The 57,671-nt window shown below is 38.4% G+C and carries 40 protein-coding genes, 2 tRNA genes and 1 pseudogene (2 of these 43 running past the window's edge); 18 read left to right on the top strand and 25 right to left on the bottom strand.

The genetic code is table 11. From position 1 onward, the window contains the following. The 5 genes from V3I05_RS03120 to hypA all read right to left on the bottom strand — a co-directional run. Positions 1–642, bottom strand: the beginning of a protein-coding gene (locus V3I05_RS03120) for an LIC_10190 family membrane protein (protein ID WP_343353978.1). 1,335 nt of this gene lie to the left of the window's left edge; only the first 642 of its 1,977 coding nucleotides appear in the window; it begins with the start codon at positions 640–642; its stop codon lies beyond the left edge, outside the window. A 1-nt stretch (position 643) separates the two neighbouring features. Then, a complete protein-coding gene (locus V3I05_RS03115; RefSeq protein WP_343353976.1) occupies positions 644–1,444 on the bottom strand; it encodes a glycosyltransferase family 2 protein in 801 nt (266 codons plus the stop codon). An 80-nt stretch (positions 1,445–1,524) separates the two neighbouring features. Further along, positions 1,525–2,655, bottom strand: a complete 1,131-nt coding sequence (gene lpxB, locus V3I05_RS03110; protein WP_300449069.1) for a lipid-A-disaccharide synthase — start codon at positions 2,653–2,655, stop codon at positions 1,525–1,527. After that, the gene (locus V3I05_RS03105; protein ID WP_300449070.1) at positions 2,655–3,104 is read right to left on the bottom strand and encodes a hypothetical protein; all 450 of its coding nucleotides are present in this window, start codon (positions 3,102–3,104) and stop codon (positions 2,655–2,657) included. Before V3I05_RS03105 ends, lpxB begins: the two co-directional genes overlap by 1 nt. A 20-nt stretch (positions 3,105–3,124) precedes the next feature. After that, a complete protein-coding gene (gene hypA, locus V3I05_RS03100) occupies positions 3,125–3,481 on the bottom strand; it encodes a hydrogenase/urease nickel incorporation protein HypA (protein ID WP_295701743.1) in 357 nt (118 codons plus the stop codon). A gap of 82 nt (positions 3,482–3,563) precedes the next feature. Here hypA and ispG point away from each other — a divergent pair, with 82 nt between their 5' ends. The 6 genes from ispG to V3I05_RS03070 all read left to right on the top strand — a co-directional run bounded on the left by ispG (position 3,564) and on the right by V3I05_RS03070 (position 7,927). Then, a complete protein-coding gene (ispG, locus tag V3I05_RS03095; RefSeq protein ID WP_295701745.1) occupies positions 3,564–4,637 on the top strand; it encodes a flavodoxin-dependent (E)-4-hydroxy-3-methylbut-2-enyl-diphosphate synthase in 1,074 nt (357 codons plus the stop codon). A 35-nt stretch (positions 4,638–4,672) separates the two neighbouring features. Then, complete coding sequence (locus V3I05_RS03090; protein WP_343354243.1) at positions 4,673–5,902, top strand: glutamate-5-semialdehyde dehydrogenase; 1,230 nt, start codon at positions 4,673–4,675, stop codon at positions 5,900–5,902. Between the two features lie 421 nt (positions 5,903–6,323). Beyond that, a complete protein-coding gene (locus V3I05_RS03085) occupies positions 6,324–6,461 on the top strand; it encodes a hypothetical protein (RefSeq protein ID WP_343353975.1) in 138 nt (45 codons plus the stop codon). Then, positions 6,448–7,029, top strand: coding sequence for a hypothetical protein (locus V3I05_RS03080; protein WP_343353973.1), 582 nt, complete (start codon positions 6,448–6,450; stop codon positions 7,027–7,029). The genes V3I05_RS03085 and V3I05_RS03080 overlap by 14 nt, the downstream gene beginning before the upstream one ends. Beyond that, positions 7,023–7,652, top strand: a complete 630-nt coding sequence (locus tag V3I05_RS03075; RefSeq protein ID WP_343354242.1) for an AIPR family protein — start codon at positions 7,023–7,025, stop codon at positions 7,650–7,652. The genes V3I05_RS03080 and V3I05_RS03075 overlap by 7 nt, the downstream gene beginning before the upstream one ends. Continuing rightward, the gene (locus V3I05_RS03070; protein ID WP_343353972.1) at positions 7,652–7,927 is read left to right on the top strand and encodes a hypothetical protein; all 276 of its coding nucleotides are present in this window, start codon (positions 7,652–7,654) and stop codon (positions 7,925–7,927) included. Before V3I05_RS03075 ends, V3I05_RS03070 begins: the two co-directional genes overlap by 1 nt. A gap of 132 nt (positions 7,928–8,059) precedes the next feature. Here the strand turns inward: V3I05_RS03070 and V3I05_RS03065 are convergent. From V3I05_RS03065 to V3I05_RS03050, 4 genes and pseudogenes are all read right to left on the bottom strand, one after another. Further along, a pseudogene (locus V3I05_RS03065) lies at positions 8,060–9,007 on the bottom strand (pentapeptide repeat-containing protein); the annotation flags it as partial. A gap of 500 nt (positions 9,008–9,507) precedes the next feature. Further along, a complete protein-coding gene (locus tag V3I05_RS03060; RefSeq protein ID WP_343353969.1) occupies positions 9,508–13,101 on the bottom strand; it encodes an Eco57I restriction-modification methylase domain-containing protein in 3,594 nt (1,197 codons plus the stop codon). Continuing rightward, a complete protein-coding gene (locus V3I05_RS03055) occupies positions 13,098–13,379 on the bottom strand; it encodes a hypothetical protein (RefSeq protein ID WP_300451127.1) in 282 nt (93 codons plus the stop codon). The genes V3I05_RS03060 and V3I05_RS03055 overlap by 4 nt, the downstream gene beginning before the upstream one ends. Next, entirely contained in the window at positions 13,372–16,650 is a 3,279-nt protein-coding gene (locus V3I05_RS03050; RefSeq protein WP_343353968.1) for a helicase-related protein, read from the bottom strand. Before V3I05_RS03050 ends, V3I05_RS03055 begins: the two co-directional genes overlap by 8 nt. A gap of 69 nt (positions 16,651–16,719) precedes the next feature. Between V3I05_RS03050 and V3I05_RS03045 the strand changes: the two genes are divergently transcribed. Next, complete coding sequence (locus V3I05_RS03045; protein ID WP_295701155.1) at positions 16,720–16,869, top strand: hypothetical protein; 150 nt, start codon at positions 16,720–16,722, stop codon at positions 16,867–16,869. Between the two features lie 180 nt (positions 16,870–17,049). On the opposite strand, the gene gatB is transcribed toward V3I05_RS03045, so the two are convergent. Then, positions 17,050–18,477 (bottom strand): Asp-tRNA(Asn)/Glu-tRNA(Gln) amidotransferase subunit GatB, encoded by a 1,428-nt coding sequence (gatB, locus tag V3I05_RS03040; protein WP_343353966.1) that lies wholly within the window; start codon positions 18,475–18,477, stop codon positions 17,050–17,052. Positions 18,478–18,667: 190 nt separating this feature from the next. On the opposite strand from gatB, the gene V3I05_RS03035 reads away from it, so the two are divergent. Together V3I05_RS03035 and V3I05_RS03030 are read left to right on the top strand one after the other, a co-directional pair. Further along, a complete protein-coding gene (locus V3I05_RS03035; RefSeq protein ID WP_300448548.1) occupies positions 18,668–19,384 on the top strand; it encodes a hypothetical protein in 717 nt (238 codons plus the stop codon). Positions 19,385–19,429: 45 nt separating this feature from the next. Next, complete coding sequence (locus tag V3I05_RS03030) at positions 19,430–20,365, top strand: NAD(P)H-dependent glycerol-3-phosphate dehydrogenase (protein WP_295701163.1); 936 nt, start codon at positions 19,430–19,432, stop codon at positions 20,363–20,365. A gap of 18 nt (positions 20,366–20,383) precedes the next feature. Here the strand turns inward: V3I05_RS03030 and V3I05_RS03025 are convergent, their stop codons facing one another. The 11 genes from V3I05_RS03025 to V3I05_RS02975 all read right to left on the bottom strand — a co-directional run bounded on the left by V3I05_RS03025 (position 20,384) and on the right by V3I05_RS02975 (position 30,093). Beyond that, entirely contained in the window at positions 20,384–20,671 is a 288-nt protein-coding gene (locus tag V3I05_RS03025) for an HU family DNA-binding protein (RefSeq protein WP_300448550.1), read from the bottom strand. A 108-nt stretch (positions 20,672–20,779) separates the two neighbouring features. Beyond that, entirely contained in the window at positions 20,780–21,028 is a 249-nt protein-coding gene (locus tag V3I05_RS03020; protein ID WP_295701168.1) for a hypothetical protein, read from the bottom strand. After that, a complete protein-coding gene (fliS, locus tag V3I05_RS03015) occupies positions 20,997–21,380 on the bottom strand; it encodes a flagellar export chaperone FliS (RefSeq protein WP_295701170.1) in 384 nt (127 codons plus the stop codon). The genes V3I05_RS03020 and fliS overlap by 32 nt, the downstream gene beginning before the upstream one ends. A gap of 9 nt (positions 21,381–21,389) precedes the next feature. Beyond that, positions 21,390–23,435 carry a flagellar filament capping protein FliD gene (gene fliD, locus V3I05_RS03010; RefSeq protein WP_300451136.1) on the bottom strand — a complete coding sequence of 682 codons (2,046 nt, stop codon included), beginning with the start codon at positions 23,433–23,435 and terminating at the stop codon, positions 21,390–21,392. A gap of 48 nt (positions 23,436–23,483) precedes the next feature. Continuing rightward, a complete protein-coding gene (locus tag V3I05_RS03005) occupies positions 23,484–23,873 on the bottom strand; it encodes a FlaG family protein (RefSeq protein ID WP_295701175.1) in 390 nt (129 codons plus the stop codon). A gap of 64 nt (positions 23,874–23,937) precedes the next feature. Beyond that, positions 23,938–25,152, bottom strand: a complete 1,215-nt coding sequence (locus tag V3I05_RS03000; protein WP_300732049.1) for a murein hydrolase activator EnvC family protein — start codon at positions 25,150–25,152, stop codon at positions 23,938–23,940. After that, positions 25,152–25,961, bottom strand: a complete 810-nt coding sequence (locus V3I05_RS02995) for a cell division protein FtsX (protein ID WP_300448559.1) — start codon at positions 25,959–25,961, stop codon at positions 25,152–25,154. The genes V3I05_RS03000 and V3I05_RS02995 overlap by 1 nt, the downstream gene beginning before the upstream one ends. Next, positions 25,948–26,616 carry a cell division ATP-binding protein FtsE gene (locus V3I05_RS02990; RefSeq protein ID WP_300448561.1) on the bottom strand — a complete coding sequence of 223 codons (669 nt, stop codon included), beginning with the start codon at positions 26,614–26,616 and terminating at the stop codon, positions 25,948–25,950. The genes V3I05_RS02995 and V3I05_RS02990 overlap by 14 nt, the downstream gene beginning before the upstream one ends. Before the next feature lie 3 nt (positions 26,617–26,619). Next, positions 26,620–27,807, bottom strand: a complete 1,188-nt coding sequence (gene trmB / locus V3I05_RS02985) for a tRNA (guanosine(46)-N7)-methyltransferase TrmB (RefSeq protein WP_295701185.1) — start codon at positions 27,805–27,807, stop codon at positions 26,620–26,622. 2 nt (positions 27,808–27,809) lie between these two features. Next, complete coding sequence (locus tag V3I05_RS02980) at positions 27,810–29,075, bottom strand: hypothetical protein (RefSeq protein WP_343353964.1); 1,266 nt, start codon at positions 29,073–29,075, stop codon at positions 27,810–27,812. Beyond that, entirely contained in the window at positions 29,005–30,093 is a 1,089-nt protein-coding gene (locus tag V3I05_RS02975; RefSeq protein WP_295701191.1) for an RluA family pseudouridine synthase, read from the bottom strand. Before V3I05_RS02975 ends, V3I05_RS02980 begins: the two co-directional genes overlap by 71 nt. 39 nt (positions 30,094–30,132) lie before the next feature. Here V3I05_RS02975 and V3I05_RS02970 point away from each other — a divergent pair, with 39 nt between their 5' ends. The 5 genes from V3I05_RS02970 to ftsZ all read left to right on the top strand — a co-directional run bounded on the left by V3I05_RS02970 (position 30,133) and on the right by ftsZ (position 35,645). Continuing rightward, positions 30,133–31,272: an FtsW/RodA/SpoVE family cell cycle protein gene (locus V3I05_RS02970; protein ID WP_295701227.1), complete on the top strand. Its 1,140-nt coding sequence runs from the start codon at positions 30,133–30,135 to the stop codon at positions 31,270–31,272. Next, positions 31,234–31,310, top strand: a tRNA-Ile gene (locus V3I05_RS02965). Before V3I05_RS02970 ends, V3I05_RS02965 begins: the two co-directional genes overlap by 39 nt. Before the next feature lie 270 nt (positions 31,311–31,580). Continuing rightward, positions 31,581–33,080: a peptidylprolyl isomerase gene (locus tag V3I05_RS02960; RefSeq protein ID WP_300451140.1), complete on the top strand. Its 1,500-nt coding sequence runs from the start codon at positions 31,581–31,583 to the stop codon at positions 33,078–33,080. Positions 33,081–33,091: 11 nt separating this feature from the next. Next, on the top strand, positions 33,092–34,465 hold the full coding sequence (gene ftsA, locus V3I05_RS02955; protein WP_343353963.1) for a cell division protein FtsA: 1,374 nt from the start codon (positions 33,092–33,094) through the stop codon (positions 34,463–34,465). Between the two features lie 10 nt (positions 34,466–34,475). Beyond that, on the top strand, positions 34,476–35,645 hold the full coding sequence (gene ftsZ, locus V3I05_RS02950) for a cell division protein FtsZ (RefSeq protein ID WP_295701200.1): 1,170 nt from the start codon (positions 34,476–34,478) through the stop codon (positions 35,643–35,645). Positions 35,646–35,854: 209 nt separating this feature from the next. Here ftsZ and V3I05_RS02945 read toward each other — a convergent pair. Then, a tRNA-Arg gene (locus V3I05_RS02945) sits at positions 35,855–35,931 on the bottom strand. Positions 35,932–36,561: 630 nt separating this feature from the next. Between V3I05_RS02945 and V3I05_RS02940 the strand changes: the two genes are divergently transcribed. After that, the gene (locus V3I05_RS02940; protein WP_295701202.1) at positions 36,562–37,500 is read left to right on the top strand and encodes a UDP-glucuronic acid decarboxylase family protein; all 939 of its coding nucleotides are present in this window, start codon (positions 36,562–36,564) and stop codon (positions 37,498–37,500) included. Continuing rightward, positions 37,497–38,513 (top strand): glycosyl transferase family 90, encoded by a 1,017-nt coding sequence (locus V3I05_RS02935; RefSeq protein ID WP_300448571.1) that lies wholly within the window; start codon positions 37,497–37,499, stop codon positions 38,511–38,513. The genes V3I05_RS02940 and V3I05_RS02935 overlap by 4 nt, the downstream gene beginning before the upstream one ends. A gap of 402 nt (positions 38,514–38,915) precedes the next feature. Here V3I05_RS02935 and V3I05_RS02930 read toward each other — a convergent pair whose 3' ends face one another. Next, positions 38,916–40,253, bottom strand: a complete 1,338-nt coding sequence (locus V3I05_RS02930) for an SLC13 family permease (protein ID WP_369699038.1) — start codon at positions 40,251–40,253, stop codon at positions 38,916–38,918. A gap of 517 nt (positions 40,254–40,770) precedes the next feature. Between V3I05_RS02930 and V3I05_RS02925 the strand changes: the two genes are divergently transcribed. Continuing rightward, positions 40,771–42,723: a heavy metal translocating P-type ATPase gene (locus tag V3I05_RS02925; protein ID WP_300448576.1), complete on the top strand. Its 1,953-nt coding sequence runs from the start codon at positions 40,771–40,773 to the stop codon at positions 42,721–42,723. Positions 42,724–42,742: 19 nt separating this feature from the next. Here V3I05_RS02925 and V3I05_RS02920 read toward each other — a convergent pair whose 3' ends face one another. After that, positions 42,743–42,880 carry a hypothetical protein gene (locus V3I05_RS02920; protein ID WP_295701213.1) on the bottom strand — a complete coding sequence of 46 codons (138 nt, stop codon included), beginning with the start codon at positions 42,878–42,880 and terminating at the stop codon, positions 42,743–42,745. A 341-nt stretch (positions 42,881–43,221) separates the two neighbouring features. Here V3I05_RS02920 and V3I05_RS02915 point away from each other — a divergent pair, with 341 nt between their 5' ends. Continuing rightward, on the top strand, positions 43,222–43,374 hold the full coding sequence (locus V3I05_RS02915; RefSeq protein ID WP_295701220.1) for a hypothetical protein: 153 nt from the start codon (positions 43,222–43,224) through the stop codon (positions 43,372–43,374). Positions 43,375–43,679: 305 nt separating this feature from the next. Here the strand turns inward: V3I05_RS02915 and V3I05_RS02910 are convergent, their stop codons facing one another. Next, positions 43,680–57,671, bottom strand: the 3' portion of a protein-coding gene (locus tag V3I05_RS02910) for a hypothetical protein (RefSeq protein ID WP_343353957.1). The gene runs 7,827 nt beyond the window's last position; 13,992 of the gene's 21,819 nt are visible here — the last part of the coding sequence; the start codon falls outside the window, past its right edge; the stop codon is at positions 43,680–43,682.

Here is a 57,671-nt window from a genome sequence, read left to right as displayed (position 1 = left end):
TAAGGCATAGAAATTATAAATCAGTCCATTAAAGCCTAGTCTGCCGTGAATATTAGCAAGTCCAAAAATCACGGGGCTTTGCTGTATCCATGTTAAGATTTGTATATGGTAATTGACACTATCCCCCACAGAATCACTCAAAAAGCTAAAGGGCAAGATGGTACAAAAGCCAAGAACAGCGCTCGTAAGCAAATACGTATCAATATAAAAGGATTTGAGATGATAGATAAAAAGTGCTATGCTTAAGATTAAACATATAGAAGCAATAAGGCTGCTAATAGGGAGAAAAAAGTTGAGAATCTGCACGACAAGGCATAAAAAGAGCATACCAAGAATGAGTTGGGTAAGGATTTTTAAAATCGGCTGGGAAGCAAGAATGGAGCTGTTAAGCCTTAAGGATTCACTTTGTGAGTGTGGATAGGCACGTTGTATATATGATGAATTGTCTCCACAAGCTATCAGCGTATCTTTTGGATATTTTGCAGGGCTTTGTGGCACAGAGTGCGGCAAAGGAGTGTGTAGGCTGGAGAATCTAAGATACTTTTCATAGAGGCTAAATATAGCCCCACCATAGCCAAAACACGCCGCAATCCATAGCAAAAGCGCAAGGGTGATATAACAATTAGCGACCATCCAATCCATACTAATCCTTGAAGCGATATTTTACAATCGCCCATAATGCGCGAAATCCATCCTTAAGCCCGATTTTCTTACCTTCCTCATAAGTGCGCCCATAGTAGCTAATGCCTACTTCATAGACTCGAATGCCCTTAAGCTTAGCAATTTTTGCTGTGATTTCTGGCTCAAAGCCAAAGCGATTTTCCTCTATGGTGATATTTTGAATAATCTCTCTTTTAAATACCTTGTAACACGTCTCCATATCGGTTAGGTTGAGGTTAGTCATCATATTTGAAAGCAAGGTCAGTAAGCCATTTGCCATTCTATGCCAAAAGTAAAGCACCCGATGAGAATCTCCGCTCACAAATCGCGAGCCAAAGACGACATCGGCTACACCCTTTTGAAATGGCGCAAGAAGCTTGGGATATTCATTGGGGTCATATTCTAAATCCGCATCTTGTATCAGCACAATATCGCCTTTAGCCTCTGCTATACCTGTGCGTAAAGCCGCTCCTTTGCCTTGATTGATACTATGATAAAGAATACGTAAGGTGTCATTGGGATTTTGGGTATGATGAGGAGAATCTGTATAGCGAGATTCCAAGTTTTTAAGAATCTCCCTTGTGCCATCAGTGCTATAATCATCAACAATAATAATTTCTTTATGATAGGCAATTGTAACATTTTGCACGCATTCAATAATATGTGCAATTGTTTGCGTTTCGTTAAAACAAGGAATGATGATCGAGAGTGTGGGGAGGCTAGAATCTGTATTGTGAGAATGGGATAGGGTAGGTGAGCAAAGTTTTTTAGCCCCCCCCCCCATTGTCAGCTAAATGCGATAGCATAAAAGCTCCTCTTATGTGGGTGATGTTAAAAAAGCAGGATTATAACAAATTAAGTTAATTATAGCTTCAAGAGTTTTGTAAGAATCTCGGCGACGTTATTCCTACTGCCGTGCTTAAGATAAGCCCTTAACTCCTCTACTTTCGCAAAAAATACTTGCGGATTGCTCTCATAGTAGGCTTTAAGCAGATTTGCTGCATTCATTTCATTTTGTATAAATTCAGGGTGAATTTGCTTTTCTCCCATACGTGGGTTATTAAAATATAGGGCATTATAGAGAATATTAGCAAGTCCTATGTATTTAAGCTTCACAAAAGCACGAGCAATCATTACATCAATGCTTCTTGTCTTATAGCCTAGCACAAGAGGCGTGCCTATGAGCGTAGTTTGCAAGGTGGCAGTGCCTGAACACACAAAGGCAAAGCTGCTTTCATAAAGTGTAGCATTCGCATTAAAGCTTATTTCAAAATCATTTATATCCGCTCCATAGATGTGCGTAAGCTCTTGGGAGTTAAGATTCTTAAAATGTTCGGGCATAATCAGCACTTTAGGATTGGGGAGCTGCTTTGCCACCTCAACAAAAACAGGAAAAATCCGCGCAATCTCACTTTTACGGCTGCCGGGCATAAAGGCGATTTTGCCATCTTGTAGAGGCAGGGGCTTAGACTTTAGCTGTGGAATCTCATCAAGCAAGGGGTGTCCTACATAAGTTGCTTTGCACTCTGTATTTGCCTGAGGATACATATTTAATTCAAAGGGCAGGATAGCGCAGAGATAATCGCACACAGATTCTATCTGCCTTGCTCTCCAGGGCTTCCACGCCCACACTTGGGGCAAGATATAATACACAATAGGCACTTTGGTATTGCGTTTTTTTAAGGCTTTGGCGATAGGGAGATTGAAGCTTGAGCTATCCATTAGTAGCACTGCATCGCACTCTGTGGCAAGTTCGGTCATCTCATTGATAGTTTTTTTGAAAAATGTAAGCTTTTTTATCACGTCAAAAAAGCCCATAATTGCAAAGTCCTTGAGTGTATAAGAGGGCTTAGCGTTTTCAAAGTTGGCAAAAACATCTGGCTCAAACACGCCACAAATATGTATAGAGGGGTTAAGCTTTTGAGCAAGATATTTTAAATGGATATTTGCACTTGGCTCACACGCACTTATAAAAAGCCTCTTTGGCGCTTGCATTATCTCCCTTTTGGTTTTTTAGAATCCATATTGTTTATAGAGTGATTTTCCCCTATATGCGCTAGATTCTCTTCAAGTTGAAATTCACTCCTTAAATCCCGCAATTCTACACGTAATTTGGAGTTTTCTAATTCAAGTTCGGCAATTTCTGCTCGAAGAGCATTTTGAAGCTGATTATCTGCTTCTAGGGGTTGTGGCATTTGGGATTGCTTTTGTTCTAGGTTGTGGAGGGTGTTTTGTGCTAAAGTGATACATTCTCTTAATTCTTTGAGTTTAGTTTTAGAGATTTTGATTTCTTCGTGATATTGGGCGACTTCGAGGCGGAGCTTTTGCCGCTCGTATTCAAAGAAGCCTACAATATCCCAAAGATTCTGTGTTTGTGGATTATATTTGAGGAATTTTTCAAAGACTTGTTCATCAAGTTTTTGGGCTAAGGGCTTATCTTGCATTGGCATATATCCTTTAAATTTTAAGATGGCACATCAAGTTCAAGGCTTAAGAGATGTAATTCTTTGCCTTGAGTGATGATAACTTGCTGAGATTGGCACATCGGGCAAGTGCTATATGTGTAATTTTCTCCATTGAAATCATAATCGCAATTCTGGCAATGCAGTACAATAGGCTGATAGGCTATCTCAAGCTCGGCTTTTTCGCAGATAGATGATTGTGTCCTAAAAGTCTCAAACGCACTTTTGATAAGCGCACTATCTACGCCGCTACGTTCGCCAATAGCAATGCGCACTTTGGCAATACTGGTAGCATTATATGCCTTTGCATTAGATTCACACATTTCAATGAGCGAGGCGACAATGGAGTATTCGTGCATTTACACTTTTCCTTCGTAATTTAAGATTATGAAATTTTACCCAATAAGTGCTAAAATAAGTAAAAATCATAAAGGCTTTAAGGTGCAGAGAGTAAAAACAAAACAAATCTTTGTAGGGAATGTGGCTATTGGCGGCGATGCACCTATTAGTGTGCAAAGTATGACTTTTAGCAAAACTTGTGATATAGAGGCGACAAAAGCACAGCTTGATAGGCTGTATTTTGCCGGGGCAGACATTGTGCGTGTAGCGGTAAGCGATCAAAAGGATGCAGACGCACTAAAAGAGCTAAAGGCAGTATCACCCCTGCCCTTAGTGGCGGATATTCACTTTCGCTATAAGTTTGCATTAATCGCAAGTGAGAGTGTTGATGCCATACGTATTAATCCGGGAAATATCGGCACAAAGGATAGAATCAAGGCTGTGGCTGATGCCTGTAAGCAGCGGGGAATTCCCATACGCATTGGTGTCAATGGCGGAAGCTTAGAGAAGATTTTTGAGCAAAAATATGGTGCAACGCCTAAGGGTATGGTTGAATCTGCCCTCTACAATATCAAATTGCTAGAGGATTTTGGCTTTAATGATATTAAAATCTCGCTCAAGGCAAGTGATGTCCCGCGCACGATGGAGGCGTATAGAATGCTGCGTCCTTTGGTGGATTATCCCTTTCATTTGGGCGTTACAGAAGCGGGGACATTGCCGCATTCTATGATAAAAAGTGCGATGGCTCTAGGGGGGCTATTGATGGAGGGTATAGGCGATACGATGAGGGTATCTATCACAGGGGAGCTAGAGGAGGAAATTAAAGTCGCGCGTATGATTTTGCAATATTCTCATCGGCAGAAAAGCGGCGTGAGTATCGTATCCTGCCCTACTTGTGGGCGCATAGAGGCAAATTTAGTGAAAATGGTGCAGGAAGTGGAAGCACGAACTAAACATATCAAAACACCTCTACAAGTAAGCGTGATGGGCTGTGCTGTGAATGCGCTAGGTGAGGCAAAGCACGCTGATATAGCTATCGCCTTTGGGAATAAAGATGGGCTGATTATTAAAGAAGGCAAGATTCTATGCAAACTCAAAGAGGACGCGCTTTTGGAGCGATTTATCGCAGAGGTAGAGGCACTAGCAGAGATAAGGGCAGAGAGTGCGCTAGGATAACTAAGAGAGCGGTAGTTAAAAGTATGAGCGATAAATTGATAGAGATGTTAGAATCCGCTAGAGCTGCCGCGAGAATCTGCGCTCAACTAAGCGATAAAGAGCGCAACAGCGCCCTTTACGCGATGGCAGATGCTATAAGCAAACAAAGCGAGTCAATATGCGCGGCAAATACAAAAGATATGGCAAATGCAAAGGATTTGCCTATGAGTATGCAAAAGCGATTAGAGTTAAATGCGCAAAAAGTCGCTGCTATGGCAAAAGCGGTGGCTGATGTGGCAGGATTGCCCGATGTGGTAGGGCAGGCAAAACGTGTGTGGAAAACTAAGGCAGATTTGGAGATTACACAAGTGAGTGTCCCACTGGGTGTGATTGGCGTGATTTATGAATCCCGCCCTAATGTTACAAGCGATGTGGCAAGTTTATGCTTTAAAAGTGGCAATGTTTGTGTGCTAAAGGGTGGCAAAGAGGCATATCATTCTAATATGGCGATTTTTCGCGCTATGCAAGAAGCCCTCACACATTGCAATCTCCCTAAAGAATGTATATGTATGATAGAGGATACTTCACGTGAGGGGGTTGTGGAATTTCTTAAAATGGATAAATATGTGGATTTGCTGATACCGCGAGGGGGTGAGGGGCTCATACAATTTGTCAAAACGCATTCATATATTCCTATTATTAAGCACGACAAGGGCGTGTGCCATACATATATACACAAGAGCGCGTCTTTAGAGATGGCTGAAAAGATTGTGCTAAATGCGAAGCTTAGCTACCCTGCGGCGTGCAATGCCTGTGAGTGTGTGCTGCTTGATAGGGATTTAGAGGAGGATTTTTTGGGGCATTTGGTGCAGGTGCTACATAAAAATAATGTGCGCGTGATGTTTGAAAATGATATGTATGTGCGTGATTTTGGGACAGAGGGCGATGGATTGGCGGATTTTGATAGAGAATGGGGAGAGGCGATAGTAAATCTCAAAGTGGTAGCGGGGATAGATGAGGCGTTGGAGCATATATCACGCTATGGCTCGGGGCATTCTGAATGTATAGTGAGTGAGAATAAGGCGGTGTGCGAGAAGTTTTTAAGCAATGTTGATGCGGCGTGTGTGTATGCCAATGCTTCTACGCGATTTAGCGATGGCGGGGAGTTTGGCTTTGGAGCGGAGATAGGCATCTCTACTTCTAAGCTTCACGCGCGTGGTCCTATGGGGATAGAATCTTTATGCAGCTATAAATATTGCATTCAAGGCAATGGACAAGTGCGGTAGATAAGAATCTTAAAAAAGCAATGGAAGATTTTGTGGCTTAATTTTACTCTGCTTTGCGCTGTTTTTTAGACATTATTATCAAAGCAAATATTACACTACGCCATTTTATCAATTAAATCCTTGATATTTTTAATGCGGATTTAAAACAAGGTGAGTGAGAATCTCATCGAATGTTTGATATACAAAGGGAGAGATTATTTTATCCTTTTGATTGCTTTTTGTATTGGTGAAAAGCAAGTAGCGATTCATATCCTTTAAAGAAAATGTTATTAAGAATCTTTAGTATTTTGTTTTGAAAAAGGTTTAAAAGGAAGGGGTATTCCTCTCCTAAATTCTCGTAAAGATTTATAAATTCATCGTTTTTATTTTTGGTGAGAATTTGTTATACTTGCACTTTAATACTAATTGTTAAGGGGTTAAATTGATGTATTTTGCAATTATTGAAAATAAAGTAGATAATATTATCAAAGATATTCCTCACGCGATTTTAAACAAGTTCATAAATAACAAAGAGGGTGAGCAAAAAAAGAAGTTATGCTTTTTTGATGTATGCTATTAGTCAAATATGTGATTTAGATATTTTGCAAACACCTTTTTGTATCACTGATGATTATAATGATGCACAAATTGATGCAGTTTATATCAATGAAGAAAGTGATGTGCTAGAAATTCATTTTTTTCAATCCAAGTATTTTGCCAAAGATGATAAGATAATAGGTGAAAATGACATAAGGCTTACACTTGATTCTGTCCAAAAAATTCTTAATGGAAAAAATCCAACCAAACAAGCATCACAAAAATTAAAGGCAAAAATCTTTGAAATTAAAGAGGCAATTAATGATAGGGGTTATCCAGATATTTATATTCATTTTGTCTCAAATGGCAAAGTAATAGATTTACCCAATATCACTGAAAACTATAAAGATTTTGAGATGAATATTTATGGTGCAGATGAATTAATAAAATTTTCTCTTATGCCTTCGAGAAGAAAAGATATAGAATGTGAAATACATACCATAGGAGATATTACACAAAATCTTATTAGTGGGATTAGTGGTTATGTGGCAACAGTGAGCGCAAAAGAGTTTATCAAAATGTATAAAGAGGCAGGAGAAAAAATATTTTAGAAAAGAATATTCGTTATTATAAGGGATTAAATGCTATTAATAAAAAAATCAAAGAAACTGCAGAATCTCCTATTGAAAGTCAATTTTTTTGGTTTGTAAATAATGGTATCTCTTTGGTTTGTGATAGTTTTGCTCCACCCAGAGGAGATACAAATGGAAATAAAATCTTAAAGTTAAAAAATCCTATGATAATTAATGGAGGACAAACTACCGTTGCTCTATCTAATGCGAATATACACGATAATACAAGGATTTTATTGAAGATTTATAATTTAAGTGATGATGAAATTATTGCAAAAATCACAGAAGGGACAAATAGTCAAAATCCTATCAATTTTAGAGACTTAAAATCTAATAATCCTATCCAAAAAATTATTCAAGATTATTTTAAGGATAATGGAATACTTTTAGAAATTAAGGGTGGTGAATTTGAAAAAACAAAAGGTAATCAAAAAATGGAGATTGTCAAAAATGATTTTCTTATTCAGTCATATGTAGCAATCTATAAAGATAATCCCGCAGAAGCTCGTTCTAAAATGTTGGCTCTTAGGCGTTATTTTGATGAGACTTTTAATGCAAAAAATAAGAATATTGCACCTGATTTTTTAGGAGTTATGAGATAATGAAATATGTTAGCAATCAAAATACAGGAGAATCTTTTTATGCCCACGCTGCTTTTTGCATTTGCTATACAATGGGAAAAATAGATGATAAGATTCTAGATTCTAAAAAAGAATTAGATGATGATATACTTAATAAATGTTTTGACAAAACTCTTGTCATAATCAAAGATATCATCGATTCAAAACAAAAAGAGTTAGGAGAAGATTATTCACATAACTATCTTTTTAAAAGTAAAGAAATTAAAAGATTAATAGATATACAGCTAAACAAATAAGTTGTTAATTTTTAAGTTTATTTCTTAGTAAATACTTGTTTGAAATGCACTTTAAAGGGAATATTGGCTACTATCCGAAAACTTATGAGATTTTATAAATCCTTTTTGAAAAATAAAGAGATTGTTTAGAATCTAGTGCGGCACAATAGAGTTCTTACGCGCGGTTTTTTGTAGAGAGAAAAGGAGTAAAAACATTAAAATGCTGTAAATTGTAATAATAATATTTTCTGTATAAGTAAAATGATATTTGTTACTAAATATACTTGCTATACCAAAAATATATTTTGGGTTTATTGTGATGATAAGGAAAGTTCCTATATAGCCTATTAATAGCCTTATTGGCTTTAAACATATTCCAATATAGGCGATAAATGAAATTAAATAAATTAATTTTGATTCCACCATAGTATTGATAAAGTCATTTGTTAAGTTTATAGGCATATTGTTTGAGTGATTATTGAAAAAAATCTCTAAATGACAATTGTATTTACCTAAAAACAAAGTAAGAGAAAAATACCCAATTAAAATTATAACCCAATGTATAATTCTCATCAAATCAGTATGGTGGTCGGAAGTGTGGCGATAGAATTTTAAAATCCATTTATCTATCCAATCCTTGCTAAATATGTTAGATTTTTTAGATTCTAGCTCTATTTCTTTGCAATATAGCTCGTATTTATGAAAGTTTGAAGCGTCTAAGAGGTTATTATCTTTAATCAGCGCACTTTTGATAAGTCTAAATGAATCCCTAAAATCATTTGCAAACTTGTCTAAAGATTTTTTATTTTCCTCTCTTTTATTTTTATTAAAATATTCATATTCTTGTTCTATTTTCACATTTAAATCATCAAAGTTAAAATTCAAATTCGTATTAACCATATTTAGATTTTCTTTGAAAATAGCTTGTGAAAAATTTGGAGTTTCATCAAAAGTTGCTCCATAAAAACAAGCAGTTTTTTCAAATTCACACTCGTGAAAATCAGCATAGCCTTTAAAATGGGAGTTATTAAAATAAACATTATTTAAAAACTTTCCATTAGAAAAATCAACATCTTTATTAAAAGTGCAATTTTCCATAGAAAATGTATCATCAACTGATAGATTTTTTATAAGCCATTTATCATTAAAAGCACAATCATAAAATGCTACTTGACGGCATTTCAACCCATAGTCCATTGACAAACCAACATTAAATTCGCATTGTCTAAATATGAGATTGTATTTAGACAATATTTGCATATCAAAAGAATTTATTTGTAATTTTTCCTGCTGTTGTGGTGGTTGTGTAGTTCCATTATCGTGATAAACTGCTGGTCTTGGAGAAACTACAAAACTATTTTGACTATATACAACCACTCCTTCTTCTTTTATTTGTAAAGCTTGTTTTGTCTCTTGCTGTCCTATTTCTTTATAAACACGCTCTTTGATAGTAGTATCATCAATATTTAGTATATTTCCAGCAGCCTTATTTCCGTTAATAAGTCCCATAACGCTTTGTTCTATGGAGCGATGGTCTATATTGTATAGCAAACTTGATTTGTGTTGGTTGATATAATCAGCAATCTTTTCTTTTATGTCATTCATAGTATAAGCCTTATCTCATCATTTGTGAGATTGTAGAGTTTATAGACTAAAGAGTCAAGTTTAGATTCTAACTTGCTTGTGTCAAGGGCAGAATCTTTTGCTTTAATTTCTAGGATTTTATCTACACATTTTATAATCTCATCGCACAAGGGCTTATTAGATTCTGTGATTTGTGGGATAGGGAGTTGCTCTATCTTATCTTTAGCACCATAAGCGTATTTTCCTGTTTCTACTAAATTTGTCATTTGCGTGATAAGCCATTTATACAATGTGCTATTCATAAGCCCTAGAATGTAAAGCAATTTGTCATTCATTTTTTTTAAGGGGGGACAAGGGGGCTTGAATTGCGAAGTCGCTCCCCTTATCCCCCCTTTAACCCCCCAAACCCCCGACGACGCTTCAAGCGGTGGCACTTCGTGCGATTGATGAGATTTCATTGCTTCGTTGTTCGTTTCACTCACGCCTTGCAATGATGTATTCCCTATTGTCATCATAAAAAGCGAGTTGTTAAAATACATTGTTTCTTTAATATGGGTAAAAAAATACTCTCCACTTACAGGATTCCACACAATCTTTTCTTTTTCAAACTCTTGGTAATAGTTTGCACCATATCGTTGTAAGCAATACCATTCATAGCGGATTCCCGTTTCATCTTTATTGCGTTTTGATAATTTTTCTTTGTGATATAAGAGATGGTTATAAAGACTTGGGTATTGCTCTGCTAAGTCGGCTTCATTCTCTTCTATTGATTTTGGATTCTGTGTATTTGGAAAATGCCAAGATATAAAAATTATCCACAATCCTGCCCACTCATAGCTATACCGCTTAATATCTCTACCACGCAAAATGGGCTTGATAAGCTCACTTGTCCTTTGCCTTTCATTTTCACTCACACAATTCCTTAAAATCTCATCTCTTTTTGCAGAATCTATAATAAAAGCTTCGTTATAGCCTGTTAAGATTCCACGATATATAGAAATATCCCACTCTTTTAATGGTGTGCCGATTTTTTCAATCTTTGCTTTAAGGGCTGTAATTTCTGGGCTTGTGAAAATAAAGGAATCCGTGCTTAGGGAATCTTGGGGGATAAGCCATTGTTTGTTTTTAATTACTTCGCTTATATCATTGTCTTCTTTTGTGAAACTTAAAAAGCATAAAGCATAGTTTTTGTTTGGCATATATTGCAGAGTAGTGATAGCTGTATCTACTTGGGCGGATTCAAAGATTTTCACACCATTAAAATCATAATGTGAATCAAGTTTAAAATCAAGGATAAACTCTCTTAAATTTTTTCCATATCCTGCTCTGCACCATTTGTTACTTGTAATAAAGCTTAAGAATCCTTCATTTTTTAATAAATCTAAACTTTTAACATAAAAGTAAGTGAAAATATCTGCGCTTGAATTGGCAAGGTTGTAGGATTTGCCTTTAAATTTTTCAAGTTGAAAGTTTTGAAACGCATTAAGTAGAGATTGTTTATTAGGAATCTTTTCTTGTCTAATATACGGCGGATTGCCAATCACAATATCAAAGCCCCCTTGTGCGAAAATGGGTGCAAAAAAGAAACGATATAAAAAAAGCTTGTCGGTGTGGAAGTTATGCTCTTCATAGTCTTTAAGGAGTGTGTCTAAATCGTGTTTAAAAGATTCGTATTGAAGTATTTTTTCTTGCTGTTTGGCTCTTTCTTTTGGTTTGATAGCTGGATTTGCCTTTATGCTTTGAATATTCTCATCAATTTGCTTGATACGCTCATCAAAGGCTTCTTTCATTATCGCTAAAATCTCTGCTTTGAGTTGTGCTTTTTGTGCATTTGGCTCATAGTATTGCAGAAAAAGTGCTTCTAGCTTATGAGTTTGTGATTTGTCAAATAAAGACGCGTTTTCATCTTTACCTAAGAGATTTTTTTGATGTTGTGGTGCATTCAAATCACTTGGAATAATTTCAATGCCATTAATGCTTTCTATAAGAGCATTGCCCTGCATAAATTTAAAGTCAAGGTTTGGAAGTGGACTAGGCGTATCCTCATCTACGGCGATTGAGAGCCAAAAGCGGAGTTTTGCTATCTCAATCGCATCAGCATCAATGTCGATTCCATAGATTTGCTGCTCTATAATCTCGCGCTTATATCTTGCTAAGTCTTGCTTTTGCAAAGAGGGATTGAGTGTATGCAGAGCCTCTAGTATCTCGCTTAGCATTCCCATTGGGAAAGCACCACTTCCAATAGCTGGGTCTAGGATTTTAAGCGATGTGATAGCTTGTGTTAATTGTTTCGCATTTTGTACAATAAAATCATCGCTTTGCTTATAAAAAATAAAGTTATAGAGTGAATCTTTGTGTGCGTGTGGAGATTCTGTATCTTGTGTGAGGTGAGATTCATCGTGCAAGATTCTCTCCTGTAATGTGCGGGTTAGGACATTTTTGCACATAAAATGCACAATTTCTCTAGGCGTGTAAAAAGCCCCACTTGATTTATTATAATCAATGAGGTTTTCAAACACTTTGCCTAGCATTTCTGGGTCAATACCGATTTCTTGATTATCCGGGGTGGATTCTTCAATCGTAAAATTATAGTTTTCAAATACATCAAAAATTGCTTTAAAATCAGTATTTTCTAGGCTTTGTGCGAGGATAAAGTTTGTCTCTATGCCCTTACCTTGCTTGTCTTTATACTCTTCAAAAAGCCCACCATTAAGGAATGGAATCTTACAATCAAAGTGGGGTGAATAGTCGTTTTTGCGCTTTGAATTAAGTGTCTCAAAAAATAAAGGGCAAAGGTATTTTGTATAAAAGGATTCATTATTTTGGGTGGCTTTGCTAAAAAGTGAAAACAAAAAGCTTTTATCGCCCTCTCCATAAGAAGCATTTTGTGCTACGCCTAACCAACCCTTTTTTTGCAAAAAGTATAAAAACACAATGCGCCTTAGAAGTTTTTTGACAAAGGCATTGATAGCTTTAGTCTCGCTTAGCCCCTCATAGCCATTGAGTACATTCAAGACAACGTGATTAGCAGAAAGCTTTTGACTTAAATTTTCATAAAGCCCCTTGTATTTTGCGTAAAATTCTTTTGTAACAGGCTCTACGCTAAAGGCTTCTTGGAGTGTGTTTAGGCTTTTATCTTTGGTATTTATGAATTTTTGCAGCTGCTCTTTTGCCGTTTTAATTTTAGCATTTTCTCCTAGTGTGAAGCTAAAGCGGCGGGGATTAGAGAAAGCGGGTTTATTGAGGTTATAGTCATAGCCTTGCGTTACAAGGCTTAAGCGGAAATTTTCTTTATCATTTTTATCGTAGAAAACTGCCAAGATGGCACTCATATCTAGCGCATTGTTCTTGATGATAGAGCTAAGTTCTTTATGTAGTGTTACCTTGGCGTCTATACTCTGTGTTTCAAAGGCAAATATACCTAATTCATCGGATTCTAATAGGATTGGCTCACATAGTTTTGCGTAGGATTTGATGATGTTGCCTGCTTTGTAGAGATGTGGCTGTTCTGTTTTAATATTTTGGGCTTTGCTGCCAAAAGATTCTATGATGAAATCTTTAAAATGCTCGTAGTCATAGGGCTGGGTTAAAAATGTATCAAGTGCGCTCATAGATTATCCTTTGTTGGTTGGGTTGTCATTGTGAAGCACGTTAGGGGTTTTGTGGCGTGTATTTGCCCGTAGGGATTTAGCCCACCCCCTAACCCCTCCGCTAAGGGAGGGGGAATGATAGAGGAAGATTCTGTATTGTCTCTTAGCATTTCAAGATTTTGCAAGTTATGGATTGTTTCACTGCATTCGCAATGACGATAGATACGCAAGTGTGGGTTAGCACTTCGTCCAGACGCTTGGGCTTTGCCTCGCAATGACGCAGTTGCTGCATTACTCATTTTTGTTGCCTTTGGTAAAAGTGCTAATGCTTAATTGAATCTGCGGCGGGGTGTAAATGCTAGAATCTTGATTGTATTCATTGGTATTTGCGGCAAGGGCATATTTTTCTGCCAGGTCTTTAAGGGTTTGGGCGAGATTCTCATCTTGTGTCTTTACAATTTCTTTGGATAAATGTGTATGACTGCCATTTTTAAGGGCATTTATCAAAGATTCTCTCACGCTCTCATCTAACTCTTTGCAATAGCGAATCTTGGCAATAGCTTGCCTATCCTTTGGATTTAGCTTGTTTTCTTGCGCGTTAAGCTCTGGCTTATCTTTCAGGTCTTGCTCGTGGCGTTTTAATGCGGCGTTGATGTGGCTGTAATGTTCTTTTAACTGCTCTTGCGTAGGCTTTAGAATCTTGGCATTAAAATGTGCTTTGAGAAAATCGGCTATGCTATAAAAGTCGCTACTGCTTACTTCTGGCTCGTTTATGAGGCTTTGAGTATTTGTAGCGATGTGATAGGGATAGAATCTTGTTGCTTGAGTTTTATGTGGCGTGTGCGTATGGGCAATGTAGGCATAGCTCTCATTTTGGGTAGATTCTATAATAGAGCGGGATTTTAGCGGCAGGGCTTTGATACGCATAAATGCCTTTGGGTCTTTATCGTGCAGCTTTCGCAAGTCTTTGAGATATTCGGTGTCCTTGCTCTGCTCTTGGTTGCTTTGATTGATGAGGTTGTAGAGCTGTTTGCTTTCTACGATTTCATTTTCATCATAAATCGCAGAATCCTCGCCCAAGGCAAAATGAAAGCTTTGTATTTTGCTGTGAGCAATAGCATTAATATTGATAATCTCATTAGCTAAATGCGTGGGCTTGAAGTTATAGATATGTATAAATTCAAAGCTCGTCCCTATGCGGTTTATACGTCCAATTCGCTGCATTAATCTTGTGGCATTGTAGGGTGTGTCATAGTTAATGATAATATCTGCGCGGTGGAGATTCACGCCCTCTGCCAAAACATCTGTGCTTACAATGAGTGAATAATCATCTTTTTGCCACTCTTTAGGATAATTGGCATCAAAATTAGCCCTAATATCATCTTCTAAGCTGTCTTTATTTGCCGCACTTATATTTAAGATTCTATCCTTAAATACACTATTTTTAAGTGTATCCTCAAGGTAGTCTGCTGTGGTCTTTGCCTCTGTGAAAAGCACCATTTTATGATGTTGATTGACATTTAAAAAATCTTTTAAAACATCAAGCTTTGGGTCAATCTCCACCTGCTGCCATTGTAAGAGCAGATTCTGCAAAAGGGCTTTGTCTTTTTCTAGCTTAAGGGTAAAATTTGGCGTAAAATCTTCTACTTCTAAAGCTATAAAGTCATCTTCCCTCTCTTCTAAAAATTTTTCTAAATCCTCATCATTTTCACTTAACACAGCTTCATAAAGCTTATCGCGATTATCATAGTATTTAGGGATATAGATGTGCTTGTTCGCAAACATTCTAAGCAGCACATTATGGGAAGTGATTTGTTTCTCTAGTGTGGATTTGAAGGCGGCAATGCTAGAATCAAAACGTTTGAATAGAATCTGCTTAATGAATTGCTGTAATTGATGAGTGGATTTCATAAGGAAATCTTCGCCATCTGCTCCCTCTCGCCCATAGGCTTTCATATATTTTTGTCGCCCAATGCCTGTAAGATGAGGGAAAATCAAATAACGTGCATAGGTAAAACCGCTTTGATTTTTATCTCCCTCATCGAAATTAAGTATCGTAAGCGTATGGGTCGCTAAATGCTTGGAGATAGAATCTAGGTCATAGGTTAAATCTTTAGGCTTTTCTATGCGGGGAAACTTAAGATTTTGAGCTTTCATATCATCTATATAGAGGGCTTGTATATCGCCCCTCGTGCGGCGAATCATAATATGAGTAAGGAGCTTCTCACGCAGGGTGCTATTGATTTCTTCTAGCTTTTTGTGTTGTTCTTGTATTTGATCTTTGGGGCTAGGTTTTTGCTGGTAGAGTTTTTTTAGCTCTGTTTTAATCGCATTAAATTGTTTTATAAGCGGACTAAAGAAATGTTCTAGATTCTCCACACCCTCAATGCCTGAGTGGCGGGGATTGCAAAAGAGATACACTTGATTTTTAATATCCTCTGGGGAGTTATTTTGCGGGGTGGCAGAGAGCAGCATAATCTTTCTGTTTTCAAATGATGTCGGTACGTGATAGGGGGTTTTGCAAAGATTCTGTAATGCCTGATAGCGATTGGTTTTGCTTGTGCGGAAATTATGGCTTTCATCGATGATAATAAGCTCGATTTGTGCTATTTCATCTTTGCTTAGTTTATGGAGGCTATCGTGTGTGGTAATATCGTAATTTGTAATATGAATATCATCAAAATGTTTTTTCCACGATTTTTTGAGGGCAGGAGGGGTGATGATGAGAATCTTGCCCTTGATAATCCCATCTTTGCGACATTTTTGTGCGATGATAGAGGCGATGAGGGTTTTGCCAAGCCCTACTACATCGCTTAAGAAAAAGCCATTGTATTTTTTGAGTTTAGCTATGCCCTCTTGAATGGCGTGGATTTGGTAGTTATAGGCGGTATAGCCTTTGAAAAGCGATTCTATGGAATTATCTGTTGTGAGGCTTTCCTCTCCAAAGTGGCTTAAAAGCAGCTTGTAGTATAGGTCTTTGGGGGAGAGGATCGGCAGATAGCTTTGAGTAGTGCAGGATTGTATATCTTGGGCGGTGATTAGCACGGCGTTGTCCCATAGCCTATTAAATTCGCTTAAGGCGTAAGTGATGTCATTGGATTCGGTAGTGAGGAGATTCACCTCGTAATTTTTCTCTAATCCATTATATGTGAGATTGGAGCTGCCTACGATAAGAGAGCCATTATAGAGTTTGGCATCGTGCGTGTGGCTTTGGATAGGAGATGAAGAGAAGACATAGAATTTTGCATGGACATTTTTCTCTCTTACTATGCGGATTTGAATCTTATTAGACTTTAGGAGGTCTTGCAAAAGGGCAAAAGATGTCTCTACATCTTGTGTGTAGTCCTCGATCTCTAGCGTTTGGGCTTGATTTTGGATAAAAGAATCGCGGAATCTTTTATTTTGGTGGGCTGGGTCAAAACCTTTTTGCGATAGCTCATAAAGCAGCAAATCCACATCAAGCCCCACAAGAATGCGGATACTCTCTAGTGTGTCATAGGCATTTGTAGTGCTGGGGTTTTGGGGTCGAGAAGAGTGTGTTTGTGAAAATGTGCTTTGGGTAGGGTGCATTAAGAGATTATGAAGCCGCCAAAAGCCGCTAATACGGAAAAATCCGATAAGAAAGCTTAAGTGCTTGATATGAGTACCGCCATAAAGGGCGTTTTTAAATTGATTAATGAGGGTGTCATTACCATTATGATTGGTAGTGAATTTGGTATTGTGCGGAGGTGTGTGGGCTGTGTGTTTTGGTTGATTTTGAGGTGGTGGAGTGAGATTCTGTGTAGATAGGGTGGAAGTAGAATCTACTCTATCCCCCCCCCCCGCTGCTATTTAAGAGGTGTTGCATAGTATTCCTTTATGTTTTTTGGATTATAAGATTCTATACTTTAAAAACTCACTTTGCAAGTATGGATAAGCACTTCGTGCAAATGTGGTGCAAAGCACAACAGCAAAGGCATCATAGAGAATCTATCCTAATTTTTCTTTTAAGAGTTCATTGACACGGGCGGGGTTTGCGCCTTTGGCATTTTTCATCACTTGCCCCACAAAGAAGCCAAAGAGCTTGTCTTTGCCGCTTTTGTATTCGCTCACTTTATCGGAATTGGCTATAAGGATAGATTCTATAACGCTTAAAATCGCACCATCATCATTGACTTGTGCTAATCCCATAGAATCTATGAGACTATCCACATCACCGCCACTCTCTTCTACAAGCACATCTAGGATTTGCTTCGCACTTTTGCCACTGATTTTGCCCTCCTCAATGCGTTTAACAAGTGTAGCTAAAGTTTTAGAATCCACCCCACAAGTTTGCAATGTGTTCTCTCCCTTTAATCGCCCTAAAAGCTCTGTGGTAAGCCAAGTAAGCGCACCTTTAGCGCTTGCACCCCTCTCAAGCATAGATTCAAAATATACACATAGCTCAAGGCTACTTGTTAGCACTCCCGCATCGTAGTGTTTAATGCCTAAGTCGCTGATGTATCTTGCCCTTTTTTCATCGGGCATTTCAGGGATTTGCTGTGCTTCTTGCATAAGCTGCTTGTCGATATGTACAGGTAGCAAGTCAGGCTCGGGGAAATAGCGATAATCAGCTGCTTCCTCCTTGCCTCGCATAGAGCGCGTGATACCCTTAGTAGTGTCAAAAAGGCGTGTCTCCTGCACAACCTCCTTTTCATAGCTACCATTTTCCCACGCTTCAATCTGCCTTTCCACCTCGTATTCGATGGCTTTTTGGATAAACTTAAAGGAATTGAGATTCTTAATCTCTACGCGGGTGTAGAGATTTTCATCGTCTTTTGGGCGGATAGAGACATTCGCATCACATCGAAAGCTCCCCTCCTGCATATTCGCATCGCTTATACCGAGGAAGCGCACGATAGAATGGAGCTTTTTAAGATAGGCTATAGCTTCATCACTACTTCGCATATCTGGCTCACTCACAATCTCTAGCAGAGGTGTGCAAGCGCGATTTAAATCCACTTTTGAGTGATTATCTTCGTGGATATTTTTCCCCGCATCTTCTTCAAGGTGGGCGCGAGTAACACCTATAATCTTTGTCTTATCATCAAGTGCTATCTCAATGCTGCCTTTACCCACGATGGGAATCTCAAACTGGCTGATTTGATAGGCTTTAGGCAAATCGGGATAAAAGTAGTTTTTACGCGCAAAAATGGAATTTTGATTAATCGTAGCATTAATGGCAGTGCCAAATGAAATAGCCTTTTTTAGAGCTTCTTTATTCAGCACGGGTAGGGCACCGGGCAGTCCTAGGCAGGTGGGACAGACATTTTTATTAGGCTCATCGCCAAAGCTTGTGGCACAGGAGCAGAAAATTTTTGTTTTGGTATTAAGCTGGACATGCACTTCTAAGCCAATGATTGTTTCATAGCTGGACATAAGGTAACCTTTGTAAGATAATGTTTGAGAATGTAAGGTGCTAGTATAGGGAAAAGTGAATAAAAGATTCATAAATTTTTAAAAAGTTTTTTTATAAAATAGGGTATTTAATGAGATGGCTAAAGTTTATTGAACTTTAGTTGAGGCAGGGTTTGTAGGGTATTTTTAAATGCCGATGTTAAGATATTTTATGACTTGTTGGGAAATCACAGTGAAAAGAATGGTATTTTTTTTGATAAGCTTAGTGCTGAATGTTGGAGTGGCACAGGATTTACAGCTTTATCAAATAGATACAGAACGCTCAAATCCTGCACTATCAATAGATGATAAGACACTCAAAGGGGCAGATACAGAATCGGGTAAAAAAATAAGCAAAGGTCTTTCATTGAAAGCCGATGTATTTGCTAATGAAGGCTATTCAGAGGCTGAGCTTGAAACGGGCAATGCAAATTTGAATGAGATAGAAGCCCCGATGTCGCGCTATGGCGCAGGAATAGAGATAAATTATGCTATTAAATCGAATTCGCGTTTGAAGCTAGAGATATTTTTTTTAAGGGCATTAGAGCTTAATACGCAAAGAAAAGGCGGCAAAGTTAAGGCGTATGATAACGGGATTCGATATGAGGAAAATGCCTATGATTATGGTGATAAAACGATGTATTCTGCGTGGGCAAACAGCATTGGTGTGGCTCTAACACTTCTAAGAAAACATCATCTTATGCTGACACTTAAGCAAACACAGCTTGCAAGTAGTGGAACATCACTTGGATTTTCAAATACATTCAGTAATAAAATAGGTTTATCGGGATTTGATTCAAGCATTGCTGGGTCAATATGGGGAGGCAATGTGATGAATCCCTGGGCTGCAACTACACAGATTTTTTTAACATATAGCTATGTTTTTTGAGGGCTTTAGGTATAATAAAGCTTTCTAACAGCAAGTGAGGTAAATATGAAGACAATCAGTGTATTTGGTGGAGGAGCTTGGGGGAGGGCTTTAGCCTTTGCATTAGCTGAAAAAAATCAAGTGCAAATCATTTCAAGACGTGATATTACCTCCTTGCTTACCCCACTTAACGAAAAACTACAAATAAATAATCATTTACCAATTGTGCAGATTCCTCATCTTGAGGCATTAGAGGCAGATTATTTTGTAATGGCGATTGCCACAAGCGCTTTGCGGGAATGGCTTGCTTATGCTAAGTTGCCACAGGGGATTAAGATTCTCTGTGCGAGTAAGGGTATAGAATCTGGTAGCGGGGCGTTTGTAAGTGATATTATGGAGGAGAGCATAGCGCATAAAAATATTGCTTATTTAGGTGGGCCTAGTTTTGCTTATGAGGTGGTGCAGTCTCTGCCTTGTGCACTTGTGATACATTCTCGCAATCTTGTGCTAGGCCGTGAATTTGGGGCATTAATGCCACATTTTATTAAAACGTATGTAAGCCCTGATGTTGTGGGTGGTGAAGTGGCTGGAGCGTATAAAAATGTGATAGCCATAGCAGGGGGGATTTGTGATGGATTACGCTTTGGTGCAAATGCTAAGGCTTCGCTCATTGCGCGCGGATTGGTAGAAATGAGTAGATTTGGGGAGCATTTTGGTGCGAAAATGGAGACATTTTTAGGGCTTTCTGGGGCGGGAGATTTGTTTCTTACTTCTCATTCTACGATGTCCCGAAATTATCGTGTGGGGCTAGGTTTAGCAGAGCAAAAGAGTATTGAAGAGATTCTAAAAGAGCTTGGTGAAGTGGCTGAAGGTGTGATTACTGCAAAAGCTATTACAGAAATAGGGCAAAGGGAAAATATTTATACACCGATTGCTAGAGAGATTAGTTTGATTATAGAAGGAAAAAGTGTTAAAGAGAGTTGGAAAACGCTTATGTCGTAGCCACGAGGGCTACGAAACTTATTTTTTAGCTTTGGCTACTTGGTCTTTAAGACCTTTTCCAGGACGGAATTTAGGAACAGCCTTTTCTTTTGTTGTATAAGTTTTGTTTGTTCCGGGAACTTTACCTGATTTTGCTTTTTGAACTGCTGTTTCAAATTTACCAAAACCTACAAGCTCCACGCTTTGTTTTTTAGATAAAGCCTTAGAAATAGCATCGACAAAAGAATTTACTGCTTTCTCAGCATCTTTCTTTGTGTCGTATTCGCCAACTTTTTTGACTAAATCTACAAATTCTGCTTTGTTCATTACAAACTCCTTGCATATTAAAAATTGAACAATCCATTCTATACAATTTTAAGCTTGAAGTCAAGTTATATTGCACATAATTTTTGTTTTTTTCTTTTGTATGGAAAATTAGATGATATTTTGGAGAAATTTTTTCGCTATCTTGATTTGTTCCATATGGGTTTTTATTTCAAGCTGTTTTGATTCTAAGAGAAGTTTAGTTTGATGGATAAGCTCTAGGGCTTGAAGCTTATCTTCAAGTGGAGCATTTTGTAAGTTTTGAGGCAGATTGCTTACAAGCAGAAATGCTTTTTGGTCATCTTTTTGCAGTAAGGCGACTTTTAATTTATCGTGCCAATTCATCTTGATTAATCTCACGCCAAGCTTCTAAAAGTCCTTTGGCTACATTGATAACAGTATCAATTTTTGTCGTATCATTAGCAACATTAGCTTGAGTAAGGAGCTTAATTTGATGTGTATAAAGCCCTGTGAGATAAACTGCTACTTCACCACCCTTTTCATAATCAAGTATGTTAAGCAACTCGGTAAAAATATCTGTGGTTTTATTAATATAATAGATTTTTTTCTCTATATCTTCGGCTTCCATATAGCGTTTGGCTTGGGCACAAAATCTCAAAATCCCTTCATAAAGCATTTCTACAAGTTTAGCAGGGGATTCTACAGAGACTGAGTTTTGTTGATAGAGGTTATAAGCATTGTTGCCATACATGAGTACTCCTTATTTTTTAGCTATGGATTGATCAATCATAAGCTGAACGCTACTAAAGGCATTGTTGGTTTTAGAGATTTGTGAATCATAGGCTGCAAATCTCTGCGCCATAATGTCATAGCGCATATTGAGCTGTTCGACTGCTTTTTTACGATCTTCACGTAGTTTTTTATCATCTTTTGTAAGACTTTCTTCAAGCAATTTAAGACGTGCATTGCCGCCATTTAAAAGCCTATCAAGCTCTTGGTCAAATTTTTTAAATACCCCATCAACCTGAACTTCTCTAAATTCTGTCGTTTTAAGACTACCATTAAAAAAATCTTGTGTTCCTTGAGGATCGGCAGCTAGGGTAGATGTAAGCTTACTTACATCAAGGCTCATCTTACCTTTTTCATCAAGGGCTAAACCATATTTTGCCAAGCTTTTAATCTCTGTATCTGTTACAATGGTTGTAGAAAAAATACGATTGAGTGTAGGGCGGATAGAGCGAATATCACTATCACCATTAAACACACCTGCAATCTTAGAATCTTCATCATATCTTGTTACTTCATCAAGCTTCATGGCAAGGGTATTGTAAGATTCTACAAATTTTTTCACACTCTCAATAATCTCTTCATCATTACGTGTAATACTAATTACAGCAGGCTTGCCGGGCTCGGTGGTGGTAAGCAGCTCAATATTTACTCCACTTACTACATCATCAATATTGTTTGTGGGGCGTTTCATTGAAATGCCATTATATGAAAATACAGCATCTTGGGCAGTCTGGACTTTACGAATCTTAAATAATTCCTCTTGGGTTTTAGCATAATTCATCGTAGCACCACTCTTTAAACCCAAATCTTCAAGCGCTTTTTGACTCGCAGGATCATTATTGGCATAGATATTAACCTCACCTGTATCGGAATTAATCACGAGTTTGCCCTCATCATTGACAGAACCATAAATACCAGCAATATTATTAATGGCTTCGGCTATATTTTTTGCATTTTGTGCAGCGGTATTTTTCTCTTTAGTGAGTGTTGATAAATCAAGCGGGACACTCCCTATATGGATAGTGCCTGTGAGCTTCCCAGCTCCTACACTTTTGGTTGCTACCATTAAATCATCTTTTATGCTCTCCTTACTCTCATTGAATCCTAGGATTGGCGCTTTTGTGCCTTCAATTTGAATCTGGTATCCACGTTTATCATTAATGGTGAGTGTATCACTATTGGCTCCACCTATACCGATATTTAAGTCATTATCAAGCAATCCATCAAAATCAGCATCGCTCTTAATAGCAGCAATCACAGCTTCTTTGAGTGTTTGGGCATTATCTTGTGATTTTGATTCTGTAGCAGTTTTGGGAATTGTTATGGAGAGAGTTTTATCAATACCTTTTTTATCTTTAAGGGTGATAGATAAATCACCATCTTTGAGCTCAAAGGCACCACTTGGCACAACAGATCCACTTATAGTAGAGCCAAAATATATTCTTGAGGATTCGCCTGTGTCTTTTGAATTGATCATAAGCTGATAGGGGTTTGAACCGCCAGTTTTCATCACAATCCCCATCACTTCGCCATTTGTGGTATCAGTAATGAGCTGGGCTACTTCTCCTAACTCCATACCCGCTTTAATATCAATGGTATAATCCTTCCCTTTGTGATGAAACTTTAATACAGAATCTTTTTGGCTAAAGATAGATTCCCTGCTTTCATACTTTGAACCTATTTCGTTGATGTCAGAGGTCGCCACAGAATCTACATCGATTTTAATATCTTGTGTGGGGACACCTGCGGATATAGTGGCTTTGAGCGCATCGCCGATGACTTGGCTTGAGCGTCCTAGGTAGGTTGAGTAATCTCCAAGTTTATTTGTACTAGATTTTAGCTCACGCAAAGTAGAAGTGATGGCAACGAGTTCGGTTTGTTTTTCGACATTTTTTTCAATTTTTTTGTCGATAGGGTCGATAAGAGAGGCTTCATCAGCTTTTCTTAATTTATCAAGCACATCGTGGTTTAAAACCTTGCTTCCAAGCCCCAATGAGCTCAATGTCCCAAGTGCCATATTCTCTTCCTTCCTCAAATATCTTAAAATAGATTTGCTATTTTAAGCTTAACCTTGTTTATCAAAGATTACGCCGATTACTTCACGCATTCTTTTCATAAGCTCAATGGCTTCTTTTGATGGAATCTCACGTATGACTTTACCGCCATTACTTTCTTTAACGGTTACCATAAGTCCGGGTATATTCTCATCATATGAGAAATTTAAATCTGTGCCTACACGTTTCATCTCATCATTAAGCTTTTTGCTTAGTTCGCGTAGCTCATTTTCAAGCTGCTTTTTATTTTCTTTAGCTTGGTGCTGTGAGATTTCTTCCTGTCGTCGTGCCTCGATAGAGCGTGTATCTTCCGTGATAGCCCTACCGCTAGCATTAACCATATTAACAAGCCGTGTTCTAATGGTATTGCTATTATCGATTTTATTGATACTATCAATCATAACTTCCTCCTTGAAAGCTCCAAAAAGATTTAAGTAAAACAATATCGACTAAGAAATGAAATTTTTAATTTAATTTTATAAAATCTGTGGGATTGATATGTTTATCTTTTTGTGTGATTTCAAAACTTAGACGCTCATTTACTTTGCCAATAATCATTCCTTTTTTAATGCTTAGCCCTGTTTTGATAGAAGATTCTATTTTGTCCATATAGGCATAAATGGTATGTATGGCGTTGCTATGTTCAATAATTACTACTTTTTTTAACCCCGGTGCTTCTTTAGCATATACGACTTTACCATCAAGCACATTTTTTACATTTGCGTTGGGTGTTTTGGGGTTGAACATAATAGCGGCATTAAAAATTTTAAATTTATACACAGGGTCAAAATAGGGTCCAAATTTCTTTTCTATTATATATTGATCAAGTGGTGGGAATGTCTTAGGTCCTTTATATGCGATAGTGGGCATATCTCTATATGATGTGCCAAATTGTTTGGGGGCTTTAATACTATTGGGGCTTTTTTGATTATTGATAAAGGCTTGTTGTTGATTGGTGTTTTGGGCTTTCTGCTCTTTGACAATATTAAGTTTAGAGAGAATATCATCAAGATTCTTACGTTCTTTAACAATGTCTTTAAGCTGCTGGTCATAGACTTTGAGTTCGGCTTGCATTTTGTTAAGAGTGATTTTTTGCTGCTCTTTGGCTCGCTCTAAATATGTTTTTTTGTCAGTTTGTGTTTTGATTGAGTTTTGAAGTTGGGAAATGGCATTTTCAATTTTTTGCATTTCACCAGTGAGTATATTTTGCTTGGCATTGATGTTTTTAATCATTTTTTGATTATATTTGTGCAAGATGTCATAGATATAGTGCTCCACTACACTATCTTCGGAATCAATATTTGCATGGCGGTTAATGATCATTTGGAAAGCAATATTTTGTGTGAAAATCTTCACCACTTGTTCTTCCATATTTTTTTTTTGCCTAATGAGTGTGTCTAGCTTTTTTTGAGAATCTTTGAGGGTTTTTTCCTGTGAGAGGGATTTACCTTGATTTTGGGTAATATCTTTTTGTAGTGATTCTATTTGCTTGCCAAGCTGGGTGAGCTCATTATTCTTAGTATTAATAGCCTTGCCTAGCTCATCAAGCTTTTTGTTGATAGCTTTTTCTTGAGATTGTGCACTGGCAAGCTTATCTTTATTTTTTGCAATATCTTGTTCGACATTTGCCATACATAAGGTGGCAATGACACATACCCCAATCCAGCTAAAGATTCTCATTAGAGGTCTTTTTGCTTAATGATGACAAAAACCACTGATACGATAGAAACAAGCACTGACGTAAAGAGCAAAATAATAAAGTCGCTGCCCATACGGAATATGTCATTTGTTACTTCAAGTGTGGTAAGGACTTCTTGCATTTTATGGTAATTGATGAGATAAGCCATACCCACGATAATGGCAATGGCAGAAATAATAGAATCTATAAAGGCAAGGCGGAATAAGATGCCATTTCTCATCCACGCAGGTGCACCCAAAAATGCCATAATCTCCATTCTATCGCTATGCTCAAACTTCCAAATTTCAATTTGTTTTACCATTAAAATATAGCTAAGAATAGCAATCAATGAAGCAAATACAATAATAGAGCCTTTAATAATCAGGAGGAGTTTATAGACTTGTGAGTGGCTTTTAGTAAAAGATTCTACCTTTGTTACACCATTGAGTTTTGAAAGGGTGGTATTGATTTTAGCCAATCGATCTTCATCGGGGAAAGAAGAGAGTTTGAGCGAGTAGAAAAAGGGCAACTCTCTTTGAATAGCTTCAAGGCTTTCACGACTTAAATCTTTTTTTAATTCACTCATCATATAATCGGGGGCAATGGCTTTAAGCTCCTTAGCTTCGCGTATAAAGCTTTGAATCTTATCTAATGTAAGTGCATTTTTAGAAGCAATAACAATAGAGTAACTATCTGAGAGTTTATTCTCGTGCTTATTTACCGCACGATTGACAAGCATAATGCTTTCAAGGCTAAATAGAAGGGCTAAAAGCGGAATGATCAGCGCTAAATGTCTCCTAAGCAAATTCATAAACCACTCCTTCTTCGATATGTAATCGTCTATATGGGATATTTAGCCTATCGGGCATTCGGTGGGTGACTACAACAACGGTAATGCCAAGCTGCTCATTTACGCCTTTGAGGAGATTCCAAATTAATTCACTTGAATAATCATCAAGGTTACCTGTGGGCTCATCGGCAAGGATTATGGTAGGATTATGAGCTAAGGCACGAGCCATTGCTACACGTTGCTGCTCACCACCGCTTAGCTCTAGGGGGAATTTATTTGCTTTATGTGAAAGCTTGATATGCACAAGGAGCTTTTCCACTTGGGATTTGCATACTTCTTTTTTATAGCCATTTATAACCATAGGTAGCATTACATTGCGCTCAATATTCCATTCTTTAATAAGTTTGTAGTCTTGAAACACAATGCCAATGCTGCGGCGCAAGTGATTGATGCGATTTTTAGAAGCTCTTTGCATACTTACCCCAAAAACATTAAGATGTCCGCTTTTAACACCCAAATGCCCAAAGAATGAGCTTAAAATCGTGCTTTTTCCGCTTCCTGAAGCTCCTGTGATAAATACAAATTCCTTTGCATTAATACTAAATGTTGCATCTTTAATAACAAATTCATCATTATAGCCTAGATTAAGATTTTTCGCTTCAATAATTGCGCTCACATATTACTCCTGTTTTAAAATCTGTGTCAAATGTGTGTGTGCTTTGATAGCTGCTTGTGTGGGGATAGGCTTGTTGCCAATATAATGTGCGATTGGGGTTTGAGCAAAGGTGATTTGCAAAAACGCATTTTGAGGTTGATGAAAATCCCCAAAACACAGGGTCAGCACATATATATCTCCTGCACAATATAAATTATCGATATGTAAAAACCAGTCTTTAGCGATTTTTTTATATGGAAAATTTGTGTAATTATCCAAATTTTTTCTTAGAATTTTATCAAAAGAGAAGTTTTTTTTATAATTTTTCATATTTTCTGGGGTATTTTGCACGTTTTGTTGAAAAATTTTCATATCATAAATGTCCTTTTGCTGCCTCTCCCATCGCGCTTCGTATTTGCTTGTGATAATATTTTTACAATTTTTATGCACTTCAAGGCTTATGTGTGGCTCATTTAGAGCAAGATTCAAAGCGTCTTTAAAATATATCTCATCATCGCTTCGTAAATGCAACATTCCTTTTGAATCTAAAACGCGCAAAGATTGTGTGAGAAATTTTTGTGAAAAGATACGTCTATGTGGTTTTTTGTTCCACGGGACAGGGAAATGCACATAAATACCTTGTCCGATATGGGCAGGGAGAATCTCAAGCAAGATTCTTGCATCAGCATTGATAATATAGAGATTTTTTAAGCCTAAAAGCTCAATCTGCCTTAGAATCTGTTCAATAGAAGGTGTGTGAATCTCTATGCCCATACATACAAGATGAGGGTTGCTTTGTGCTAAATGTAAAAGGTGGCGTCCAGAGCCAAAGCCTATTTCAATAAGGCAGTTATGATGAAAATCTAAAAAGTATTCTATATTTTTAAGAAAGGGCGATTGGAGATTCTGACGCGGAGAGTTATCACTAAGATTATGGTTTATAAGGGAGGTTTGTTTAGAGCTTAGAATCTTAAGAGAATCCTTAAGTATCCCTGTAGATAAGCTTCTAGCAGTTTTTTCGCATTTTATAATGGCATTATTCTTTGCCTTCCTGTATTGTTTGCGGAGAAAAAATTCTTTGTCTTTGTGTCGCACAAGGATAAGGGATTGCGTATCGTCATTGCATTGTAGAGCCTCATATACAAATGTAAAGCCATCTTGCGTAAAGGGCAGTGGTGGCAAAGATATATGTGAGGCAAGAAAATGGGGCATTCTTATTTACTGCCTTGAATGAAAAGCTCTATTTCTTTTGTAGGGGCAGATTCGATGCCATTTTTATCGATACTTGCCACACTATAAAGATAACGTTTGCCTGCTTGCATTTCTTTATCGATAAATTGATTATCATATATATCGATAAAACGAGCACTTTGACCCCATAGCCCACTTTCTTTGCGATAAACGACATAGCCTGCTATGCGCTCATCACTAGGTGTTTCCCAAGATAATATAGCTTTATTATCAGCTACTTTAGCTTCAAAGTGTTTGGGTGTGATAGGTGGCGGAAGGCTAGAACCTTTCGCAGGATTACTGCTTAATCGCCCTTGTAAGCCATTATCCCCTAAAAGTACGACTTGATAATAGTAGCTCACACCATCTTCTTTTTCTTTTAATTTATGCGTGTAGTGAGTTTGATTAGTGGTGGCAAGATTTTTGTAATTTTTGTCATTGGTGGAATAGGAGATTTTATAATACTTTTTGCTCACACCTTGCGTATCAGGGGCTTCTTGCCACGTGATAGTAATTGCACGTGGTAAATCTGTGGTGGCTTGAATATTTTCAATAGGGGCAGGTTGGGGCGTTGTAGTAGCACTTACGCTTCGAGAAGGCTTACTTTTCACACCCTCATGGCTTTGAGCGATAATGCGATATGTGTAAGTTTCCCCATCTTTTAGTTTTTTGTCAAAATATTCTACACTTAAACGATGAGGGATAGTCTTAATCGTTTTAAACTCCCCTGCTTTATTTAATCGCTGAATGAGATATGAATCTACGCTAGGATTGGGGTGGGGAGAGTAGATAATCTTAATCGTTCGAGGCTGGTTATTGATGGCAAAAATACTCTCTACAGGATCGATAAACGAAGTTTGGACGTGAATGGGCTCGCTTTTGGGGGATATGGTATTATTTTCGCCCAATATCGCAAAGGCATAGATATATTTTGTTTGTGGTTGGAGATTGATGTCGTAAAAATGCGTTGCAAAGCGATTTTTAATCGTAGCAATTTTTTGCCACCCTTTGCCACTGCCCGATTGAGAGCGATAGATAACAAAACCTTGTACATTTTCATCTTGAAGCAGATTCCACTCAAAGCCCACAGAAGAGACATCAGCAAGTGTATTAACAGAATGAAGACGCGGTAAGGAAGCATCTTCTTCTAGTTTTGCGCCAAAAGATGAAAAACAAGCACTAAGAAAAACACTCAAAAACGCGCATAACCCTATCTGTTTCAAGGAGCTGCATAATGTTTTGACAATCATTTGGTATGTCCTTTGTGAAATGTGTTTGTATAAATTCTAGCATATCTCTAAAAATAGGTGCTTTAAATATATGATTTTGTTTGCTTCTTGGGTGATTAAGATAGAGTATATAGGCGTGGAGCAAGATTCTCTCTTTATAATGGTAGGTATTTATATGGCTTTTATACCCATAGAGTGTATCGCCTAGAATATGGCGGGAGAGGCTCTCTAAGTGGGCGCGGATTTGATGAGTCCTGCCTGTGTGGAGCTTAATGGCAATGAGTTCGCAATGTCCGTTATTTGAAGTGGCAAGTTTTATAAACGTGCTTTTAGAATCCCGCACTCCCTTAGGGATAGCATTTTCATCACGAATATGAATCTTGCTCATCTTAAGGCGGTTGTGGGGATTGCGCCCCATATAGCATTGCACTCGTTGATTGCTTTTAAGCGGTGTATCAATGATGGCAAGGTAGTATCGTCCCATTTGACGCTCTTTTAAGTCTTTAGGAAGTGTTGTGTAAGCAAGAGATGATTTAGCAATCGCTAATGCGCCGCTTGTTTGCTTATCAAGGCGATGGATAATGCCATATCGCTCCTCGCCGCTTAAAGTGTGTAGAATATGGGCATTTGCCTTAAGCCAATCTGTAAGGGTAGGCTCTTTGACACTTGGGGCTTCGTGTATGACAAGATGAGGAGGTTTATTAATGATAAGTATATCGCTATCTTCATAGAGAATCTCAATCTTAAAGCGCTCATCATTGGGATTAAAGGCGGTATGGATAGATTGCATAGATGCTGTAATATGAACAGATTCTGTAAATAGCTGTGAATGTGCTGTGCAAATATCTACTTCAATGCAATCATTAAGCTTAAGCAAAGTGCCATTTTTCAAGCAAGGTGTGTTATTGAGAAAAACTTTTTGAGATTTGATTAAATGATGGATTTGATTTTTGCTATTTTGGAGTTGTGAGCTTAGGTAAGAATCTAAACGCAATTTGCCATTATTTAAGTCAAGGTTTGATACAATAAAACTCTGCATTTTAATCCCATTTTGTGATTTTATTTAAGAGGAAAAATAGTGATTGATAGACGGATTCTAGCATCTTTTGATTATATTTTAATTTTATTTGTTCTACCACTTGTGGGATTCTCTCTCTTTCTTTTAAATGAGCTAGATTCAGTGCTTTTTGCAAAACAGGTTAAATATATCAGCTTGAGCTGTGGCTTGATGATATTCTTATTTTTTATCCCTTTTAGGAAGCTTAATAGTGTAATTATGGCTTCTTATGTTATATGTCTTGTGTTGCTTATTTTGGTGCATTTTATTGGCACACAGAAGCTTGGTGCGCAACGTTGGGTGGATATTCCTTTTACGAGCTTTTCTATCCAGCCAAGTGAGATTATGAAAATTGCTTTAATGCTCTTTCTTGCTTCTTATATTACTACAAATCCTCCACCAAAAGAGGGCTATGGCATTAGAGAGTTTTGTATTATTAGCTCATTTGTGCTTGTGCCTTTTGTGATTATCCTTAAAGAGCCTGATTTAGGGACGGCTATGATTATTCTGCTTACGGGCTTTGGCACACTTTTTTTAATTGGGGTGAATAAAAAAATTTGGATTGCACTTGGGCTTGTTGTTGTTTTTCTTGCGCCTGTGGCTTATGTGGTCGATCCGCTTAAAGATTACCAAAAAAGACGTATCGTTGATTTCGTTTCGGATAAATCCCCTTATCAGGTAAATCAGGCACTTATTGCCATTGGAGCAAGCGGATTCCTTGGTAAATCTAAGGAAGAAGCGACACAATCTCAACTCAAATTTTTACCCTATGCGAATACGGATTTTATTTTTGCATATTTTATGGAACGTTTTGGTTTGCTTGGCGGTATTGGGCTTTTGACGCTCTTTTTTTGTATGATTGTGCATATTTTAAGTTTAGGCTTTGCCTATGCGCAGGATTATTTTTTGCGTGTGGTGGCAGGGTATATTGCGATTTTGATTTTTCTTTATGTGGGGATTAATGTTTGCATGGTGATAGGATTAGCCCCGGTAGTCGGGATACCTCTACCTTTAATGAGTTATGGTGGGACAAGCTTTGTCACCTTTATCACGCTTTTTACTATCCTTGAAAACATTCTTGCCTTTAGATTTGTTTTTGAGTATAATGCCACGACTAAACGCGGACCTTTAGCTCAGTTGGTCAGAGCACTCGGCTCATAACCGATTGGTCGCAGGTTCGAATCCTGCAAGGTCCACCACTTCTTTTATATACTTTTCATAAACAAATCGCAGCAAACTTCAATCAATCTAACATAAATTTGGCATTAAATATAAATTTATATTGTGTATTGCAATTATATCTTGAGTGGCTGAAAATACCATATTTACGCGTTTTTATACTTTTAAAGTAGATTAAGTTTAATCCACATATCAAAAAAAAGCATATTTTTTGTGAGAAAATTAACATTTTGCGCTTATTGTATGCTACAATAGCGAATATATATTAGCTTATAGTAAGGTTAGCTACGATGATTACTTGGATGCAAAAACATAAAAAATGGCTTGTTGTCACTATCTGGATCAGTGCTATTGCATTCATTGGTGCTGGAATGGTGAATTGGGGTTCATATGGGTTTGGCACAAGCAATGACAAGGTAGCTAGAGTAGGGGAGATAGACATTCGCATACCTGATTATCAGAGGGTGTATAATAATGTATTAAGAGAGTATGCGCAGATTCCACAACTAGGAGGCATACTTGATGAAGCTCAAGCTAAGCAGCTTGGCATACCGCAGATTGCACTCGAGCGTGTTATTCAGCAAACGCAGTTATTGAATTTTGCACGTGATTTGGGCTTAAGAGTAAGCGATGATGAAGTGGGGCAAGAGATTCTTCACGCTAATGTATATGTTGATGAGAATGGACATTTTAGTCAAGACGTATATAAGGCAGCCCTTAAAGAAATGCACATAAGCACAAATGAGTTTGAGGAAAATATAAGGAATGCACTTTTAATAGAGAAGGTTTTTACTCTAATGAACGCAAATCCTGCTTTGGTGCCTACCTGGTTTGTTACTCCTTTAGAAAGGCAGACAATACAATTAGCCTATGGAATAAGTGATAGACTTATGGTTAAAAGCATACCCATCTCTCAAATAAGGATTAGTGCAACCGATGATGAACTAAAGGCATTTTGGGAGCTTAATGCGAATAATTGGAAAACACCTATGGAATTTGAAATCGAGTATATTTTAGTACCTTTTAGTGAGCAGCACCCTGATAAAGAAGCTTTGAGAGAGCATTATGAAAATTTTAAAAGTGATTATCTTGATGAAAGTGGGCACTTGATGAGTATGGAGCAGGCTATGGATAGACTTACTTATGATGTGCAAAAGGTGGAGGCAGAGAGGATTGCTAAAAGAGAATATCGAGATTTAAGAAATGGTAGCAAGAGCGGCATAACTCGCACTATTAAAGAAGATGAGGGCTTTTTTGTAAAACGTGGCATTGATTTGGTAGTGGCAGATATAAAGGCTGCACACGAAGGGCAGGTGCTAAAGCCTATTGAGGCAGATGAGGGCTTTGTAACCCTAAAAGTGCTTCATAAAAAAGAAAGTGTGAATAAGAGGTTTGAAGAGGCTAAGAGTGCGGTTAAAGAGCAGTATATACGTCAAAAAACAAAAGATGGACTTGTCGCGCTTGCTAAAGAAAGCGTAAAGGATTTTAAAGGCATAGATATTGGATTTGTAGATAGATTCTATAAGGGCACTATTCTTGCGCTTAATGATACGCAAAAAGCTCATTTTCTCTCTCAAGTGTTTTCTTCTCAAGCTTTGGAGGGCTATGTGCTTTTTGATGATCAGGCGGTCCTTTATCGTGTATTGGAGCAATCCTATAAAATAAACAATCAAGCTGACGATATAACAATGTCTGCTAAGAATATGAAATTTCAGGTTACTTTTGATGCGTTGGTCGAATATCTTCATAATACTTATAAGACCACTATTTATATTGATGTAACTAAGTGAGGTAGGAAGTTTTGAGTCGAATTATTTTGGGTGTCGATATTGGTAGCACAAAAATTTGTGCAATTATTGCTGAGATTAAAGATGATGGCATACCGCATATAGTTGGCACAGGTATTCATAAAGCAGAAGGTGTTAAAAAAGGTTCTATTACTAATATCGAGCAAGCTTCGATGTCGATACGAAATACCGTTAATGATGCAAAGATGGTTTCAGGAGAGCAGATAGATAAAGCCATTATTTCGCTTTCTGGGGCTTATACAAAGAGCATACGAGAATCAGCGATTGTTAATGCACCACATAATGAGATTGGGCTTAAAGAAATCCATCGTGTTATGCAAACAGCTATTTATAATGCTGCAATACCCGAAGATCACGTGCTTATCCACGCCTTGCCTTATGAATTTCGGCTAGATGGGCAGAGTTATGCTGAAGATCCTATGGGTATGAGTGCTTCGCGTCTTGAAGCGTTTGTGCATATTGTTACAGCTAAAAAAACAGCATTAGAGAATCTTAAGCGTGCTGTGCGTGAGGCAGGATTAGAGATTGAAAATATTGTGCTAAGCAGCTATGCTTCATCAATAGCGGTTTTAAGCGATGAAGAAAAAGAGCTTGGGGTAGCCTGTATCGATATGGGAGGGCAAACTTGTGATTTGATGGTGTATAGTGGCTATTCTATGCGATATTGCGATTTTTTAAGTGTAGGTTCTCATAATGTTACTATTGATTTAGCCACTGCTCTTAACGCCCATCCTAATACTGCCGAAGAGATAAAAATAGAATTTGGGAAACTTATTTTAAATGAAGAAGATAAGACAAAATCCATTAACGTTCCTATGATGGCAACAGGTAAAAATACCACAAAACTTGTGTCAATGGAGATTATCCATGCAGTGATTTTTGCCCGTGTGGAAGAAACTTTGAAGCTCTTAGAAAAAAGCATTGAAAAGAGTGGCTTAAAAGACAAGATTGGTGCAGGTATTACATTAACAGGTGGTATGGCAAATCTTGATGGTATGCAAGAGTGTGCTTCAAGCATTTTTCGCAAACCGGTGAGAATCTCAAGACCCATAGCAGTAGATGGACTTTTTGATAAGCTCAAAGGCACAGATGGAGCTACGGCAGTGGGATTAATCCTGCACGGAGCCGGGCAGCATACAAATTATGAAATGGATTGTGAGAAAAAGATTCGCTATAAGAAAAGTAGTGTTACCACAGATAATAATGATATACATAATATTGAATTGCCAAAAAATGCCATCCAAGAGCCAACATTGGGTTCAAAAATCACACAGATTGAAAATTTTACAGAAATTATGACGTCCAAGGAGGACAAACATAATAATATTGTTGTAAGATTTTACAAATGGGTGAGTCAATTATTCTAGGGAGAAAAATATGGAAAATGTCATAGATATTCAAGAAGTTCAGCCTCAACCACAAGGAGCACTTGTTACGACCATTGGTGTAGGCGGTGGCGGATCAAATATGATTAATTATCTTATGCAGGTTAATCCGCATAAATCAGTGAAGCTTATCGCGGCTAATACAGACGTTCAAGCTCTTTATAAAACAAATGCCGACATTAAAATCAAACTTGGTGAAAAGCTCACAAGAGGTTTAGGCGCAGGGGCACAGCCTGAAATAGGAGAAAAGGCAGCACTAGAGACTTATGAGGAGATTAAAGCTGCTTTAAGTGGTTCAGACATAGTATTTATCTCTGCTGGGCTTGGTGGTGGCACAGGTACAGGAGCTGCTCCCGTTGTGGCTAAAGCCGCAAAAGAGATAGGAGCACTCACCGTTTCTGTGGTAACTAAGCCTTTTAAATATGAGGGTGGCAGGAGGACAAAGCTTGCCGAGGAAGGTTTGCAGAATCTTAAGGCAGAGAGCGATTGTATCGTGGTAATCCCCAATGAGCGAGTGCTTTCAATTATCCCTAAAAATTATAGTCGGACTGAAACTTTTAATATGATTAATGATGTGCTTGCACGTGCGGTAACAGGTATGTCTAATGTTGTTTTGAATTGTGGTGAGGGTGATATGAATGTGGATTTTGCCGATGTGCAGACGGTGATGAGTTATAGAGGTTTGGCTCTTATGGGGATTGGTGAAGCCACAGGTGCTGATGCAGCAAGTGAAGCTATGCGTTTGGCTATACAATCTCCTTTGCTTGATAATATTTCTATTGATGGGGCAAAAGGTGTGCTTGTGAGTTTTGAGGCACATCCTGATTACCCAATGAATGCGCTTAATGACGCAATGGAAATTGTGCATTCATTAGTTGATGAAGATGCAAATGTGGTTATGGGGACATATACGCGCAATGATGTATCTGCCGATTATGTAAAGGTTACGGTTATTGCTACAGGCTTTGAAAAAGAAATTGTAACATCTGCTAATGATACGGATATGTCAAATGTGCAGAATCCTTCAGCACAAGCGCAGGATAAAGGCATTCAGGAGCTTAACGAACATTTCCGTGTAGTTTCTCAATCTTTTAAAGAGGAGCACGGATTATTTGAAAATGAGCTTGATGTGCCTGCCTATCTACGTGCTGCAAGAGATTGATAATATATTTATATGCCAACCTATAAAAGTGTCGTAAGGGCAGTGAGCGATATATTGGCGAAGGCTTTTTTAAGGGGGAGCGAGAGGGTAATCCAAAGAGTTTACTTCTTTAAGCCCTAAAAACATCAAGAATCAAAACTTCAACAAAGTAATATGTTTATAAAAATAAAGAGTTAAACATAAAGCATCGTTTAAGGAGTAGAGGTAGATGGCGTGCTCGGAGGGATTCAAACCCCCGACCTACAGGACCGCAACCTGTTGCTCTATTCAGCTGAGCTACGAGCACATAATAAAGGCGATATTGTAGCTAAATATCCTTAAGCGTGCTTTACATTTTTAAGAATCTTAAATGTCATACATATAAGACTTGCAAATATATCATAGGGGTGATTAAGAGGTGGTTAATGTTCTTATCACCACTCCTGCTTGAAAGATATGCCCCTCTTCCTCCATCGTAGAAATTACCTCATTTTTTATCTTTTCTTTTTTAGGGGGGGGGGGTGTTCCTTTTCTATCCCCTCCCCCGCTGTGGAGATTGCCTTACTCTTTATCCCTCTCCTTTTTTGGGCAGATTTTGCTTCTACTTTCCCCTTCCCTTGCGATGGTGGGCAAAGCAGGGGAATAAAGAGAGAGAGGGGGATACCCTCAAGGAAAGAGGAGGGGAAAATCCCTAAAATCACAAGAGATGGATAAGGAAAAAGTCTTAAGAGGATTTCATAGTCTCTAACATAAGAGAGGGCTTTAGAAATGTTATATTCCCCATATACACATTAAGGGATTTTTCCCCTTTGTGTTGTTTGCTTATATGAGTAGATTTTGGCTGCGGGTTCTGGCAAGATAAGCCATAGATAGCGCTAGAGATTTAAGTTTGATAAAGTTCATTAAGCTATAATAGCACTTTTCTAAAAGGATTTATATGCTCAATAAAAAGATTCTAGTAACTGGCGGCGCGGGATTTTTAGGATCGCATTTATGTGAGAAGCTCTTAGAGAGAGGCGATGAGGTGCTATGTGTGGATAATCTCTTTACCGGTGCAAAGCATAATATCGCGCATTTGCTTACTCATCCACGATTTGAATTTATGCGGCATGATGTTACATTCCCGCTGTATGTGGAGGTTGATGAGATTTATAATCTCGCCTGTCCTGCCTCTCCAGTGCATTATCAATTTGACCCCGTGCAAACAACTAAAACCTCCGTGATGGGGGCGATTAATATGCTAGGATTAGCCAAAAGAGTAAAGGCTAAGATCCTCCAAGCCTCCACAAGCGAAGTCTATGGCGACCCTGAAATCCACCCACAAGTAGAATCTTACAAAGGCTCTGTGAATCCTATCGGTATTCGTGCGTGTTATGATGAAGGGAAGCGTTGCGCGGAAACATTATTTTTTGACTATCAAAGACAGCATAATCTTAATATCAAAGTGATGAGGATTTTTAACACCTATGGTCCTCGTATGCACCCCAATGACGGGCGAGTGGTGAGTAACTTCATCATTCAAGCCTTGAGGGGAGAGGATATTACCATTTATGGCGAGGGCAAACAAACGCGCAGCTTTTGCTATGTTGATGATTTGATACGTGGAATGATAGCGCTTATGGATAGCAGAGATGGATTCTATGGACCTGTGAATATCGGCAATCCCAATGAATTTAGTATGCTAGAACTCGCGCAAAATGTGCTAGAGCTTACAAAATCAAGCTCAAAGCTTGTATTCCTTCCCTTACCGCAAGATGACCCCAAGCAGCGGCAGCCTGATATTGCCTTAGCGAAAAAAGAGCTTTCTTGGCAGCCCTGTGTAGAGCTTAAAGAAGGCTTAGCAAAGACGATAGATTACTTTAAGAGCTTCCTATGAAAAATAATTATTTCCTCTATAATCTTAGAGGTATTGCACGTAGCCTTATCCCGGCGGTGTTTTTGCCTAAAAATAGAGAGAAGATTCTGCATAATGTGCAGGATAGGGCAGATATTGAATATATCAAATCGCGTGTGGATTATTATTGTCAGCTTAAGAGACCTATTCAGCTTGATAAAGAGGCGAAAAGCCTTGATTATCTGCGTTTTACACGCAAGAAAAGTGTGTATTTCTTTGATACGTATGAGTGGGCTTGTTATTTTCCGCAACATTTTAAAGCGCATTTTATGTTTGGGGATATAAATTTTATCTGCCCTAAGCCCTCTATTACTAAATCTCGCCCGATTGAATCGTGGATAAAAGCACAGAATGTAGCAGGGCAAAATGCAACGAGGGGGGGGGCAGTAGATGAACTCCCACCATTTGCTAATTCTACTTTGCTTAATCTTGAGAAGGTGCGGCATTTCACATTCATTAATGATCCTTATGCTTTTGAAGACAAACGCGATATGTTATTTTATCGCGGGGGTATTTACCAGCCACATCGCACTGCCTTTTTTGAAAAATATTTTCATCACAAAATGTGTGATTTAGGACATACGGGGAGCAAAAGTATCCATAAAGATTGGCAAAAGCCTAAGATAGGTATCGCTCAACATCTCCCGTATAAATTCCTACTTTCCCTAGAGGGTAATGATGTAGCGAGTAATCTCAAATGGGTGATGAGTTCAAATTCCCTCTGTATAATGCCAAAGCCCAAATTTGAAACTTGGTTTATGGAAGGCACACTCTTGCCAAATATCCATTATGTGGAGATTGCCCCTGATTATGCTAACCTTGAAGAAAAGCTTACATATTTTATCAATCACCCTGATGAGGCTAAAGCCATCATTCATAACGCACACGAATATATCAAGCAATTTTTTGACAAGCAAAGAGAGGCGATCATCTCACTTTTAGTGCTTGAAAAGTATTTGTACTACACAGGACAGATTGATAAATTAAGAATCTAACTCTCTTTAGCTCTTGTAAATGTGCGAATAATCCAAAAATAAAGCGTTAGTTTAGTTTTACCCCTGCAGGATTTATTTAAAAAAGCTTTGTTTTACAGAAAGTTTCACTTTGTCCTTAAAAGCTAATTGCTTTGAAAAGATGTCATTTGTGAGAGTGAGTAGTCTATCTATGAACACCTTTAGCATTGAATGGCACGAAGTAGAGATTTGATTTCATACCGAAGCAAGACTTATATTGTAACAGCAAAGGCAATAGTGATTCTAGACCTTTAAAATTAGCTTATGACTAAGACAACGTCTTAGTCATAAGCTAATAACTTTAGGCGCTAGTAGGGGCTCTGCCTCTGCTAACAAGACCTTTCGGCGATTATATCGCAGTAGCAAGGGCATAATGAATCTACTTTACACAAACCAGCGCCAGTATATAAAGGCAAAAAGCGTTACAAGCACAATTCCCACTACACTTAGCACAAATCCAAACCGCACCATATCCCAAGTTTTAATATTCCCTTTGGCAAATACAATCGCATTAGGCGGCGTGGATATAGGTATCATAAATGAAAAACTCGCGCAAATGGTAAGTGCAAGCATAGTGATAGCAGGCTCACTGCCTTTTAGGAAAGATTGCGTAGCAGTGTAGATAATAGGCAGCAAAATCGCAATAAGCGCGGTGGTGCTTAAGAATCCTGTCGCGATTATCGCACACACACAAGCTAAGAATAAAAACACGATAAAAGGCAGATTCTCAAATTGCCTAAAATACCCTTCAAATACCCCACCAAGCTGGGATTGTGAAAAGGCAGTAGCGATACAAAATCCCGCCCCAAATAAGAAAATCAGCTCATAAGGAATAGACTTAGAATCATCCCAATCTAAAAACCCAATCTTTGGCACAAACATCAATAGCCCAAAGGCAAGCAAAATCACATTTTCATTCAAGCCCAAGCCGCTATAGAATGGCTTAATCGGGGAGTTAATAAAAAGCACAGCTAATAAAATAATGATAAAAAACAAAAGCCGCTTGTGCGCGGGGGTTATCTCCACATCATCAAAGACATTAACCTCTAATGAGTGCTCATTTATCCCATAAGAGAGGATAGAAATCATGGCAAATAGCATAAGGCAAGTGAGCGGTGCCATCATAAAAATCCACGTAGTAAAGCTAATGCCTTCAAAACCAAGACTTTCTAAATATCCTAGGAAAATTAAATTAGGTGGTGAGCCAATAGGTGTGGTAATCCCGCTGATACTCGCGCCAAATGCCACAGCGAGTAAAAAGCGCATTTTTAAAAAATAATCTTGTGTGATGGAGAGCGCAATAGGCAAAAGTAAAATTGCCGTAGTGGAGTTTGAAAGTGCTGTGCCTAGCACACAGGCAGCTAATCCTAATGCGGATATAACGCCCTTTGGTGTGGTAGGGAAAAGCCCTAGAAATTTTTTAGCTATCACGCGGTGTAAGCCGATTTTTTCTGTCGCTGTGGCGAGCATAAAGCCCCCTAAAAAGAGGAAAATAATAGGATTAGCATAATTTGCCGTGGCACTTTGAGTATCAAGAATCCCAAAACTTGGGAAAAGGATAATAGGTAGCAGTGAGACCACGCCTAAGGGCAGGGCTTTATTCGTCCAAAGGGTAACAAGCAAAGCGATAATGCCAAGCAGAGCCGATACCTTAAAGGACGCCTCGAGGTAAGTTTTTGCCAAAAATGCCGCAATAAGCCCAAGACACAATGCCACAAGCATACCGATAATCGTCTCATACGTTATACTCTTCTTTTTAGCCGCTTGGGTGAAATGTGTGTAGATTCTGCGTGCTTTCGCCCTCCTGTATGCGTTTAAATGTGGGGTTTTGCGCGATTTAAGCACGGCTTTAGTAGCCTTTGTCTCTTGTGTCTCTTGTGTTGTGCTATCTTCATTTTGCTTAGAGCTTTCTCCCGTAGTAGAGGGCATTTGCGTGGGAGAAATAGGAGTCATATCTGGCATATCCTCTTGTGTGTGCGAAGTATTTTGCGATGTCTTTTGCGCTTTGCGTGGCACAGGGCGTCCTTTATATGATGTATTGATGATAGAAACCCAACTTTAAGCTCAAATCTTATGCTTGTTTGCATTATAAAGTAGGAAGTTTTAAGAATCTAAAAGGTGTGATTATAGCATAATTTGTACGGCAGGGTAAAGCCTATATCGATATACATATACCCCCTATATGTATTTACTCATTTATGCCATAATCACATTTATTTTTCTATTGAAAGGCTATGTAATGAATCCCGCAAATCCCGCGCAAGAAAATAGAGACGATTTGAGCTGCTCCTGCTGTGCAAATCCCGCGCAAGATTCACAAAATAGCAAGAAAGATATGTATTATATCATCGCTCTAATCGCCATTTTTGGCGTGTGTATGGCATTGCTCCATATAGAATCTTTAGCGCGATTTGAGCTTATGCCTCCACTTATCTATATTGTGCTCATTGGTATTTATTGCTATGCGGGGAAGCCTATTTTTCTGCATTTTTGGGAAAACTGCAAAAACAGGGTTTTTTTTGATGAAAATACCCTTATGCTCTTTGCCACAATCGCAGCGTTGTGTATTGGCGAGATAAGCGAGGCGGTGGCTGTAATGCTCTTTTTTCGTGTGGGAGAGTTTTTAGAATCTTTAGCCATAGAGAAGTCTAAGCGCTCTATATCTGCGCTTTTGGAGGTTATGCCTGACATCGCGCATAAAAAAGACAAAGATACACTCATAGATTTGCCCCCCCAATCCCTGCAAATAGGCGATACAATCTTTATCAAAGTAGGAGAGAAAATCCCCACTGATAGCCTCATTATCAAGGGGAAAAGCTATATCGATATGCGCTCAATCAATGGCGAGAGTGTGCCTGTGGGGGTTAAAGAGGGAGATTCTATCATAGCTGGGGGCATAAACACAAGTGCTTTGCTTGAAGCAAAAGTGCAAAAGCCTTTTAAAGATTCTCATATCGCTAAAATCGCTGCTCTCACGCAAGAAGCAAGCGCAAACAAAGCCAAAACGCAAAAAACTATTACATCTTTTGCACGCATTTATACGCCTATTATTTTTGTGCTATCTCTTTGTATCGCCTTACTCCCGCCACTTTTTAATGGAGAATGGCACGAGTGGATTTATCGGGGGCTAGTAGTAATGATGATAAGCTGCCCTTGCGCACTTGTAATCGCCGTGCCTTTGGGATATTTCGCTTCTATTGGACGCGCAAGTAAGGAAGGAGCGCTTTTCAAAGGCTCTATTTACCTTGAAACGCTCTCTTTGGTAAAAAATATCGTATTTGACAAGACAGGCACACTCACGCTTGGCACATTCCAAATACTCCATATCTCACCAAGCAATGGCTACACAGAAGATTCTCTACTTGAACTCGCCGCTCTAGCAGAGGCACACTCAAGCCATCCCATCGCTACTTGTATTAAACATCGCAAACAAGTGCAGATGGAATCCCTTATATCCTATGAGGAAATCAGTGGGGAGGGAGTGTGTTTAGTATGCGATAGGGGGGAGATTCTCGCAGGGAATGCTACATTACTACAAAAGAGACATATTGCCTTTGAAACACAAGAGAGTGCTCATACTATCGTGTATATCGCCCATAATGGGGTATATGCCGGATATATTTGCATAGGTGATAAGCTAAAAGAGGGGTTAAAAGATGATTTAGAGGCTTTAAAACAATGTGGCATAAGGCATTTTGCCATTCTTAGCGGGGATAATCAAGCAAGTGTCAATGCCGTAGCTAAGGAGCTAGGCATTACCCAAGCTTATGGGAATCTTCTCCCTGCACAAAAAGAAGCCAAACTCACGGCATTGATGAGCCAATGGAAGGGAAAAGTCGCCTTTGTGGGCGATGGGATTAATGATTCTATCGTATTAGGGCGAAGTGATGTAGGCATAAGCATTAACACAGGGGAAAGTAGTAATGATATAAGCAAGGAGAGTGCGGATATTATCTTGCAGCGCAACTCATTGTGTGGGCTAGTAAAGGCTTTTCACATCGCTTTTCACACGCGTTCTATCACGTGGCAAAATATCACCTTTGCGCTTATAAGTAAGCTTATGCTGATCATTTTAGGGATTATGGGTATTGCGAATATGTGGTTAGCGGTGTTTGGCGATGTGGGCGTGGCACTCCTAGCCTTGCTTAATGCTATGCGTCCCCCACGCCCTCACAAAGTAGATTCTAAGTAAAACTCTTAAGCCACAATCTCTAAAATAGCTCCTTAATGTCTCTCTCTAGCACTTTTGCAATCTTATAGAGATGTTCTAAATTAAAATGAATATTCTTATATCCCGCCTGTGCTCCAGCGACTAAAGAGACAGATTTATACCCGATAGCTAGGCTCAAATCAAGCTGTGATAACCCCTTTTGTTTGCAGATTCTAGCGACATTCTAAGCGATGGCGTGATGGATAGGTTCAAACAAAGTGAGCCCTGCAAACAATCAGGCAAATATACAAAATGCTAACAAAGGGACAAGCGGGATAAATCAACAATACGCCCAAAACAAGGCAATAGAAGGTATCGCAATAGCAAATCCACGCCTTATAACTACAAGATTCTAGGAGAGATGGAGGGCAAGGACAATGCCAATGACACACGAGGAGCAACAAAAAGGAGTTTGCGAGAAGGCGTAATTAATGATTTAAAAATGAGGCGGGAGCAACGGCTAGCTCAAGCAAATGCGTTATGCTAAGAATTATGAAAGAAGAAGCAAAGTGCACGAGTGGTGGTAAGGTATTTGACTGCGCCAATGGCATACTTCAAGGCACTAAAGCTGCTTATCCCCTTTCATATAGAATCCGCGCTGATCTATATGATTGCGGCGATAAGCAACATTAAGGTATAAGATTTAATGCTATTAAAGCAGATAATATATCTTTAAAGATAGCTCAATACAAGTGTGGGTGGTTATATCACATACGCACAAAGTGCCCACTTACATTTGTAAAGTGAGTTTCACAAGGTAGAGATTCTCTAATCTATTATACCCTTGCTATTGCAGCTAAAGCTCCCGCAAGGGTCTTACACACTTAAGGCAAAGCCTCTCGTGTGTGCCTACAGCAAATATGGTATTAAATTTGCCTACTCACAAGATAGAATTTCATCAAGTGAGTTTTTAAGGTAGAAACTCTAATCACTACCCTCTAGAACCATAACGCATATTTGAAGGATAATGCTCCTGTGAGCTGCTCTTGTGCGAAGAGGGCATCAATTTGCGCGCTTATTTCACTGCTTTTACCCACAGAGTAGAATATACCCGCACTGCTTGTGCCTATCACTCGAGGTAATTTAAAGAATGAAGAAGCACTGCCTGAACCAATCTCTAAAGTTGTCTTTTGTTCATTATTGATAGTGTATCTTGCTCCTAGTGCAACAGAATATCTTGCCTTATTTCTAAAGGCTTTTGTGTATTTGAGCTGTCCTGTGGCATAGGGCGTTAAGAATGTATGTTCAGGATAATACTCAGGGATAATCACATTGCTATTATAATCAAGGCTAAAGGCTTCAAGTTTCATTATCCCATAGCCTATACCAAACTCTGGTGAGATATAGCTATTATTAAAGATATTATAGAAATTCCCTCCAAACCTTATTTCCGCATCAGCTCCATACGCAGAGAGTGTTTGCTGTGTGGCAGCATTATAAGGATTAGTGAGAGTAAGCTCAAGCTCTGGCTTTTGCATTTGAGCATGGACTATGACTTTCATATACAGCTCATTCATTCTATGAGTAAAGAATGAATGATAATACTGCAATCCTGCTAGAATAGATTGATTGGTGATATTTGCTGAACCTGTAGGTCTAGGCAAGAAGCTAGAGGCATATTCATATCCTACATAAAGCCCCATTGTCCCAAATGCTCCTAAATGCGCAAATCCTCCTGCTAATGCACCTCCTGCATATTCCACACCTATATCCCCATCGCCTAAATCTGTGCGAGTATAGCGAGTAAGTGGCATAATGAATGTTTGCTTACGGGCATCTTCAGCGTGAGGAGCGTAAATCATATCTGTTTCGTGGAGCAAATCCACATTGCTATATCGCAAGGCTACTTCCATATCATTATCATCTTTTACTCTGTTACCATCTGTATCTACACTCTTAGAAGTAACCGTATAAGTCTTACCTTTTTTATGCCTTAAAGATTGGTGGAATAATCTCTTAGACATAGAATCCATAAGATTACTTACAATGATATTTTTAGTAATCACACCATTAAGCAATGTCTTTGATACATCTTCTCCGGGATTGCGCTGTGGTCTAATACCTATGGAAAAGCCATCGAGTAAATCGTGTATATCGACGGTAGGTTGCATTGTAAAGAGATGTTTATCGGCTTCTATTTGAAGTGTGGTTTGTCCTCCTAGATTCTCTGCTTTACCTAATGTGCCTTCTCCCTCACCCCATTCATCTGTTTTATTAACAATATCACCACTTGTATTTTTAATCTCTTTAAGAGCTGTGGAATAGCTACCATCTGCTTGTTTTTGCACAAAGAGGGAAGTGTAGTTATATTTTTGTCCCCATTTGGTAGTATCAGCGATGATGAGTACCCCGCCATTAGCATTAGTGCTACCATCAGGATTCTTATGCGGGGTAAAGGCAATCTCATTTGGATTTACATTGTTGCCTAGAATAATATGTCCATTGGCATTAGCTCCACCAGATTGATTGAAGTCATTATATGTGCCTCCTGCAGCTGTGGGTCCTCCTGTTTGATCTAGTTTTAGCACCCAGTTTGTGAGGGTAATATCTGTGGCATTAGAAATAGTCCCATCGATATGCACGCCATTATTATTAACATTAATAGGCGTAGCATTGGCATAATTATTCGCTGATATATCACGTCCCCATATAATTTGCTTTGCATTAATAGTCCCGCCAGTGTTATCAAATGTCTCTCCCCATATATCAATCGTGCTACCACTAATAGTTCCACCGGTATTATGAAGCTCACCATATTCAATGCCACCTTGAGCGTTTGTCGCACCGCGGATATAGAGTGTGCCTGTGGAGTTATTATTCGCATCAAATACATCACCTTGTGCTTTTATATTAATCGTCCCTGCGTTATTTGTAAGCTTAGTGATATACACATCATCTTTAGTCCCTAGCACATAAAGATCTGTGGCATTACCTGTATTATTGCTTGTGTAGTCTTTAATCACAGCACCAAGTCCCACAGTGCTAATCACCCCTTGATTATTTAAAGTATCAAGGGTCGCTCCTGTTCTATGGTCAAGCCTAGTGATAGAGCCATCATTATTATTGGTTAGTCCATTATCAAAGCTGCCACTATTCACAAGTGAGGTAATGCTACCGCTATTTTGCGCCATATTTGTTACAGAGCCTGCATTAGTGAAAGTCTCTACCTGCCCATCAACAGCATTTGTAAATCCTACAAGTGTTCCATTATTGCTTAATGTATCTATGTTTCCTTGAGCACTATTTGTAAATTGAGTTATAGTTGCGTTTTGAGCATTAGTAAATGTTCCCACAGAACCACCTTGATTATCAAAGCTATCTATTTGTTTATTATTTGTAAATGTATCAAGTTTGCCTTTATCTATTTGGGCATTAGGCTTTGCATTTACAAATCCTTTAATATGTCCATCATTAGTGCCATCTTTGATATGTCCTTGGTTACTTATAGAATCTATGGTTCCATCAGTCTGGTTTTTAAGATTATCTATCACACCCTCACTTTGGTTAGTGAGATCTGTAATGCTGGCATTTGTTTCATTGTCTATCTCTGTGATAGTTCCGCTATTGTCAATCTTGCTTAAGGTATTTTTATTGATAATTTTATCTATCTTTCCGCCATCAGGAGAGCCTTGCGTTTGAGCCTCATTGGTAATTCCGCCATTAAGCTGCCCTTCATTAGTGAGAGTGCCTATATGTCCTGTGCCAGAATTGGTAAGATTATTTAAAGTGCCTTGAGCGAAGTTTGTTAAAGAGCCAATTTCGCCATTATTAGTAAAGTTATTCGTTACAGAACCGCTATTTTCAAAGGTAGTAATCTCTGCTCCAGCTTCATTACTTACATCAGTAATCTCTGCTCCAGCTTGATTATCAATGCGGTCAATCTTAGCATTATTCTTATTGTCTAGACTGCCGATAGTGCCGCTATTGTCAATCTTTGCAAGATTTGCTTGATTATCAATCGTGTTTATATTGCCATTTACTTGGTTGGTAATACCCCCTGTAAGTGTGCCTTTATTTGTAAGAGTAGTGATAGTGGCATTACTTGCATTGGTAAGATTCTCCAATCTACCTGTTTCATTATTATTTAAAGTCGTAATTATCCCTTGATTTGTGAAGTTATTTTGCACTAAACCGCTATTATCAAAGGTAGTAATCGTGGCATTAGTTTCATTAATCACGCCTCCTATTGTGGCGCCTTGAGCGTTAGCAATCGTGGTGATAGTCGCGTTTGTTCTATTGCTAATGTTATTAGTAATAGTGCCATTATTGGTAATTGTTCCTAGTGTAGCAGTATTAATAATATCATCAATTTGTGCGTTAGTTTCGTTTGTAATCCCACCTGTGAGCTGCCCATCATTGGTAAGTGTGGTAATGGTCGCATTTGTAGCATTGGTAAGATTATTCATTGTCCCTGTGTTGTGATTATGTAAAGTTGTGATATCGCCTTTATTTGTAAAGTCATTGGTTACAGAGCCGCTATTATCAAATGTTGTAATGCTGCCATTTACTTCATTGTTTAAGGTGTCTATTGTCCCGCCTTGTTGGTTGTCAATTCTTTGTATATTGTCGTGGTTTTCAATAGTTTGGATAGTTCCGCCATTCTCATTGGTGAGCGTGCCATTGAGCGTGCCTCTATTGGTAAGGGTGGTAATCGTCCCTGTGCTAGAGTTTGTTACATCATTTAAAGTTCCACCATTGTTATTATTTAAATTCGTAATTGTGCCATTATTAGTAAAGGCATTGGTTACCTCTTGATTATTATCAATGGTTTCTATACGAGCATTTGTGTTATTGGTTAAAGTCGTAATGGTCGCATTATTTTCTATTTTGGTAATGTCCCCGCTATTATCTATTTTATCTATATTTTGGTTATTCGTAATCGTGCCAATGTTTCCATTTGCTTCATTGGTGATACCATTAGTAATCGTGCCATCGTTTGTAAGCGTTGTTATCGTTGCATTACCTTTATTAGTGATACCATCTTGGAAAGTGCCATTATTTTGAAGCGTAGTTATTGTGCCTTCATTACTCAATTCATTAGTTATAGTTCCTTTATTGGTGAGGGTTGTAATGGTAGCGTCGCTTTCATTATTTAGAGTGGTAATCGTGCTACCCGTTTCATTAATAATGCTGTTTATTGTTGCATTGCTGTGGTTAGTGAGCTCTGTAATCGTGGCATTATTCTCATTGCTAATGCTTGTTATCTCGCCGCTATTCTCAATCCCTGCGAGATTATTTTTATTAATGATATTATTGATTGTCCCACCATTTTGGGTATTAGGGTCTTTGGCTTCATTGGTAATCTTACCTGTGAGGTTTCCCTCGTTAGTGAGAGTCCCTATATGCCCAGTCCCAGAGTTGGTAAGATTATTTAAAGTCCCGCCATTTAGGTTATTAAGATTGGTTATCTCTCCATTATTTGTAAAGTCATTTTGCACGATTCCAGCATTATCAAATGTAGTAATGCTAGCATCTGCTTGATTTTCTACTTCTTGTATGCTCCCACCAGCTTGGTTATCTATCGTAGTAATGCTTGCATTGCTTTCGTTGGTGATTTTATTATTAATGCTCCCTCTGTTTGTAATCGTATCAAGTGTGGCTTTATTAATAATATCATCGATTTGTGCGTTAGTTTCGTTTGTAATCCCGCCATTAAGTGTGCCCTCATTGGTTAGAGTGCCAATACTTGCATTGGTAGCATTGGTAAGATTATTCATACTTCCTGTGGCATTGTTATTTAAGGTTATGATTTCTCCATTATTAGTAAAGTCATTGGTTACTTCCCCGCTATTATCAAAGAGAGTAATAGTCCCACCAGCTAAGTTATTTAAATCTGTAATCGTGCCATCTTGTTGATTATCGATTTTATCTATACGGCTAGCATTATTTAATGTGCTAATGGTCGCATTGCCCTCATTAGTAATTCCTTTATTTATAGTCCCACCGGCTTTATTATCTAGCGTAGTGATAGTCCCGCCACTCTTGTTTGTGATTCCATCCGCGAATGTCCCCTCGTTATTAAGTTCTCTTACGCTACCTTGATTTTGAAACTCTTGGGTAACACTTCCGGTAGAGGTATTTTCAAACTTATTAATCTCTGCTCCAGCATTATTAATCACTTCAGTAATCGTAGCTGTATTTGTTACATCGCCTATTTCTCCGCTATTATCAATCTTATCTATATCTTGGTTATTCTCAATTTCTGTGATAGTTCCGCCTGTTTGATTGGTGATTCCCCCTGTCAAGGCGCCATCATTGAGCAGCTTAGTTATTGTACCTGTGTCAGAATTGGTAAGATTGTTGAGTGTCCCGCCATTATTGTTATTTAATGTTGTAATCGTGCCATTATTTGTAAAGTCATTTTGCACACTTCCATTATTGTCAAATGTTTCTATAGTTGCGCTCTCGTTGTTAGTGAGGTTTTGGATAGTGTTGTTGTTTGTAAAGTTTGTTAGAGTTCCATTAGTTTCATTTGTGAGATTAGATATATCCCCTTCATTTGTGCCGTTTGTAATGGTTCCAGTGTTGGTGATACTATCAATTTGGGCATTGGTGGCGTTGCTAAGATTATTGATAGTTCCAGCATTACTAAGTGTATCCACTTGCCCTTGTGTAGCGTTGTTGAAATTATCTATGGTGGCATTAGTAGCGTTAGTAAGGGTAGTTATCTCTCCGCCATTATTATTTAAATCAGTTATGGTTCCACTATTAGTAAAAGCCTCTATCACGCCATCGGTAGTATTATCAAATGTGGTAATAGTTCCTTGGTTATTCCCACCTTTGATCGTGCCCTCATTGGTGATAGTAGTAATGCTCGCATTTGCATCAGTATTGCTTAAGCTATCGATTGTCCCGCCTTGCTTATTCTCAATGTCTGTGATAGCATTTTCATTCTCAATCTCTGTGATAGTGCCGCTATTATCAATCTTGCTTAGATTATTTTTATTAATGATTTTATCAATCGTGCCACCATTAGTGCTATTAGCACCTCTTGCTTCATTAGTAATACCCCCTGTAAGTGTGCCTTCATTCGTAAGTGTGCCTATATGCCCTGTGCCAGAGTTGGTAAGATTATTCATATTCCCGCTGGTTTGGTTATTGAGCGTAGTTATCGTGCCATCATTCGTAAAGTCATCAGTGATACGTCCAGCATTATCAAATGTAGTAATGGTAGCTCCATCAGCATTATTGATTGCTTTAATCTCTGCTGCATTTTGGTTATCAATCTTAGCAATCGTAGCTCCGCTTTGGTTATCGATTTGATTAGTAATGCTGCCTCTATTTGTAATCGTATCAAGTGTGGCTTTATTAATAATATCATCAATTTGTGCGTTTGTCTCATTAGTAATACCCCCTGTGAGTGTGCCCTCATTCGTCAAGGTGCCAATACTTGCATTGGTAGCATTTGTGAGGTCTTTCATCGTTCCTGTGGCGTTGTTATTTAATGTCGTAATACTGCCTTCATTGGTAAAGGCATTGGTAATATCCCCGCTGTTATTGAGTGTGGTAATGGTAGCATTGGCATTATTATTTAAATCCGTAATCGTCCCGCCCTGTTGGTTCTCTATCTCTGTAATTGTGCTGTGATTATCAATCGTGCCAATAGTGCCGCCATTTTCATTAGTGAGTTTGCCATTGAGGTTTCCCTCATTTTTTAGCGTGCCAATGTTCCCACTGCCAGAGTTGGTAAGATTATTTAATGTCCCGCCATTATTGTTATTTAATGTCGTAATCGTCCCATCGTTTGTAAAGTCATTGGTTACTTCTTGGTTATTTTCAAATGTTGTGATAGTAGCACCCTGATTGTTAGTAAGCTCTGTAATCGTGGCGTTATTTTCTACTTCTGTAATAGTCCCGCTATTATCGATTTTAGCTATATTTTGATTATTCGTTATTGTGCCTATATTTCCGCCTTGCTCATTTGTAATCCCTACATTAATAGTTCCATCATTGGTAAGATTCTCTATCTCTCCACCATCTTTATTGGTAATGCCTTGTGTAAAAGTGCCTTTGTTATCAAGGGTTGTTACTGTGCCTTCATTGCTAAATTCATTAGTGATAGTAGCACCTGTTTCATTATCAAATGTCCCAATAGTCGCACCAGATTTATTAAATACATCTGTAATTGTGCTTGCATTGGTAATAGTGGTTATTTCTCCAGTATTATCTATCTTGTCAAGTTGTTGATTATTCGTTATTGTGCCTATATTTCCGCCTTGCTCATTTGTAATCCCTACATTAATAGTTCCATCATTGGTAAGATTCTCTATCTCTCCACCATCTTTATTGGTAATGCCTTGTGTAAAAGTGCCTTTGTTATCAAGGGTTGTTACTGTGCCTTCATTGCTAAATTCATTAGTGATAGTAGCACCTGTTTCATTATCAAATGTCCCAATAGTCGCACCAGATTTATTAAATACATCTGTAATTGTGCTTGCATTGGTAATAGTGGTTATTTCTCCAGTATTATCTATCTTGTCAAGTTGTTGATTATTCGTTATTGTGCCTATATTTCCGCCTTGCTCATTTGTAATCCCTACATTAATAGTTCCATCATTGGTAAGGGTAGTGATTTGCCCATTTTGTTTATTGGTGATTCCATTAGCAAAGGTACCCTCATTATGCAAAGTGCCCACAGTCCCCTCATTTTCAAAGGCATTAGTTACTTGAGCGGTAGTTTGATTGTTAAACTCAGTGAGAGTGGCATTTGGTTTATTAAACACATCAGTGATTGTGGCGCTATTATCTACCTTGGTAATCTCTCCGCTATTGTCAATTTGAGCTATATTGCTGTTGTTAGTTATCGTGCCGATATTGCCATCTGTTTGATTGGTGATCCCCCCTGTAATCGTGCCATCATTGAGGAGATTAGTTATCTCCCCACCGCCTTGATTGATAATATTTCCGCTAATTTGCCCATCGGTATTGTTATTAAAGTTTTCTACCTTACCGGCATTGCTAAAGGTATTATCCACTAGCCCATCATTATTAAATGTGGTGATCGTAGCGTCTTTTTCATTATTCAAGCTATTAATCGTAGCATTATTATTATTGGTAAATTGATCTATGGTTCCATTGCTTTGGTTGGTAAGAGTTGTAATTGTCCCACTATTTTGCCCATTTTCGATAGTGCCGCTATTTGCTATTGAATCCATCGTGCCATTGGTTTGGTTATTGAGATTCTTTAGCGTCCCAGCGTTAGTGAGATTACCCACATTGCCTTGAGTGGCATTGTTAAAGTTATCGATTGTCCCGCCTGTTGCATTGGTAAGGTTCTGCACTTCCCCGCCATTGTTGTTAAATGTCGTGAGTGTGCCGCTATTAGTGAAATTTTCTACTATCCCATCAGTGGTATTATCAAAGGCTGTAATAGTCCCTTGGTTATTCCCACCTTTGATTGTGCCTTCGTTATTTACTGAATCTATTTGAGCGGTTGTAGAGGTATTGCTAAGGCTATCGATTGTCCCGCCTTGCTTATTCTCAATCGTAGTAATGGTGCTTTCATTCTCAATTTCTGTAATGGTGCCGCTATTATCGATAGTATCAAGGGTATTGCGGTTAATAATCTTATTGATTTGTCCTTGAGCCTCATTGGTTACCCCGCCTGTGAGAGTGCCCTCATTGGTGAGAGTGCCTATATTTCCCGTGCCTGTGTTTGTGAGATTGCTTAAAGTCCCTGTGTTTTGGTTATTAAGATTAGTAATCGTGCCATCATTTCTAAAGTCAGCAGTTACACTTCCAGCATTATTAAATGTGCTAATGGTCGCTCCCGCGTCATTGCCCACTTCGCCTATGGTGGCATTTGCCTCATTACTAATCGTATTTATTGTCGCGCCATTTTCATTACTGATTTTATTAGTAATCTCTCCTCTGTTTGTAATAGTATCGAGTTGAGCTTTATTGACAATATCACCTATGGTTCCCCCATTGGGGCTATTTGGATCTTTTGCTTCATTAGTGATACCCCCTGTGAGCGTTCCCTCATTTGTAATCGTGCCTATGTTCCCTGTGCCGCTATTGGTGAGATTCTTCATAGTCCCGCCGGTAAGGTTATTTAAATCAGTGATACTTCCATTATTCGTAAAGTCATTTGTGATTGTCCCGCTATTATCTAATGTAGTGATACTCGCCCCATTATTGTTATTAAGGTCTGTGATTGTCCCTTGATTTTCAATTTCAGTTATATCACTATGATTATCTATCGTGCCTATATTTCCGCCTGTTTGATTGGTAAGCTTCCCATCAAGCTGCCCCTCATTTTTAAGCGTCGTAATCGTGCCTGTGCCAGAGTTGGTAAGATTATGCAAGATTCCAGCAGTATTGTTATTAAGCGTCGTAATCGTGCCATTATTAGTAAAGTCATTTGCTACTTCTTGATTATTGTCAAATGTCTCTATCGTGGCATTAGCATTATTGGTAAGCTCGGTAATAGTCGCATTATTTTCTACTTTTGTAATACTCCCGCTGTTATCGATTTTATCTAAGTCTTGGTTGTTGGTAATATTGCCGATTGTTCCGCCACTCTCATTGGTGATTCCCCTTGTAATTGTGCCATCATTGGTAATGGCTTCAATAGTCCCGCTTTGTTTATTGGTAATGCCATTGGTAAATGTGCCATCATTGTCAATTTCCTTTATAGTGCCATAATTGGCAAATTCTTGTGTAACCTCACCATTTGTAGTATTTGCAAACTTATTAATCTCCGCTCCAGCATTATTAATCACTTCAGTAATGGTCGCATTATTGGTTACATCACCGATTGTCCCACTATTATCAATCTTATCAATGTTTTGATTATTTTCAATTTCTTTAATGTTTCCGTTATTTTCGTTTGTAATCCCCCCTACGAGTGTGCCATTATTGGTAAGTTTATCAATAGTCCCTGTTCCAGCATTGGTAAGATTATTGAGTGTCCCGCCTTGATTGTTATTAAGCGTCGTAATCGTGCCTCTATTGGTAAAGTCATTTTGTACCTGTGAATTATTATCAAATGTCCCTATCGTGGCATTGACTTCATTATTCAAAGTATCAATCGTAGCATTATTAGTAAATTGATTAATAGTCCCATCTGTGCTGTTCGTAAGGGTCGTAATATCGCCATCATTTCTCCCGTTTGTAAGCGTGCCGGTATTTATAATAGAATCTACTTGCCCATTGGTCTCATTCCCAAATGTCGCTATCGTTCCGGCATTGATGAGTTCTCCTACACTACCTTGAGCAGCGTTGTTAAAGTCAGTTATTGTGCCACCTGTTGCGTTAGTGAGACGTGTTACCTCTCCCCCATTATTGTTAAAATCAGTTATCGTGCCAGAGTTAGTAAGCCCATTAACGACCCCATTGATATTATTATCAAATGTGGTAATTGTCCCTTGGTTATTCCCGCCATTGATACTGCCCTCATTATTCACAGAATCCATTGTGCCGGTGGCGGTATTGTTTAGGTTAGTAATCGTCCCACCTTGCATATTGTTAATATCTGTAATATTGGCAGTGTTATCAATCGTGGTAATCTCCCCGCTATTATCAATCTTAGCAAGTTGTTGATTATTTTGAATGGTAGTAATGGTCGCGTTATTTTCATTTGTAATTCCTGTATTTATAGTCCCATCATTAGTAAGTGTAGTAATGGTTGCGCCATTTTTATTGGTAATACCTTGATCAAATGTTCCGTTATTATTGTGGAGAGTATTCACTTGCCCTTGATTTTCAAAGGCATTTGTTACATTGCCTTGATTGTCAATCTTGTCAATCGTGGCGTTTTGGTTATTGGTAATCGTGGTTATTGTGCTGTTATTTTGGTTAGTAATTGTGCCAATATTTGCATCTGCTTGGTTGATGATTTCTGTTAGGGTTGCGCCATTTTCATTAGAGATAGAGGTAATTTCTCCACTATTATTAATGTTTGCTAAGTCATTTTTATTAATGATGTGATCTATCTTTCCGCCATCAGGAGTTGTGCCTTTTTGGTTAGTAATGCCTCCTGTGAGTGTGCCTTCATTGGTGAGTGTGTCTATATGCCCAGTTCCAGAGTTGGTAAGATTACTTAGGCTTCCTGTGGTTTCATTATTAAGGGTAGTAATCGTGCCATCGTTGGTAAAGTCATTATGCACAGTTCCAGCGTTAGTAAAGGTCTCAATGGTTGAATCTACTGCATTGGTAATATCTGTAATATCTCCTGTGCTTTGGTTATTAATCGTAGTAATGGTTGCACCCGATTCATTGGCGATAGAAGTAATAGTTCCGGCGTTATTTATCGTATCTAAGTCGTTTCTATTCATAATGCTATCAATTTGTGCGTTTGTCTCATTGGTAATCCCACCTGTGAGTGTGCCTTCATTGGTTAGAGTGCCGATACTTGCATTGGTGGCATTGGTAAGATTATTCATACTTCCTGTGGCATTGTTATTAAGCGTAGTTATTTGCCCCTCATTTCTAAAATCATTTGTTACGCTTCCGCTATTATCAAACACATCTATTTGCCCGGTGGCATTGTTATTGAGGTTAGTAATCGTCCCACCCTCTTGATTATCTATCCTTGTAATGTTGCTAGAGTTATCAATTGTGCCTATTGTGCCCCCATTTTCATTGGTAAGAGTGCCATTGAGTGTGCCCTCATTTTTGAGAGTGCCTATGTTACCTGTCCCGGCGTTGGTTACATCATTCAATGTTCCGCCGGTATTATTATTGAGATTATCTATTGTTCCCTCGTTTGTAAAGGCATTAGTTACGTTGCCTTGATTATCAAAAGTCTCTATCTTTGCATTTGCAACGTTAGTAAGTTCAGTTATCGTAGCATTGTTATCTACCTTTGTAATGTTCCCACTATTATCTATCTTATCTATATTTTGGTTATTCGTAATCGTGCCAATCTCCCCGCCACTTTCATTAGTGATACCATTAGTAATTGTGCCATCATTGGTAAGGTCAGTAATCGCCCCACCTTGTTTATTGGTAATGCCTTGATCAAATGCTCCTTGATTATTTAATGTAGTAACCGTGCCCTCGTTATTAAATTCATTGGTTACCCTGCCTTGGGTTTGATTACTAAATTCATTTATAGTCGCGTTAGCTTTATTAAACACATCTGTAATCGTGGCGTTATTATCTACTTTGGTGATTGTGCCAGAGTTATCAATCTCTGTAATATCGCTATTATTCGTAATCGTGCCAATCTCCCCGCCACTTTCATTAGTAATCCCGCCAGTAATGGTGCCATTATTAGTAAGATTATCTATCACACCGCTATTTTGGTTAATAATATCTCCGGTGATTTGCCCTCCAGTATTGTTATTAAAGTTTTCTACTTTCCCCGCATTGCTAAAGGTATTATCAATGCGCCCACTATTATCAAATGTCTTTATCGTGCCATCTTGTTGATTATTCAAATTATTAATCGTAGCATTATTAGTAAAGTTCTCTATAGTTCCATTGGCAGCATTGGTAAGGTTAGTTATATCTCCCTCATTTGTCCCATTAGTAATCGTTCCTGTATTGGTGATTGTCTCAATTTGGGCGTTGGTTTGGTTATTAAGATTATTCATTGTCCCAGTGTTATTAAGATTCTCTACCCGCCCTTGGGTGCTATTAGTGAAATTATTGATTGCCCCATTTTGTGCGTTAGTGATAGTTCGCACTTCTCCGCCATTATTATTAAAGTTTGTGAGTGTGCCACTATTGGTAAAATCCTCTATTACCCCTGCTGTCTCGTTATTAAAATCTGTGATTGTCCCCTCATTATTCCCGCCTCTAATCGTGCCTGTATTATTGATAGAATCTATTGCAGCTGTCGCGGCTGTGTTATTAAGGCTTTCAATGTTACCGCTGTTATTAATATCTGTAATGCTAGAGGTATTATTCACATCAGTAATGCTGCCTTGGTTATCGATACTCGCTAGGTTGTTATTGTTATTAATCGTAGTAATCGTAGCATTTGCTTCATTGGTAACCCCTCCAGTAATCGTATTATTATTGGTAATATTAGTGATTTGTCCACCGCTCTTATTGGTGATACCATCTTGGAAAGTGCCATCATTGGTAATCGTCCCGACATTACCCTCATTTTCAAATTTATTAGTAATCGTGCCATCATTATCAATGCTATTAATGCTAGCCCCTTGATTGTTGGTAATAGTCTCTATCGTGCTACCTTGTTTGTTATTCATACTATCAATAGTCGCGCCATTATTATTAGTAACCTCTGTGATGGTGGCATTATTATCGTTGTTGATCGTGGTAATGTTCCCGCTATTATCAATGCCCTCTAAGTCATTATTATTATTAATCGTGCCGATAGTCCCGCCATTTTGTGAGCCTTGCGCTCGGGCTTCATTGGTAATCTTCCCGGTGAGAGAGCCATCATTGGTGATTGTGCCTATGTTACCCGTGCCGGTATTAGTGAGATTATTCATCTCTCCAGTGGCTTGATTATGCAGTGTGGTTATAGTCCCCTCATTTCTAAAGTCATTGGTAATTTCTCCAGCGTTATTGATAGTATCAATACGCGCTCCGTCATTATTAGTAATATCTGTTATCGTGCCGCGATTTTCATTGGTTATCGTGCCAAGCGTGGCGTTATTTTCAATCTTAGTGATAGTGCCTTGGTCTCTATTGGTGATTCCGCCATTGAGCGTGCCATCATTCGTAAGTGTGCCAATATTTGCTCCACTTGCATTGGTGAGATTATTCATTGTCCCACCAGTTTGGTTATTGAGCGTAGTAATAGTGCCCTCATTGGTGAAGTCATTTGTGATTGTTCCGGTGTTATTGAGCGTAGTAATAGTGCCTGTGGTTTGATTATTTAAATCATCTATTGTGCCTTGATTCTCAATCTGGGTTATAGTGCTGTGATTATCAATCGTGTCAATAGTGCCACCATTTTCATTAGTGAGCGTGCCATTGAGGTTTCCCTCATTTTTGAGAGTGCCTATGTT

The sequence above is a fragment of the Helicobacter mastomyrinus genome, from assembly GCF_039555295.1.
GTDB classification, from domain to species: Bacteria; Campylobacterota; Campylobacteria; order Campylobacterales; family Helicobacteraceae; genus Helicobacter_C; species Helicobacter_C mastomyrinus.
The sequence above is the reverse complement of the archived record's forward strand: the minus strand, read 5'-3'. Positions and strand labels throughout refer to the sequence as shown.

What these genes read in the sequence shown, in the direction of transcription:
- V3I05_RS02960 (WP_300451140.1), top strand. Translation starts at nt 31,581, where the DNA reads ATGATTACTTGGATGCAAAAACATAAAAAATGGCTTGTTGTCACTATC.
- fliS (WP_295701170.1), bottom strand. Translation starts at nt 21,380, where the DNA reads ATGTATGGCAACAATGCTTATAACCTCTATCAACAAAACTCAGTCTCT.
- ftsZ (WP_295701200.1), top strand. Translation starts at nt 34,476, where the DNA reads ATGGAAAATGTCATAGATATTCAAGAAGTTCAGCCTCAACCACAAGGA.
- V3I05_RS02940 (WP_295701202.1), top strand. Translation starts at nt 36,562, where the DNA reads ATGCTCAATAAAAAGATTCTAGTAACTGGCGGCGCGGGATTTTTAGGA.
- V3I05_RS03115 (WP_343353976.1), bottom strand. Translation starts at nt 1,444, where the DNA reads ATGGGGGGGGGGGCTAAAAAACTTTGCTCACCTACCCTATCCCATTCT.
- V3I05_RS02975 (WP_295701191.1), bottom strand. Translation starts at nt 30,093, where the DNA reads ATGCAGAGTTTTATTGTATCAAACCTTGACTTAAATAATGGCAAATTG.
- hypA (WP_295701743.1), bottom strand. Translation starts at nt 3,481, where the DNA reads ATGCACGAATACTCCATTGTCGCCTCGCTCATTGAAATGTGTGAATCT.
- V3I05_RS03060 (WP_343353969.1), bottom strand. Translation starts at nt 13,101, where the DNA reads ATGAGCGCACTTGATACATTTTTAACCCAGCCCTATGACTACGAGCAT.
- trmB (WP_295701185.1), bottom strand. Translation starts at nt 27,807, where the DNA reads ATGCCCCATTTTCTTGCCTCACATATATCTTTGCCACCACTGCCCTTT.
- V3I05_RS03045 (WP_295701155.1), top strand. Translation starts at nt 16,720, where the DNA reads ATGAGTACCGCCATAAAGGGCGTTTTTAAATTGATTAATGAGGGTGTC.
- V3I05_RS03000 (WP_300732049.1), bottom strand. Translation starts at nt 25,152, where the DNA reads ATGAGAATCTTTAGCTGGATTGGGGTATGTGTCATTGCCACCTTATGT.
- V3I05_RS02935 (WP_300448571.1), top strand. Translation starts at nt 37,497, where the DNA reads ATGAAAAATAATTATTTCCTCTATAATCTTAGAGGTATTGCACGTAGC.
- V3I05_RS03070 (WP_343353972.1), top strand. Translation starts at nt 7,652, where the DNA reads ATGAAATATGTTAGCAATCAAAATACAGGAGAATCTTTTTATGCCCAC.
- V3I05_RS03080 (WP_343353973.1), top strand. Translation starts at nt 6,448, where the DNA reads ATGTATGCTATTAGTCAAATATGTGATTTAGATATTTTGCAAACACCT.
- V3I05_RS03005 (WP_295701175.1), bottom strand. Translation starts at nt 23,873, where the DNA reads ATGATTGATAGTATCAATAAAATCGATAATAGCAATACCATTAGAACA.
- V3I05_RS02995 (WP_300448559.1), bottom strand. Translation starts at nt 25,961, where the DNA reads ATGAATTTGCTTAGGAGACATTTAGCGCTGATCATTCCGCTTTTAGCC.
- V3I05_RS03105 (WP_300449070.1), bottom strand. Translation starts at nt 3,104, where the DNA reads ATGCAAGATAAGCCCTTAGCCCAAAAACTTGATGAACAAGTCTTTGAA.
- V3I05_RS03050 (WP_343353968.1), bottom strand. Translation starts at nt 16,650, where the DNA reads ATGCACCCTACCCAAAGCACATTTTCACAAACACACTCTTCTCGACCC.
- V3I05_RS02925 (WP_300448576.1), top strand. Translation starts at nt 40,771, where the DNA reads ATGAATCCCGCAAATCCCGCGCAAGAAAATAGAGACGATTTGAGCTGC.
- V3I05_RS02930 (WP_369699038.1), bottom strand. Translation starts at nt 40,253, where the DNA reads ATGCTTGTGGCATTGTGTCTTGGGCTTATTGCGGCATTTTTGGCAAAA.
- V3I05_RS02980 (WP_343353964.1), bottom strand. Translation starts at nt 29,075, where the DNA reads ATGATTGTCAAAACATTATGCAGCTCCTTGAAACAGATAGGGTTATGC.
- V3I05_RS02915 (WP_295701220.1), top strand. Translation starts at nt 43,222, where the DNA reads ATGCTAAGAATTATGAAAGAAGAAGCAAAGTGCACGAGTGGTGGTAAG.
- V3I05_RS03035 (WP_300448548.1), top strand. Translation starts at nt 18,668, where the DNA reads ATGACTTGTTGGGAAATCACAGTGAAAAGAATGGTATTTTTTTTGATA.
- V3I05_RS03055 (WP_300451127.1), bottom strand. Translation starts at nt 13,379, where the DNA reads ATGAGTAATGCAGCAACTGCGTCATTGCGAGGCAAAGCCCAAGCGTCT.
- lpxB (WP_300449069.1), bottom strand. Translation starts at nt 2,655, where the DNA reads ATGCAAGCGCCAAAGAGGCTTTTTATAAGTGCGTGTGAGCCAAGTGCA.
- V3I05_RS03030 (WP_295701163.1), top strand. Translation starts at nt 19,430, where the DNA reads ATGAAGACAATCAGTGTATTTGGTGGAGGAGCTTGGGGGAGGGCTTTA.
- V3I05_RS03025 (WP_300448550.1), bottom strand. Translation starts at nt 20,671, where the DNA reads ATGAACAAAGCAGAATTTGTAGATTTAGTCAAAAAAGTTGGCGAATAC.
- gatB (WP_343353966.1), bottom strand. Translation starts at nt 18,477, where the DNA reads ATGTCCAGCTATGAAACAATCATTGGCTTAGAAGTGCATGTCCAGCTT.
- fliD (WP_300451136.1), bottom strand. Translation starts at nt 23,435, where the DNA reads ATGGCACTTGGGACATTGAGCTCATTGGGGCTTGGAAGCAAGGTTTTA.